Origin of the sequence: Dolosicoccus paucivorans, from assembly GCF_900100125.1 — a bacterium.
Lineage (GTDB): Bacteria > Bacillota > Bacilli > Lactobacillales > Aerococcaceae > Dolosicoccus > Dolosicoccus paucivorans.
Map to the genome: position 1 here is coordinate 1 of NZ_FNEL01000004.1, position 57,671 is coordinate 57,671.

Genomic DNA, 57,671 nt, shown 5'->3' on the forward strand with positions numbered 1-57,671 from the left:
TTAATGAAGTAGATGAAGACTTTCTTAAGGAAGTAACCTTCAAGCGAAATATCATTCCACGTAAATCTCTTAACTACTACACTCCCCTGGAGGTTTTCTTGGCCCATCTTTTGGATCAAACACCTGGATATTATGCCAACCACTTAAGAAATATGGTTTCATCAAGCACCTGACTCCTCAAGAGTCGCTAGCGCTTTTCCTCTTGACCAGCCAGGAGCTTGATGAAGGGAGTTGTTTAAGGTGGTTAGCACAAGTATGTCACCAAGTTCAATCACTCATAATATAGTGTAGAAATTTCTAACTTAAATTGACAATCGAGATAATAAAACAAATAAGCGACCCGGTGGCAATCCTAGATAGGTTTCGTTATAATAGTAAGGAATGAATACTTCTAAATTTAGTATAAAGAAAGGATTAAAGGGATGATTTATTTAGACTATGCCGCCACAACGCCAATGAATAAAAATGTCATTCATGCAATGATTCAAGCGATGGAAACATATTACGGAAATCCTTCAAGTGTCCACCAAGAAGGTAAAGTAGCCCGTCATGAACTATTAAAAGCCCGGCAAGCCATTGCGGCAGCTCTAAAGATCTCTCGTGACCATTTATACTTTACAAGTGGCGCAACAGAAGCGAATAATTGGGCATTGGTTTCTCAAGCTCACCAAGCTCGCTCCTTAAATAAAGGGAATCATATTATTTCTTCTAGTATCGAACATCCGTCGGTTATTGAAACGTTAGAAGCGCTAAAAGAAGAAGGATTTGAAATAACTTATATTGATCCTGATCCAAAGACATTACAAATTAACGTCGAAGATTATTTGAATAATACAATGGATCGAACCATTGGGTGGGTGGCGATGGCTGTTAATAGTGAAGTGGGAGCTATCTTACCCGTTCAAGAACTCGGTCAAAAAGCTCGCGAATTAAACCTTTGGTTTCATGTCGATTTTGTTCAAGCTTTAGGCAAAACCGCATTAACTGTAGATGAGATTGCTTGTACCTCTTTATCTTTATCAGCTCATAAAATCTTCGGACCAAAAGGCATGGGATTATTATATTATCATCCTTTTGATGAAAGAATGATTTTACAACCTTTCATTCATGGCGGAGGACAAGAGCGAGGCATGCGATCAGGAACAGAAAACACATCAGGCATCATTGGGTTTGCTAAAGCGATTGAAGAAGTAACCAATCACCCAATCGCACCAGCCTTAGAAAAAATTCATAATTATTTATTGGACCACTTAAAGCAAGCAAATCTTCGTTACGAAATGAATGGGCCAAGCACACCTAAAGCACCTCATATTGTCAGTATTTGGCTAAAGGGTATTAGTGCTGAGCGAGCACTCATTCAGTTAGATTTAAAAGGATTAGCGGTCTCTGCTGGGAGCGCTTGTTCAGCAGGAACAGTACAAGACTCTCCCATTTTAAAAGCTTATTACCCTAAAGAATCTGAGCGTTGGCATGAAAGTTTACGCTTATCTTTTGGTCCACAAACAACCACTCAAGAGATTGATGCTTTAATTGAAGCATTGGAACAATTAAAATAAAAGGAGATCATCACATGGCACGTAAAAAACAAGCAACTTTATTAGGATTTAACCGCACATTTGAAGTCAGTCCCGAATGTCGTCCGTATACTTTAAGAGATAACGGTTTTCAACCAACTCGTAACGGCAACTTTGCTTTTGAGCGCAAGCTTGATTCAACGAATAAAGCGGGACTTGTTTTAAAAGTAATGGTTTCAAAAGATTTAGAAAATTTAAGAATTTCAACAGTCAACAATAAAGGTTTCAATTCAGTGAATATTATGAATTTAGCTGATAATGATATGGTTGTTGAGAAAGTGAATTTCATCTTCGACGGTTTTGTCGAACGCAACGTACTTGTTGAAGTAGATAAATAAGTAAGATTTTTAAACGAACTCTGCACGATTAGAATAGAGTTCGTTTTGTCGTTAAAGGAAGGGGTTTATTATGACAACAAATGGAAAGCGCGTCGTTTTAGGAATGAGTGGCGGCGTCGATTCATCAGTAGCTGCTCATTTATTAAAAGAACAAGGGTATGACGTCGTCGGTTTATTTATGAAAAACTGGGATGATACGGATGAAACAGGTTTTTGTACAGCAACGCAAGACTATGAAGACGTTGCTTTAGTCGCTGAACAATTAGGCATTCCTTATTATTCCGTCAACTTTGAAAAAGAATATTGGGACCGCGTCTTTGAATACTTTTTAACTGAATACAAAAAAGGCCGTACCCCAAACCCGGACGTTATGTGTAATAAAGAAGTGAAATTTAAAGCCTTTTTAGATTACGCTATGCAACTGGGTGCGGATTATATTGCGATGGGGCATTATGCGCGGGTCAAACGAGATGAAGACGGAGTGGTTCATTTATTAAAAGGGGTGGATCATAGTAAAGATCAGTCATACTTTTTAAGCCAATTAAACCAACAACAACTTCAAAAGGCCCTCTTTCCTTTAGGAGATATGGAAAAGTCTGAAGTAAGAAAGATTGCTAAAGAACTTGATTTAGCAACGGCAGACAAAAAAGATTCAACCGGAATTTGTTTTATTGGTGAGCGTGATTTTGGTGAGTTTTTATCTAACTATTTACCCAATAAGCCCGGTAAAATGGTCACTTTAGATGGCGAAGTAAAAAATGATCATATGGGCTTAATGCACTATACGATCGGTCAACGCCAAGGATTAGGAATTGGTGGCGGTAAAGGGTCAAATGAACCATGGTTTGTTATTGGAAAAGACATTACCACTCAAACTCTTTATGTCGGTCAAGGGTTTCATCATCCTAACCTTTATGCCGATTCTCTTGAAGCATCTGAAATCCAATTTACAACAGATGAGAAAAAGCCACAAACGATGCGTGTTAATGCTAAATTTAGATACCGTCAACAAGACGTTCCAGTGACGGTCCATTTAGGAGACGATCAAACGACCGCAACGGTAGAGTTTGATGAGCCTGTGCGCGCTATTACGCCAGGTCAAGCTGTCGTCTTTTATGACGGAGAAGAAATGATTGGTGGCGGAATCATTGATGCAGCCTTTTTTGAAGGTGAGAAGCGCCAATACGTTTAATGGGGAGGAGTAGAAGATGCCACAAGAAGAATATATTGTTGGACAAGTCGAAGCGATTTATTTCGAAAATCCATCCAATCTTTATAAAGTCTTTCGTATTCAAGTGGATGCTTCTGAATCTTCCATTATTGTAGATGATACGATTGTTTGTACGGGATATTTTGCTGAATTGGATTACGACTTGCCTTACCAATTTTTTGGCTCTATTGTTAACCATCCTAAATTTGGTGAACAATTTAAAGTCGAACGTTATCAGCAAATGGAACCTACGTCTAAACAAGGGCTTATTGACTATTTATCCGGTCATAAATTTAAAGGAATTGGTCCTGTATTGGCGACACGTATTGTTGATGAATTAGGTCAAGATGCGATTAATAAAATTATTGAAGATAGTAATGCGTTAATCAACGTCCAAGGCTTATCGAAAACAAAACAAGAAGAGTTAAGAAATACCTTACTGCAAACTCAAGGAACGGAACGTATTTTCATTACGTTAGGTCAGTGGGGCTTTACCGCTAAAATGGCTGATAAAATTTATAAAGCCTTTCAAAGTAAGACGATTGATTTATTACAAGAAAATCCTTATCTATTAGTCGAAAAGGTTGAAGGAATTGGCTTTCAAAAAGCTGACCAATTAGCCCAAACCTTAGACATAAAAGCTGATAGTCCGGACCGCCTTAAAGCGGCATTACTTGTTGTCGTCCAACAATATTCATTAGCTGAAGGAGACACTTACGTCGAAAAAGAGACCCTTCTACAAGAAACGCAAAAGTTACTCGAAAAAAGTCGCCCTTTTATGGTGGAAGAATTTTTGATTGAAGAAAGTTTAGAAACGGCCATTGAAGAAGAGCTACTGATGACGTTAGATAACGGCGTGATGTTGCCTAGTTTATATTACGCTGAATTAGGCTGTGTACAACTATTAAGCGATTTAATGGAACATACGACCTTTACCCCTCCTTCAAAGAAAAAAATAGACGAAGGGATTAAAGCGGTCATCAATCAAGTAGGAATTCCTTACGACAAACAACAACAAGCAGCGATCAAAACGGCGATGCAGTCGCCGGTATCAATTATTACCGGAGGACCTGGTACAGGTAAGACAACCTTAGTCAATGGGATGATTCATTTACATGAATGGTTAAACCCTTCAAAAGGCGATGAACAAACCACTGTTTTACTGGCAGCTCCTACAGGACGAGCGGCTAAGCGTTTAAGCGAAATGACGGACCGACCGGCGACAACGATTCACCGCTTAGTCGGTTATACAAGAGAAAGTCGTCGCGATGAGTTTGTTCCTTTAGAACTTGAAGGGACTTTGTTAGTAGTGGATGAGATGTCGATGGTTGATACGTGGCTACTGTATTGGCTACTACAATCGATTCCTTTTGGATTACAAGTGATTTTTGTAGGGGATCGCCATCAATTACCATCCGTTGGTCCGGGGCAAGTATTTACCGATTTAATTTTATCTAAAACTTTACCAACCATTGAATTGACCCATATCTATCGACAAGAAGAAGGTAGTAGTATTGTAGAACTCGCCCACTCGATTCAAAAGGGCGAATTACCTAGCGACTTTTTAGATAAAAGAGACGATCGGTCGTTTATTCCATGTACAGCGGACCAAGTGCCTCAAGTAGTAGAACGAGTCGTCCAATTCGCTTTACAAAAAGGTTACGATGCTCAAACAATGCAAGTACTTGCTCCTATGTATAAAGGACCAGCAGGGATTAACCGCCTTAACGAGTTACTACAAGAAGAGATGAACCCATTAAAAGGACAAATGCGCGAAATCAAATCCTTTAACCACTCGTTTAGACATGCTGATAAAGTACTTCAATTGGAAAATGACGCTGAACTAGGCATTTACAACGGAGATATTGGGGTGATTGAAGGAGTGTATCGCGGAGAAGAAACAGAATCAAAAAGTGATGAGTTAGTGGTTGATTTTGATGGGCTAGAAATCACTTATACACGAAGTAACTTTGATCAACTCACTTTAGCTTATTGTACATCGATTCATAAATCCCAAGGAAGCGAATATCCTCTCGTTATTTTAGCTCTTGTTAACACGTATTCCAAAATGTTGCGCCGAGATTTGCTTTACACCGCGATTACACGCGCAAAAGGTAGTCTCGTTCTTCTAGGTAACCCACAAGATTTTGTTACAGCAGTAAATAATGGAGGTCAAGAACGCCGTACTTTATTAAAAGAGTTACTACAAGTTAAATTTGAAACGCAAGAAGAAGTATTCGAAGAAGAAGAAGAACAAGCAATCATTCAACAACAATTAGAAGAGCCGATCCGTTTGACAGAAGAAACTTGGGATCAAATCGATCCGATGATCGGGATGAATAACGTAACACCTTATACAATATAAAAAGAGAACGCCACCGAAAGAGCGTTCTCTTTTATTATTTATATATAAAATGGATATTGAGTGATGCGAATATGGAAAGTTGTTGGGGTAACAAAAAGATTCTCCCCATCCATTTCACATAACACATCTTGAGATATATTCACTTCTAAGTAAGGATCTTGAAGTTTCAATAAACTATCCCTATCAACGGCTTGTTTTTTACTAAATAATTTTTTCGTAAATCCAATTAATTGCAGCGGGCTTAGTTTCCTAACAAGGAGTAAAGAAAGTTGACGTTCATTAGATTGTAAATCAATATTTAAAGGAACGCCTCCGCCAAAGTAGGGAGTATTCATAATACTTGTCATTAACATATCGTTATAATATTTTTTTTGACCATCATAAACAAACTCTACTTCCATCGTTTCTAATTTAGATAAGGATAGACCTAAAGCGACTAAATAGCGCAAACGATTCATAACGGGGTAGTTCCAAATGGCGGACTTTTTAAGTTCATAGGCTTTAGCATTGACTTGAGCATTAAAACCAAAACCGATATTATTCATGGCCACATATAAATTACCTGTTTCTTGGTTATAACAGCGCATAACAGGTAATTGAGTAGGCTGATGAGTAAAAAGAAGGGTTTCAATAATTTCACGTGAAGTTTTATCTGGTTGAAAAGCTTCATGGAAATCATTGCCGTTTCCAGCTGGAAGTAAAGCCACAGGAATCAGCGCTTTTTCTTTATAAAAGGTCGTTACAATTTGATGTAACGTTCCATCACCACCGACAACTAAGACACGATCTTCTGGATGGAGGCGAGAAATTAGTTGTCGTGCAATGACGCCTGCATGATCAGGATATTCTGTGGAATAAGTAATAAAGCCGATTTGAAAACTTGTTAAAATTTGATGCGCTTCGCGCAGTACTTTTCTGCCTCGGCCACCTCCTGCGCGTTCATTGACAATAATATGTACTTTCATCACTCAACCTCCTAAAAAATCTTATAAAGCATCTTCATTATAAGGGATTTTAAGCGATGACTCAACTTCAAGGATATTTCAAGACATAAAAAGAGATAACCCCCTGATTAAGCTAGAAATTAAGAAAGAAAAAGAAAAAGAAAGGAAAGGGGTTATCTGAAAATATTATAACACAAATCTAATAAAATAATCAAAAATTAATAGTTAATTAATTCACATTAACAATTTTTGTTGATTTTGCCTCCCTAGCATCTGGAAATTAGGTCTGATAAAATAAAAAGATGAATGCCTAATTGAAAGGATTGAACAATGAAAGAGAATAAATCACAACTCACATTTAAGAAAAAAGCGTTAATTACGCTCACAATTTTAATTTTAACAACAGTTGGATTGACGATTGGTATTGGCAATTATTTTGTTAACTACGCTTTAGTGCCTCAATCAGGAGGGGATGACCGCCAAGTTGACCTTAGTTTACAAACAGGTGATGAATTAGAGACCATCCATGCCGCAAGACAAAAACACGTTATTAAACGCGATGAGTGGTTAGAATCCGTTAAAGCAGACCAAGAAGAAATCCAAATTGAATCTAACGACGGACTGACGTTAACAGGACATATTTTTACGCAACCTAAACCGACGAACGATTGGGTGATTATCGTCCATGGTTACCAATCGACAGAAGAAGAAGCATTACTTGTTGCACCTCATTTTTATAGTAAAGAATATAATATTTTAAGTATTCAACAACGAGCTCACGGAAAGAGTGAAGGAGAATACATTACCATGGGGGCTAAAGAAAGTGAAGATTTATTAAACTGGACTCAATGGCTCATTGAAAAGGAGCCAGAAAGCGATATTGTTTGGCATGGGACATCCATGGGAGCTGCTACGGTAATGATGGCCGCACCTCAAGCACCAGAACAAGTCTACGCGATTATTGAAGATTGTGGCTATACAACTGCTTGGGATATCTTTTCTTCTGAATTGAAGTTAAGATTTAATTTACCTTCTTTTCCAGTTTTAAATATGGCAAACATTGTTGCTAAAGCAAGGGCTGACGTAAACTTTAGACAAGCTAGTTCTATCGAAGCGGTAAGACAGAGCTCAGTGCCTATGTTATTCATTCATGGAACAGCCGATGACTTCGTGCCAGAGTGGATGGTTTATGACCTATATGACGCAAAAGAGGTCGGTCTAAAAGAACTTTATACTGTTCCTCAAGCGGGACATACAGAAGCAAAGTTTAAAGACGGTTCTAACTATTACGAAAAGATCGACCAATTCATCGAACAAGCCCGTCAAGAACGTTGACATATCAGGAGAAATACTGTAAAGTATGGGACTAGGAGGACATGTCTTTTATACTGTTAGAGACGCTTTCATCGGTGAAAGAAGCGACCATAAAAGATGCTCCCTCATGAATTCCTATTTGAAAAAATAGCGTACTTCGGCGTTAACGATGCATAAAGATATAATGATCAGTCGTTATAATCAAGGTGGTACCGCGTTAAAACGCCCTTGGCTATAACGGCTTTTTTTATTTAAATAATATAATGGAGGTTTAAATCAATGAAACAATTGACCAGTTCACAAACACGACAAATGTTTTTAGATTTCTTCAAACAAAAACAACACGAAATTATCCCTAGTGCTTCTTTAGTTCCTGTCAATGACCCGACCCTTTTATGGATCAACTCTGGAGTGGCCGCTCTTAAGAAGTACTTTGACGGCACCCAAACGCCAGACAACCCTCGTTTAGCCAACTCACAAAAAAGTATTCGTACAAATGATATCGAAAACGTAGGACATACGGCACGTCACCATACTTTATTTGAAATGTTAGGTAACTTTTCAATCGGCGAATACTTTAAAGAAGAAGCCATCGCTTGGGCGTGGGAGTTTTTAACCCATGAAGACTGGCTTGATTTTGAACCTGAGAAACTATGGGTGACTTATTATCCAGAGGATAAAGAAACGGTTGAAATTTGGAAAAAACAACCTCATTTTATTTCCGATCATTTAATTCCGATTGAAGATAACTTTTGGGATATTGGAGCAGGACCTTGTGGACCTAACTCAGAAATTTTCTATGACCGTGGGCCAGAATACAACGATCTGCCAGAAGACCATCCGGAAAGTTATGCTGGCGGAGAAAATGAAAGTTGGTTAGAAATGTGGAACTTAGTGTTTTCGCAATTTAACCATTTACCAGATGATACTTATGATCCATTACCTCATAAAAACATTGATACGGGGATGGGATTAGAACGTTTAATGTCTGTTATTCAAGATACACCGACGAACTTTGAAACGGATTTATTTTTACCGATTATTCGCCGCATCGAAGAGCTATCTCACAAAAAATACGGGGAAGACGCTCAATTAGATATTAGCTTTAAGGTCATTGCCGATCACGCTCGTGCGGTTACTTTTGCGATTAGTGACGGAGCATTGCCTTCTAACGAAGGACGAGGCTATATTATTCGTCGCTTGATTCGCCGTAGTGTAATGCATGCACGCCGTCTAGGTATTAACGGCACCTTCTTAAAAGAATTAGTGCCAGTCATCGTGAACATTATGGCTGATTTTTACCCAGAATTAGAAACCGAAGCTTCTTTTGTTCAAGATGTTTTAACCCATGAAGAGGAGCGTTTCCATGAAACGATTGAAGGAGGCGAACAACAACTTCAACGGGTTATGGACGAGTTAAAAGCTAACCAACAAACAATGATTAGTGGCTCTCAAGCATTCCAATTATATGACACCTTTGGTTTCCCAATGGAATTAACGATGGAGCTTGCTCAAGAAAGTGACTTTACGGTTGATGAAGAAGGTTTCCACAAGGCAATGGAAGAACAACGTCAACGTGCCAGAGCTGCTCGTAGTGACGAAAGCAGTATGGCGGTTCAAAGTGATCTATTAACTAGCATTGATGCTCCTTTTGAATTTGTTGGTTATGACCAAATGGAAGCTGAAGGAGTCGTTGAAGCCATTGTTTATGAAGATGAATCAGTTAAAGAATTACCAGTTCATCAACAAGGATGGCTCTTTTTTGACCAAAGTCCGTTCTATGCTGAAATGGGAGGCCAAGTGGCTGATAAAGGCTTTATTTACTCAAACAATGAAGTGATTGGGAAAGTAATCGATGTCCAAAAAGCACCTCGCGGTCAATATATGCATTTAGTCGAGTCCGCTGAACAACCGTTAAACGTTGGACAAACTTATACACTAGCGGTCAACTCATCAAAACGACGAGACATTAACAAAAACCATACGGCGACTCACTTACTTCACCGTGCTTTACAAAAAATACTAGGAGAACATACTCATCAAGCGGGGTCTTATGTCGGCCCGGACCGTTTACGATTTGACTTTTCTCATTTTGGAAAAGTAACTCCAGAACAGTTAGAAGAAATTGAAGACTATGTTAACGATTGGATTCGTCGCGGTGTAAACGTTCAAATTACTCAAATGCCATTAGAAGAAGCTAAAGCATTAGGTGCCACCGCACTCTTTGGTGAAAAGTATGGCGATGAAGTACGCGTTGTCGATATTGCGGGTGAATCCATTGAGTTATGTGGTGGAACCCACGTGGCGAATACAAGTGATATTGGAACGTTCAAATTAATGAGTGAAGCAGGTATTGGAGCGGGAATTCGCCGTATTGAAGCACTAACCGGACAAGGAGCCATTGAAGACTACCAGCAAAAAGAAGCTTTATTAAAAGACGTGCAACATCAACTAAAAGTGGCTGAGTTAGATCAAGTGGTGAACCGAATTCAACAATTACAAGAGGAATTAAAGGCAACTGAATCTCAATTAGAATCTTTAAATGCCCAATTAATGCAACAAGAATCTCAAGCGATCTTTAATCAAGTTGAAGAAATAGAAGGGGTTACTTATATCGCAGCCCATATTCCAAACCAATCAATGGACTCGCTCCGTCAATTAGGAGATATGTGGCGTCAAAAAGGTACATCGAACGTTTTAGTCGTGGCAACAGACAACGAAGATCGTGCGAACTTAATGGTCTTAGTAGATGATGAAACGATTAAAAAAGGTCTAAAAGCGGGTGACTTAATTAACCCCCTTGCTCAAATGATCGGCGGTGGCGGCGGAGGTCGTCCACAAATGGCTCAAGCCGGAGGAAAAGCTCCTGAAAAGATTGCGGAAATGTTACAGGCCGTTCCAAGTACTGTGGAAATGTTACTGAAACATTAAAAAGCGAGCTTTTCATATCTTTTTAAGGTAAACTTAGTTACAATAGTAAAAGTAGAAAGGAACGGTGCAACGATGAAATCTTTAGATGAAACAATTTTATTTAAGTTGGACGATTTAAATAAACTTTCTGTGCGTGATACGTTAGAAATTGTCTACAAAGCACTCGAAGAAAAAGACTATGATCCAGCTAATCAAATCGTTGGTTACTTGCTCTCAGGAGATCCTGCTTATATTCCGCGTCATAAAGATGCACGTAATTTAATTCGTCGTCATGAAAGAGACGAAATCATTGAAAAACTCGTTGAGTTTTATATTCACCAACAAGAAAAAGAATGAGAAACTATCAACGCATAATGGGACTCGACGTCGGTTCCCACACAGTGGGTATTGCGATTAGCGACTTAATGGGCTGGACCGCACAAGGGTTAATTACTTTGAAGATTAACGAAGAACAAGAAGAGTACGGCTTAGATGAACTACTTAAATTGATTAAAGAACATCAAGTCAAGAAAGTGGTTATTGGTCTTCCTAAAAATATGGATAACTCGATCGGTCCTAGAGCTCAAGCTTCTTTAGATTATGGTGAAAAGTTACAAGCACTCGATCCTACTTTAGAAGTCATTTATCAAGATGAACGTTTAACGACGTCTCAAGCTGAAAGAATGTTAGTTGAAGAAGGAAACGTCTCACGCAAAAAGCGTAAACATATCATTGATAAAGTCGCTGCAGTCCTTATTTTACAAAGTTATTTAGATACTCATGGGAATTAGGAGGTATATGATGAGCGAGAATTATGAACCGATTACATTAATCGATGAAGAAGGTAATGAAGCGCTATTTGAAGTTCTTTTTACTTTCGAATCCAAAGATTACAATAAGAATTATGTCGTTGTTTATCCAGCAGGAGCGTTAGACGAAGAAGATGTCGAGTTATTTGCTTATTCATACGTCGAACAACCAAACGGTGAATCAGGTGAGTTACAAGAAATTCAATCTGATGAAGAGTGGGACATGATCGAAGAAGTCCTTGCTACTTTCTTAAGTGATGAAAATATGCAATAATAATAATCGATTTATTCGATGAACAACTGAGATTAAACCCTCAGTTGTTCTTTTTAACTTTATTCACCCCAACGCGCTTACCAAGCATGATTGAATCTATCACAATCAACGAGGAGGTAACATGAGCAAATTAAATTGGAAACAACTCAAAGAAGAAGCTAAATATAACGAAGCTAGAGATTTAACAGAAGATTTATGGGCTAAGCGGATTGTAAAGTATATCTTACGCGGTTTACTCATCCTTTTTATCATTGGGTTTGTCTTTGCTAGCGGATATACTTACCAATCTCTTCAGCCCTTAGCCAAAAAGGACACACAAACCCAAGAAGTGATGATTCCGATTGGTAGTAGTAATAAAGCGATTGCTAAGCTGTTAGAAGATCACCATCTTATTCGTAATAGTCGTATTTTTCACACTTATTTAAAACTGAAAAATATAACCGATCTTCAAGCAGGTTACTTTGATTTATCTCCTTCGATGAACGCTGATGAAATTATTAATCAACTTCAAGAAGGAGGACGCCCGATTACGGCGGATACAGATGTTAAATTAACGGTCGTTGAAGGGATGATGCTAGAAGAAATTGCTGAAACAGTAGCAGAACATACTTCAATTACGAAAGAAGAATTTATTAAAACTGCAGATAATCCAGCTTTCATTAAAAAGCTCGCCCAACAATTTCCAAGTCTCATTCAGCCGCTCATGGATAAAGAAGACTTAAAGCATCCTTTAGAAGGTTATCTCTATCCGGCAACCTATGACTATTTTACTGATACGCCGGTTGAAGAGTTAATTTCTGACATGGTTGCGCAAACCAATTTAATTTATCAAAAATTAAAACCAGAATTAGAAAATACTTGGATGGATTTTCATCAAGTGTTAACATTAGCTTCTATTGTTGAAAAAGAGGGAATTACTCCCGAAGATCGTCGCCTAATTGCAGGAGTCTTTTTAAACCGTTTAGAAGCAGACATGCCACTGCAAAGTGATATTACCGTTCTTTACGTTTTAGGCGAGCATAAAGAGATCGTCACCTATAACGATTTAGAAAAAGACTCTCCCTATAACTTATATATGTATTCAGGGTTAGGTCCTGGACCTTTTAATAGTCCTAGTTTGGAAGCTATTGAGGCTGTTTTAGAGCCAGAATGGTCCAACTATTACTACTTCGTTGCCGATTTAGACACTCAAAAGGTCTATTATGCTGAAACCTTTGAAGAACATGAAGTATTAGTTGAAAAATATGTCAATAAATCCCGAGAATCCCAACAGGAAGGTTCATCCAATGATAAGGATTCCCAACAAGAATAACTGTTCATTGAATGATACAGATAAATAGGTAATATATTTTAAGGAGAATTAAGATGCAAGAAAAAGTATATCCAATGACCCAAGAAGGTCTTGAAAAATTAGAACAAGAATTAGAAGATTTAAAAGTCAATAAACGTAAAGAAATTGTCGAGCGTATTAAAATTGCTCGTAGTTTCGGAGACTTATCAGAAAACTCTGAATATGATGCGGCTAAAGACGAACAGGCTTTTGTGGAAGGACGTATTTCTACATTAGAAGATATGATTCGTTATGCGGAAATTATTGATGATAAAGATATCGATCAAGATGAAGTTACTTTAGGGCGTAAAGTAACATTTCAAGAATTGCCAGATGGTGAAGAAGAAACTTATACCATTGTTGGTAGCGCTGAAGCAGACCCATTAGAGTCTAAAATTTCAAACGATTCACCGATCGCTAAAGCTTTATTAGGTAAAAAAATCGGCGACGTTGTTGAAGTGGACACCCCGGGCGGAACGTTTGAGTGTAAAATTATTAACGTTGAAAAAGCGTAATTTAGTTAAGCAAGGAGAAATCCTTGCTTATTTTTTTCGTTCTTTTGGTACAATAGAAGTAATAAAGAGTTAATGAAGATATAGGAGTAATAAATGAACTTAAAATTTTGGTTTCAAATATTTATTCAGCACTGTGTGGTCTTATTTGGTTTAACCTTTAGTCTAATTTATTTTTTAGGAAAAGGGTTATCTTTATTCGATCCAACACAATTGTGGCAAATACGCTTTTTTCATTTACCTTTTAGTTTAATATTAACGCTATTAATCATCAGTATTGCGCTTGTTACAGCGACTTTTACGTTAAGTCAAGCGGTACATCCTTACGAGACCATTCGTGCTCAACTCAATTGGTTAATGTTAGGTCAATATGATCATCCAATCTTTACAAACCCTCCTACTAAAAGAGCATGGGATTTAAGTGAAGAAATGACTCATGATATTGGTTTGTTGAAAGATAAAATGCAACAGATGGCTTTTGATTTACAAGAGTTTTCCGCCGCACCGACGTTTGTTGGCGAAGATACAAGGGAAGAAATCATTGAACAGGAACGAACGCGCATTGCTAGAGAGTTACATGACTCTGTTAGTCAACAACTCTTTGCCGCAATGATGTTACTTGCAACCCTTAATGAACAAACCGATGAAGAAGAACAATATGATGCGATTAAACCAATGCTTGAAACGACTTCAACCATTGTCGATCAAGCCCAAGCCGAAATGAGAGCTTTACTGCTTCATTTGCGTCCTGTTGAATTACAAGGTAAGTCGCTAAAAGAAGGGATTACTCAATTACTTCAAGAATTAGACGGACGACTTCCTATTAAAATTCATTGGGATATCGTCGAAGTGCGTTTAGAAACCGGTGTGGAAGACCATTTATTTAGAATTGTTCAAGAAGCGATCTCTAATACGTTAAGACACGCTAAGGCGAGTGAGTTGGAAGTATTGATGCGTAAAGTAGGCAGTCAGTTGGAGTTAAGTATTCAAGATAATGGAGTAGGATTTGACACATCCAAAACCTTTATGGCTAGTCACGGCTTAAATAATATAAAAGAGCGTGTCGAGTCATTAGGTGGCGATTTTAAAGTCACCAGTCAAAAAGGAGAAGGAACCGTAATAAAATTATCCATTCCTTTTCAAGAAAGATAGTGAGGAAAAATATGATTAGTGTATTATTAGTCGATGACCATGAGATGGTCCGTTTAGGTGTATCCGCTTATTTATCGTCTCAAGCGGATATTGAAGTGATTGGTGAAGCTGAAAATGGCTTAAGAGGCTATCAAATGGCGCTTGATTTAAAGCCAGATGTTATTTTGATGGATTTAGTTATGGACGTGATGGATGGTATAGAAGCAACGGAGAAGATTATTGCCGAGTGGCCCGAAGCACAAATTATTATTGTGACGTCTTTTCTAGATGATGAAAAGGTCTTTCCTGCTATTAAAGCTGGCGCTAAAAGCTATTTACTAAAAACTTCTTCAGCCAGTGAAATTGCCCAAGCCATTCGTAAAACCTATCAAGGTGAACACGTGATGACAAGAGAAGTAAGTGATAAACTCATCCAAAGAGAAGATGAAAAAAGAAAAACCTATCCTCATGATGAGCTCACTGGAAGAGAATATGAAGTATTGCAGTTGATTGCTAAAGGAAAAAGTAACCAAGAAATTGCAGAAGAATTATTTATTTCTCTTAAGACGGTTAAAACTCATGTTTCAAATATTTTATCTAAATTAGAAGTAGCGGATCGTACCCAAGCAGCGATTTATGCTTACCAACATAGTATTGTAGAAGATTAGAGGTATTAGATGGTAACAGAATCATTTCGGTTTGAACGACCGCGCCAAAAGCATTTAAAAGCTCTTGAAGCTTTGAAACAAGAATTCATCCAAGACGGCAGTTCAATGGATGGAAGTATGAATTTAAAAGAAACAGAAGACATTCATCAGTGGCTAAAAGAAGTCAAAGCAATGGAGTCTAAAAAGACTTGTCCAAAAAACCTAGTGCCCCATACTTTATTGCTATGTATTGACAAGTCCACTAATGAGATTATCGGCTCGATTCAAGTGCGACATGAACTCAATGATTTTTTAAGTCGGTTTGGTGGACATATTGGCTATAGTGTCAGACCCACTCAGCGACAGAAGGGGTATGCAACTAAGATGTTAGAGGCGATTAAACCTTTATGTATTGATTTAGGGTTGGAGAAAGTTCTTATAACATGCCTTAAAAGTAATGAAGCAAGCCGACGAGTGATTTTAAATAATGGTGGCGTCTATGAATCAACGATTTACGATAACAATCGACAAGAAGACATCGAGCGTTATTGGATAAACTTAAAAGCACAAAGAGATCTTTAGAGGATTTCTTTGTGCTTTTACTTTGCAATCAGTCACGAAACTAGTCACGTGTTACATGAAAAGTCGTACGGAAACTCATACGAAAAAACAAAAAACGTTGATATTCATTCATGCCTATCTTTTAGAAAAACATGATAATATCAACGTTTATGACTAGTGTAGCGACTAGTTAAAATATGAAAATGGAGCTGACGGGAGTCGAACCCGCGTCCAGACATCCTACTACTACAGAATCTACGTCCATAGTTTAATTATTTAAGTTTTAGCGACGATTTAGCCATTAAACAAGCATCCATCGTTCGCGAGTCTGATCATCTCTTTCTTAGTTTACAGACGGAAAACTAAGACGTATCCCACTTAAATTGAGACCAGGATCTAGCACATGGGAGATGCTAGGCTGATCTTCGCTCGCTGGTTTTACGCAGCTAAAGCGAAAGAATTGTTTGTTTTGTTTGCAGTTATATTTAACTGTTTTGCGTTTTTAGAAAGACGCAACCCTTTCGGACGCATCCATAGCGCAGTGATGCCTGTCGAAACCTAAACAGCCCCGAGTCATCAACAGATCTATTATACATGAAATAACAAAAGAAAGCAAAATCTCCAGCAGTTAACTTTGCTGGAGACTAAACTTATTATTTAAATCGATATAATACCTTTAAAAGAAGGGGCGTTAAAATAACTGCCACAATCGTTTCAGGAATAGCATTGGTTACGACAATGCCCATCAGTAGTTGCATCAATAACTGACTGCTTGCGGTTTGTGGTGCGATGTTAATCATTGTTAAGTAAGCCTCTTGTTTAAATAAGAAAATCGCTCCTAATACAAGCAGGGTATTTAAGAAAGTTCCCAGTACGCCACCGATGACTCCTCTTTTTGTAAGAGTAATGTTTCTTCCTTTAAGAAAATCACCAACGGCTCCAACAACCCATCCCATCATTAAACGAGGCACAATACTTACTAAAGGAGAGCCGAAAATTAAATAGTACGTTGGAAGAGGAGGGGCAACGTAAGCTCGAATTAAGCTATTAATTCCCCAACATAACGCAACCCATATTCCTAAACGACGTCCTAAAAATAAACAAGCGACAATAACTGTTACATGAATGTATGTGACTGATAAAAGAGGGGGTAAATTAATATACCCTAAAAACGGAATCCATGTTTGCAAAATAATGATCGCAATAAACATGCTTAATTGCACTAATTGCTTTGTTTGATACTTTGAATAACTCATTGAATGGTGTCTCCAGTGATAAAGGACTAAGTGCGAGGCACGTAGTCATATTTAGGTTCTTTTAATTCTTCATCATAATCAATATGCAAATCATGGCCGTCAAAAAACCATAAATCATCTTGTTCTACAAAAATTAATAAACCGTTTTTAGTTTCATAAGAAGCGCCAGGGTTGTTAGGTTCTGTTGGCTGTAACATTAACCCGTAGTTATCCATTATTGGAGAGTTACCGTAGATTTTCATTGTTAAACGAATACCTGCTCCTGGAGCTAAACCAACTTCTTCTTCATACCATTGTTCGGCTTGAGGATGGACAGTAATGTTCATAATAAACAATCCTTTCTAACAAATATCTATTTGTTGTCTGTTTCTTCGTCTTTTAAGGTGTCTTCTTTAATTTCTACTGTAATACTTGTAATTTTACGCTTTTGAGCTGCTGAGACGGTTAATAGTAAATGATGGAACGTCAACTGATCGCCTACTTCAGGCACATGACCAAATTGCTCGATCACAAAGCCACCGACCGTTGAAGAAATCCACGCGTGCTCATCTTCAATAGAAAAGGCGTCGAAGAACTTAACTAATTCAGTGCTTCCTTCTACTTGGAAAACATTTGGATCATCTGTTGATCTAATTTTATTTTCTTCAACGTCTCGCTCATCAAAGATTTCACCGACTAATTCTTCTAACACGTCTTCCATTGTGACGATTCCCATCATTCCGCCGTGTTCATCGACAACAATTCCCATATGAATTTGTGCTTGTTGCATTAAACGTAGTAACTCAGACAAAATCATCACAGGAGGTACGAACAAGACATCCGTTAACAAACTAAACTTGGTTACTTTAGTTAAATTATTACGCTGTTTAGCACGGATATAACGGTGAAAATCGCGTTCATGCATGGCACCGATCACATTGTCAATCGTATCTTCATAGACAATTAAACGTGAGTAAGGGTAACGATGGAACAATTGTTCAATTTCTTCATCGGTACTATGAACATCAAAGGCTACGACATCTACACGAGGTGTGTAGATGGCTGAAATATTGATGTCATCAAACTGAATAGCCGCTCGAACCAATTGATGCTCGTCATCTTCTAAACTACCTTCGTCTTTGGCTTCATCAACTAAAAAGAGTAATTCTTCTTCACTAATTGAAGGTTCTTCTTCAACATTAATAAAACGACGGACCAATTTTTGCCACATGGATAAAATCCAGTTAATCGGGGTAAAAAGAAACATCATCATCCTTAAAAAAGGAGCCAAAATTTTAGCCAATCGTTCGGGCATTAATTTAGCAACTAACTTTGGCGTAATTTCACCAAATAAAAGTAAAATAAACGTAGTCACTCCCGTTGCGATGGCCGGTCCATAAATAGGGTTTAATTTAACAAAAAAAACAGTCGCAATGGCTGAACTGGCAATATTAGCGATATTGTTACCAATTAAAATACTAGATAATAACTGATCGAACTGAGATTCTAGTTCTAATACTTGCTTTGCTCTTTGATCACCTTCGTGGGCTTCATTAGTTAAACGAATGGTGTTAAGCGAAGAATAGGATGTTTCAGCTGATGAAAAGATCGCTGAAATAACGACAAAACCTAAAAAGATTAATATATTGGAAATAAGATCCGAATCCATAAAAAAGAGTACTCCTTTAAAATCTAATTATCTTGTCCTATTGTATCATAGATCGAAGAAACAAAGACAACTCAAGTACGAATAATGACAAAAATTTAAAAATAACCAATAAAAAACTTGCCTTCGAATGCGAAAGCAAGTGAAATTTAATTAATCAATTAATGTTTTTGGAATAACCATGCGCATACTTACTTGTGGGTTCACTGCCTGGCAGACTACTAAGTCGCCTAATAGTGAAAGGGCCATATGAGCATCTTCAATCGTAAAATCATGATGGTTAACTAAAAATTGAGCCATCTTATTCGTTGCTTCTTTAGAAGCGACCATCATGTCTTCGTGAACACCAATCGCAGCGAAGTGATCTGGTGTTTCGATAAATGGAGTAGGTAAGTTAGCGTCTTTTAATACTTCAACAGAAATTTCTGCTGTTCCGCCGACTTCTAGTCCTGATCCGCCGACTTCACCGTCTCCCATCGCAGCGTGCATATCACCCATTGCTAGTAGAGCTCCTGGGACGTTAACAGGTAAGTAAACGTGGTTACCTTCTCTAACTAAAGTACAGTCTAAGTTACCCCCGTGTTGGTCAGGTGTTCCTGTTTCTACTGGTTTTCCTGCTGGAGCCGTTCCGATAACGCCAATCATTTTTAAAAGAGGGAAGTGGCGTCCGCGATACTCAAAGGAATCATGATTCACTTTTAAAATAGCAGTCTTTTCTTTTGTAATTTGATCTCCCAATACGCCTAGATCAGGAACAGACATAACCGCTCCTTGCTCGTTGAGATCAATTTGGTGAATGGTTACTTTTAATACATCGCCTGGTTCAGCACCTTCAACATAAATCGGTCCAGTTGCTGGGTTGATTTTATTGAAGTCAATTGAACTAATGAGATCGTCTTCTGTATGAACTGTGTTTGAAAAACAGTCGAACATTTCAACAGTAAAGGGTTCATTTGGCTTTACAGTGTGGCTGGCTTTATTTTGGCCATCCAATGCAAATACGTGATGGTCTTTTGAAATATAGTGCATAAATTAATAACCTCCTATGATTCTAATTCATCGTCATTACTTACAGCGTCCGCTAAAGCTTTAAAATGGTCTGTTTGGTTATATCCTAATAGTTCAAATTGGCCGTTAATATATTTAACCATAGAAACAGATGCGTTTTTTAAAGGCTCTTCGTAGTCAAAATCCGCTACTAACCCATGAATTAAGTAACGAATCGTTAAGCCATGACACACCACTAAAATATTTTGATTGGTTCCAGCGTGCTTATGAAGAAGCTTTAGTAAGCCTTCTTCAACGCGTTGCCAAAATTCAAGGTAGTTCTCGGCATGATGATGAGGATCCAGTGCTTTCGTTTGATCCATAAAGGCTCTAATTTGATTGTTTTTTCCTTCAGGTAAATCATATTTACGTCCTACTTCATCATTAATTTGACTCCAGAAACGTTCTACTTCTAGCCCTTCAAAGGAGCCAAAGAAGACCTCGCGAAATTCATACATCGGAACGAGTTCAATCGAATCAGCATGATTATTTTCTTGTAAAATGAGATCAGCTGTTTCAATTGTGCGCATTAAATCACTTGTATAGACCGCATCAAAATGGACATCTTGCAAACCGCGACCACTCTCACGAACTTCTTCAATGCCTTCAGGTGTTAAAGGGGTATTTCCCCATCCTTGGAATCGATCATAACGGTTAAAATAAGTTTCACCGTGACGCATAAAATAAAAGGTCACTCCGTTTGACATGTATCGCACCTCCTAATAATATCTTATAATTAAGTATACAATGAATTAGATATTTATCCAATCTTCATCCCTTTGACGAGGTGCAAATAATCCGGTTTTATGGTACTCTAAAAAGAGTTAAAAATACAAAATAGGAGGTTTTAGCCATGTCGTCTGAAAAAGTATCAATGACGGATAAATTGATGGCTGTCTTTAACGCGAACAAAAGCCAACTAGCTTTTGGAAACTATGCCGCTCAGTTTTCCTTCTATGTCATTTGGGCAATTATCCCTTTATTATTAGCACTAGCAAACGTTATTGCGGTATTGCCTATTTCTCAATATGAAATTATTAACTCAATGCAAGAGGTTTTACCAGATCAAGTTCAATCTTTAGTATTACCCATTTTAGAAGGGTACTTACAAAACACGAGTACAAGTATCTTTTCTCTGGGATTAATTATTTCTTTATGGCCTGCGTCTAAAATATTTAACACTTTACAAAAAGTATTGAATGAAATTTATAACGTTAAAGGAAGAACCGGGGTTGTCGCTCGCGTTTTAGCTTATGTTTTCACATTAGCGGTGATGATCGTTTTAGCTTCACTAAGTGTCACGTTAGTGGTCGGGCGTTTTTTAGTTGAGCAACTTCAAGAAGTCATCCAAGCTTCAACGCGGATTGATTTATCCTTTATCCAAACTTTATTAAGTCAAGGATGGCTCTTAACGTTTGGGGTCGTATTTATTGTTTTATTGACCATTTATTATTTAGTGCCTAATGTGCGTTGGTCCGTTAAATACGCCATGCCCGGCGCTTTATTTAGTTCTATCGGATTAGCGTTAGTCTCTCAATTATTTGGTATTTACTTACAATATGCTGCTTCTGATTTATCAAGTAACAATACCATTGGGGTATTTATTATTTTTATGATTTGGTTGTACTTCAATAGTATGATTATTATGATCGGAGCTTATGTGAACGTGTTATATCATTCTTATCGTACACAAAATTATTGGGAGCTCATCTCTAACAAACGTTATCCAAAAGATCATTATACAATGACTAAAGAATTTAAAACCTACACGGATGTAATTCCCGTTCTTTCAGGAAAGGTTTATCATTTATTAGAATCCAAGCAAAATATTGAAAGTGAAGAAGGGATTGAGCAATGAACATTATCAAAAACTATCGAAACAACGCTCAAGATTCAGGATTAAATTATGGCATTATTTTAAGCGTGTTACTTCTAGCTATTATCGGTATTTTAAGTATGTACGCAACGACTGTGATGATTGAAGGTCAAAACTTAGTTCCTACACTGTTTCATGCTATATGGTACGGGGTAGGGGCCATTTTGATTATTATTTTAATTCAAATTGATTCCAATCAGTACTACAAAATGGCTTATATGTTTTATGGTGCTGGAATTATTCTTTTAATTTTAGTTCTCTTTTTCTATGATAGAGAATTGGCGACTTACGCCGGAGCTCACAGTTGGTTTAGAATTGGTTCTTTAACCTTCCAGCCTTCTGAAGTGTTTAAGCCAGCTTATATTATTTTAATGGCCCGGATTATTACAGAACATAATCATCAATATTTGCATCACCGTACGTTAAAGTCCGATTGGATTTTATTAGGTAAAATCGCTTTAGTCACTTTACCACCGGTTATTTTAATCCAACTTCAAAACGACTTAGGAACGAACTTAGTGGTGTTAATTATTACAGCGGCGATGATTTTTATGTCAGGTATTAGTTGGCGAATTATTTTACCTGTCGTTATCACAGCTGTGGTAGTAGGGGGAGGTATTTTATATTTAGCCGTTGATTACCCTGAAATATTAGGTCGCTTTGTTCATGACTATCAAATTGCTCGTATTCATACATGGCTAGATCCTTTTTCCGATACTCAAAACGATGCCTATCAATTAGTGCAAAGTATTAAAGCGATTGGTTCGGGAGAGATGTTTGGTAAAGGCTTTGGTGTCTCTGAAGTCGTCGTTCCAGTTCGTGAATCGGACTTTATTTTCACAACGATTGCGGAAAACTTTGGCTTTATTGGAGCGGGTATTTTACTGTTAATTTATTTTGTATTAATTTATCAAATGATTCAAACCTGTTTTGAAACACAAAATGAATTTTATACCTATATTACAACCGGTGTGGTGGCGATGATTTTATTCCATATCGTCGAAAACGTCGGAATGAATATTGGTTTACTTCCAATTACCGGAATTCCTCTACCATTTATCTCTCAAGGGGGGTCCGCCTTATTAGGTAATATGATTGGTGTCGGATTAGTTTTATCGATGAGTTACCATCACCGAGACTATCAATTTGGTCAACCTCAACACTTTTAAATTGAAAGCTTCTCGCTATTTCAGTGAGAGGCTTTTTTAATTTGAAAAAAGTTGTATAAGAATGAAAGAACCTTTAAGCTTATAAATAGAAAAAGAATTAAGGAGTGAATGTCATGTCTTATTTATATGACTGGCAATTAGGCAAGCAATTAGTTCGTCAAGTAGTAGATGAAGTATTCGATGAGCAATCACGAATAAAAGATCAACCTTTAATGACTTCGATGACTGAACAAACAGCTCAGTCCATTAAAGCCTTTAAGTTTCAAGATGAAGGAAGAGATCCAAAAGACGTATTGAACTTTATGACTCAATCGATCTAACCTTACCGAGCTTGTTTGAATCATCCGCGATTCTTTTCTTTTATTCCAGCCGCTCATTCACCATTATCGATTGTAGGTGAAATATTGAATGCTTCTTATAATCCTTATGGAGGAAGCCATACGTTAGCTGAAGGGCCAGCAATCGCTGAAAAGTGGCTTTTAAACTTTTGAGGGAAAAAAGCAGGCTATGGTGAAAAAGAGTTAGGCGGTATTTTTGTTTCAGGAGGCTCCATGGCTAACCTTACCGCTGCGGTTATTGCTCGAGATGATAAGTTAGCAGAGTCTGAATTTCATTTAGGAACCGTCTATGTCTCCGATCAGACCCATTCATCTGTTGCTAAAGGGTTGCAAATTATCGGTATTCAAACTAAAAACATTCGCAAAGTAGAGACAAACGATCAATTTGAAATGAAGGTGGATCATTTAAATCAATTAATTGAAGAAGATAAAAAAGAAGGTAAGATTCCTTTCTTAGTCGTCGCCACCGCAGGAACAACTAATACAGGTAGCGTGGATCCTTTAAAAGCAATTGCTCAAGTCGCAAAAGAAGCTAATTTGTGGATGCATGTGGATGGAGCTTTTGGAGCCAGTGCTTTATTATCTTCCTATGCTAAAGAGTTATCGGGCATTGAATTATCTGACTCTATCAGTTGGGACGGACATAAATGGTTGTTTCAAACTTACGGCTGTGCCGCTTTAATTGTTAAAGATCGTCAAAAAATGGCCCAAAGTTTTTCAGAAAACCCGGAATATTTATTGGATATTGCTACAGGAGATGAAGCAATTAACTTTTGGGATATTGGTGTTGAATTAACAAGGCCACTACGAGGAATGCGCTTATGGTACACCCTTCAAGTATTAGGGTTAGATAAGATAAAAGAAGCGATTGATACAGGATATGAAAATGCTTTGTATATTCAAGAAAAATTCGAACAAATGTCCAATTTTGAAATTATTTCTCCCGCCAAAATGAGTGTAGTCAATGTCAGATATAATGATGGCTCCGATGAAATTCGACTTAACCAAATCAATCATCAATTATCTCAAATGGCGACCGATCAAAATGAAGCCATTTACTATACAACCCAATTAAATGGACATATTGTCTTACGTTTTTGTGCAATGCATCCTGAGTTAACTAAAGAAGAGATTGATCATTTGTTATCGTCTTTAGAACAAAACGTAGAAACTATTAAATAATATTTAAACTAGCGAACAACTAAAGGAGGAGAAGGTTTGGAATTTCAAGCAGCTATGCGCGAATTAAAACGCCAAATATTTCACCCTGTTTATACATTAATCGGAACGGAAGAATATTTGAAACGTCAATTTTTAAGAGCTATTCGGTATCAAATGAATGAGCAAGAAGAAACAGATCTTGTACGGCTAGATTTAAACGAAGTGGCGCTAGACGCTGTCTTAGATGAAGCAGAGACCTTTTCTTTTTTTACTGATCGTAAATTATTGATTGTAGAAAACAGTTTGTTTGTGACTCCAAAAAATCCAAATCCGATAGAAGATCATGAACAAAAGCGATTATTGGATTATTTAAAAGCACCGAATCCATCGACAACGATTGTCTTTTGTGTGCCTTATGATCAATTGGATAAACGGAAAAAAATAGCCAAAGCTTTTTTAACGGAAACGGAATTAGTGGATATTTCACAATTAAAAGAACAAGAAGTGCGTCAATATGTTTTGAATTACTTACAAAATGCGCCCTTTAAAATAACTCGAGATGGGATTGAGGCATTACTTGTCAGGACAGATTTTCATTTAACCCATACGATGACTGAATTAGAAAAGATTGAAACCTTTGCGTCCAACCGACAAGAGCCCATATCAAAAGGCGAGATCCAGCGTCTCGTCCCGCGAAGTTTGGAAGGAGATATTTTTGAATTAACAAACGCCATGCTTAAACGACAAGTGAGCCAGGCAGTTCAAATTTACCGTGATCTATTATTACTAGGAAACGAACCCATTGCCTTACACGGATTAATTGTCAGCCAATTTAGAATTATTATTCAAGCGAAAATCTTGTCACGCCAAGGAGAACATGAAGCACAAATTTCTAAAAAGTTAAGTGCTCACCCGTACCGCGTTAAAATGGCTCTTCAAATTGGAGCAGGAATGCCTTTAGATCAATTGTTGAATTATTATAATCATTTAGCAGAAGTCGATTATCAAATGAAGACAGGTCATGGTTTACGAGATAATCATTTTTATATTTTACTAACCCAGTTGATGTATATTTAACCAAACAAAAAAACGACTCCATGAGGAAGTCGTTTTTTCTTATTTAACTAAACGTGCTAATTGTGACTTAGTACGTGCAGCTTTGTTTTTGTGGATTAAACCGCGTTGTGCTGTACGGTCAACTGCTTGAACTGCAGTTGTGTAAAGTTCTTCAACGTTGTCAGCACCGTTTGCTACAGCGTCTTCTAAATGTTTAATTGCAGTACGCATTGAAGCAACGTGTACACGGTTTGCTTCTGTTTGACGACGAGTTGTCGCAATACGTTTAATTGCTGATTTAGTGTTTGCCATATTCAGTCACCTCTTTCGATGTATAAGTTGTGTGAATTATAAAAATTCAATCAACACACAACATTATAACGTAAAATAAGTTGTATAACAATCATAAAATTGAATTGCTTTAAAGATCCCTCTTCCAATAAGTCACATCAGTAGCTTAGCGAACATCTATTTGGTATACTAAAAGAGCATGTTGAAAGTTTAATGTATATATTTTTAGAAAGGATGAGGAGATGGAATCCAAGACATTTAAAGTTCATTCTCCCTATAAGCCCAGTGGGGATCAGCCAGAAGCCATTGCTGAATTAGCCCAAGGAATTAAAGACGGCAAAAAAGAACAAGTGTTAATGGGTGCAACGGGAACAGGTAAGACATTTACAATGGCTAATGTCATTCAAGAAGTCAATCGACCGACGTTAGTTCTAGCTCATAATAAAACTCTCGCCGGGCAGTTATATAGTGAATTACTCGAATTTTTCCCTGAAAATGCGGTAGAGTATTTTGTATCTTATTATGACTATTATCAACCGGAAGCCTATGTTCCCGCATCTGATACTTATATAGAGAAGGAATCCAGTGTTAACGACGAAATTGACAAACTACGTCACTCAGCTTCATCTGCCTTACTAGAGCGTCGGGATGTGATTGTAGTCGCTTCAGTGTCATGTATTTACGGGTTAGTTAACCCAGAAAACTACCGCGAACACGTTCTATCATTACGTAAAGGACAAGAAATAAGTCGTAACGAAATGCTCGCGCGTTTAGTCAGTATGCAGTTTGTACGAAATGATATTGATTTCCAGCGGGGAACCTTTAGAGTGCGCGGTGACGTAGTGGAAATCTTTATGGCTTCGAGAGATAAAGAGATTTTACGTGTTGAATTTTTTGGTGATGAAATTGACCGTTTAAGACAAGTGGATGTGTTAACTGGAGAAGTTAAAAGTGACGTAGATCATTATCCAATTTACCCAGCAACACACTTTATCGCCAATGATGAACAAGTATTAACCGCTGTTAATTCCATAAAAGCAGAGCTAGAAGAACGTCTCAAAGAGCTTCACGCAGAAAATAAACTATTAGAAGCCCAACGCCTAGAGCAGCGCACGAATTATGACATCGAAATGCTTTTAGAAATGGGATATTGTAACGGGATCGAAAACTATTCAAGACATATGGACGGCCGTTTACCAGGCCAGCCGCCTTATACCATAATCGATTTCTTTCCTAAAGATTTTGTCATTGTCGTCGATGAATCCCACATTACTATGTCACAAATTCGAGGCATGTTTAACGGAGACCAAGCCCGTAAACAACAATTAATTGACCACGGCTTTCGCTTACCGAGTGCTTTAGATAACCGTCCGTTACGATTGGAAGAGTTTGAAGAGCGTGTTAACCAAATTGTTTACGTTTCAGCTACACCTGGTCCTTATGAATTAGAAAAGACAAATAATGAAGTCGTTGAGCAAATTATTCGTCCAACCGGATTATTGGACCCGATTATTGAAGTGCGTCCAATTGAAGGACAAATTGATGACTTAGTGTCTGAAATTAATAAGCGAGTGGAACGAGACGAACGCGTCTTTATTACGACACTTACTAAGAAAATGTCCGAAGACTTAACGGATTACTTACACGAATTAGACATTAAAGTGAAGTACTTACATAGCGACATTAAAACCCTTGAACGAACGGAAATTATTCGCGATTTACGCCTAGGGGTATTTGACGTATTAGTCGGAATTAACCTTTTACGAGAAGGATTAGACGTACCGGAAGTAACGTTAGTCGCGATTTTAGATGCGGATAAAGAAGGATTCTTACGAAGCGAACGCTCGCTCATTCAAACCATCGGACGAGCAGCTCGTAACGCTGATGGACGAGTCATTATGTATGCCGATAAAATAACCCGTTCAATGCAAGTGGCGATTGATGAAACTGAACGTCGTCGTGAAATTCAACAAGCTTATAACAAAAAACATGGTATTACGCCAACAACCATCAAAAAAGAAATTCGCGATCTTATCCGAATTACTCATGACGTGGAGCAAGAAGAACAAGCTGAAAATATTTACGTTCAGTTTAAGAAACTTTCTCGCTTACAACGTGAAGAAGAGATCGAACGTCTCACTTTAGAGATGAAACAAGCCGCTAAAGATATGAACTTTGAAGCAGCCGCTGATCTACGTGACGTCATTATGGAACTAAAAGCAAAATATATGTGATAAAGTACTAAAATTCATTGCAAATTGGATTTATTTACGTTATCATATGAAAAGTGGAAATCACACAACCAAAGCTCAGTTTATCGAATCACCAACGTAGACTTGGCTTTTGGATAAAATTTATGAAAGAGGTGTTTGATAATGGCATTATCAAAAGAACGTAAGAACGAAATTATTAAAGAGTTTGCAACACATGAAGGAGATACAGGTTCTCCAGAAGTACAAGTTGCTGTTTTAACACACGAAATTAACACATTAAACGATCACATTCATACACACAAAAAAGACTTCCATTCATACCGTGGTCTTATGAAAAAAGTTGGACGCCGTCGTAACTTATTATCTTATTTACGTAAGAAAGACATCCAACGTTACCGTGTATTAATCGAGCGTTTAGGTTTACGTCGTTAATCATGAATGAAAAGGGTGGCTTTTGGGCCATCCTTCTTTTTTTAAAATAGATAGATGGGGCGAGTTATTACTATACAAAGTTGAGAGAGGGTATGATTTTTGAACTTTGTTTAGTAACCTCCCCCATAGTGAAAGGAGAAAATTAATGTTTGACAAGAAAGTATATACGATTGATTGGGCAGGTCGCCCGTTAACTGTTGAAATTGGCGAAATGGCTCGTCAAGCAAATGGTGCCGTTTTAGTTCGTTATGGGGATACCGCTGTATTATCTACCGCTGTCGCGTCAAAACAAGCAAGTCCGTTACCGTTTTTCCCATTAACTGTTCACTACATTGAGAAAATGTATGCTGTCGGTAAAGTGCCAGGTGGATTTATTAAACGAGAAGGTCGTCCTTCTGAAAATGCGACTTTGACTAGTCGTTTGATTGACCGTCCGATTCGTCCAATGTTCCCAGAAGGGGTACGTAACGAAATTCAAATTACAAACACTGTGTTAGCAGTAGAACAAGACAACACACCAGAAATGGCAGCCATGTTAGGTTCATCCCTTGCCTTAGCGATTTCTGATATTCCTTTTGATGGCCCGATTGCCGGTGTTAACGTTGGTCGTATTGATGGTGAGTTAGTGATTAACCCAACTTGCGAGCAACGTGAAGCGTCTGATTTAGAGCTGTCTGTTGCAGGAACTAAAGAAGCCATTAACATGGTTGAAAGTAGTGCGGCTGAACTATCTGAAAAAGATATGTTAGAAGCTCTATTATTTGGTCACGAAGCGATTCAATCTTTAATTGATTTTCAAAATCAAATTGTTGCCGAAATCGGTAAAGAAAAGTTTGAATTTGAACTTCACGAAGTAGATCCAGCGATTACAGAATTAGTGGAAACGAACTATAAAGATGCTTTAACTAAAGCTATTCAAACTCCTGAAAAATTAGCTCGCGAAGAAGCGATCAGTGAGGTTATGAATGGTGCAGTTGAAGCTTATGAACAAGCACATCAAGACGATGAAGACTTAGAAGAAAAAGTCGCTGATTTACGTATTGCTTTAGATGATGTTGAAAAGCAAGAAGTCCGTCGCTTAATTACAAAAGAAAGCACCCGACCAGATGGACGCCGTCCGGAAGAAATTCGTCCGCTGGACTCACAAGTCGCTCTCTTTAACCGCGTGCACGGTTCAGGGCTATTCACTCGCGGTCAAACTCAAGCATTAACTGTCGCTACTTTAGCTCCTTTAGCTGAGCAACAAGTTATTGACGGTTTAGGGATTGAAGAAGAAAAACGCTTCATCCACCACTATAACTTCCCGAACTTCTCTGTAGGAGAAGCAGGACGTGTGGGCGCTCCAGGTCGCCGTGAAATTGGTCACGGAGCTTTAGGAGAACGCGCCTTAGAACGCGTCATTCCAAGCGAAGAAGACTTCCCGTACACCATCCGTTTAGTATCTGAAGTATTAGAGTCTAACGGATCAAGTTCTCAAGCAAGTATTTGTGCGGGAACCCTTGCTTTAATGGACGCTGGTGTGCCAATTAAAGCACCGGTAGCCGGTATTGCGATGGGACTTGTTATGGATGAAGATGAAGACTACACCATCTTAACAGATATCCAAGGGATGGAAGACGCTCTAGGAGACATGGACTTTAAAGTAGCAGGAACATCTAAAGGAATTACTGCACTACAAATGGACATTAAAATTCAAGGAATTACTCCTGAAATCTTAAGAGAGTCCTTGCAACAAGCCCAAGCAGCTCGCCTATTTATTTTAGATAACTTAACCGCAACTATTTCGCATCCAAGACCACAATTAAGCCCATATGCACCGAAAATTGATTTAATTACAATTGACCCTGAGAAAATTAAAGTTGTTATCGGTCGTGGCGGGGAAACAATTAATGGCATCATTGATGAAACAGGCGTTAAGATTGATATTACACAAGAAGGTTTAGTCAGCATCGCTTCATCAGATCAAGAAATGATCGATAAAGCCCGTGAAATGATCGAACTCCTTGTTAAAGAAGTCGAAGTAGGGGAAACTTACGAAGGAGAAGTTAAACGTGTAGAGCGTTTTGGAGCCTTTGTCGAAGTTTTACCAGGAAAAGACGGCTTATTACATATTTCTCAATTAGAACATCACCGCGTAGATAAAGTGGAAGATGTTGTTAATGTCGGCGATAAAGTATTAGTGAAAGTCACGGAAATTGATGATCGCGGTCGCATTAACTTATCAAGAAAAGCGCTTCTACCAAAAGAACCATCCGAAAACTAAAAGGTTTAACCCTGTTAGCTTAGCTAATGGGGTTATTTTTGTGGGCAAAAAAAGCGTTAAACTAAAACCTCATTGTATTTTAATGTTGCTTGTGATATTTTTAAGAAGGAGTTAAAAAAACTTAAAGGAGATTGCTATGAAAAAAGAACCACAACAACTCAGTTTAATGTCTCTTGTTGCGATTATGGTCAGTGCGGCGGTAGGATCGGGAGTTTTCAACTTAATGAAAGAGATGGCTTTGGAAACATCCGTCATCGTTGCCGGTCTTGCGTGGGTGATTGCCGGCCTTGGGATGGGCGCATTGGCGGTGACCTTTTCCAATTTAAACGAATCCTTTCCCAATGTTGAAGGAGGCGTCTTTGGCTACGCTGTATCCGGGTTAGGAGATTTAGGTGGCTTTATGTCGACGTGGATGTACTGGCTAGCTGTTTTATTTTCATCTATTGCACAAGTCAGTTTACTGTTTAACGCGCTAGCTTACTTTTTCCCTATTTTTGGGGATGGGCAAAATCTATATTCTGTTATCGGTGCTTCAATCTTTTTCTGGTCTCTTCACTTTTTAGTGAGCCGTGGGACGGAAAGTGCGGCCGTCTTTAATACGATTGTTCTGATTGCTAAATTTGTGCCTATTTTTGTCTTTATTATTATCGCAATTATCGCGTTTAATGGAGATATTTTTATTGAAAGTGTCGGGCGTCTGACGTCAAGTGGGCCGATCCATTGGGGCAATGTTTTCCATGAGTTAAAAGCATCTATGCTTGTCACCGTTTGGGCATTCGTCGGAATGGAAGGTGTGACGGTCTTTTCATCTCGAGCTAAACGAAGAAGCGATGTAGGTAAAGGAACGGTTTATGGCTTTGGAGCTGTGACGTTACTTTATTTAATCGTAACGCTTGTTTCTTATGGCGTGATGACTCAAGAGCAATTAGCAGCTTTACCAAACCCAGCGATGGGATATATTTTAGAAGCAGTCATTGGTCCATGGGGAGCTTGGATTATTAACTTAGGTGTGATTATATCTCTAGTCGGAAGTGGTATTTCTTGGGCAATGATTGGAGCAGAGACGGGCTTTCAAGCCAGTGAATTGGACATGTTCCCTAAATTATTTAGTCGCCTAAATGACAAAAAAGCTCCGGCTACAGCAAGTTTTATTCGTACGATGATTGCTCAAATCGTTGTTTTACTTCTTCTTGTAGCAACTCAAGCTTATTCATTAATTTCCCGCCTATCGGGGGCAACGGTTGTTGTTCCTTACTTTTTAGCAACGGTATTTTTACTGTTAAATAGTAGAAAAGCAGGATTATCCTTTAGTAAACAATTACCTGCGTGGATTGCGTTTATTTACTTAGGGTGGATTTTTTACGCTTCAGGGTATTTGTTCTATTTACTTTTAATGCTTTCACTAGGGTTAGGGGCTGTATGTTTTGTAGCGAGCCAACGTTACTACAATTGTAAGCTTAACAATCAAGTATTATGGATTGTTTGGTTTATGCTTATTATTGGATTTGTGTTTGCTTTATATCGTTTACCTGTCATTATGGAATTAATTTAACAAAGTTAAGGGGAGGCTGAGGCCTCCTTTTTTGTTCATTTTTTTCAAGTCAATGTCGGAGTGTGTTATAATAAAAGGAGTGCTAATCAGTTGAAATAAAATATATACATTAATTTTTTAGAGGTGAATTATGAGTAAAATAAAAATTATTCCACTTGGCGGCGTTCGCGAAGACGGTAAGAGTCTTTTTGTAGTGGAAGTAGAAGAATCAATTTTTGTCTTAGATTGTGGGTTGTTGTACCCTGAAGAAGGATTATTAGGAATTGATGCGGTGATTCCTGATTTTACTTATTTAAAGGAGAACGCACACCGAGTGGTCGGTATTTTTCTAACCCACGGTCACGATGATGCGATCGGGGCATTAGCTTATTTATTAGAAGAAGTGGATGCGCCTGTTTTTGGTACTAAGCTCACGTTAGAGTTTGCTAAATTAATCGCCAAAGAACAAGGAAAAACGGACGTTCATCCTGATTTTATTGAAGTGGATCATCAAACAGAGATTGAATTTGATGATGCAACCGTTTCATTTTTCAAAACAACGCATACAATTCCAGATTCAGTGGGAATTGCGATTCATACACCAGACGGGGCGATTGTTTATACCGGTGACTTTAAGTTTAGTCCAAGTGCTTCACCGCTTTATCAAACAGACTTTGATCGTTTAACCCAATTAGGCTCTCAAGGAGTACTGGCATTATTAAGTGACTCCGCTTCAGCAGAGAGTACCTCAGAAAACATTTCGGGTATGGAAGTATTTGAATCAATTACCGAGACGTTTATGAACGCTGAAGGACGAGTCATTGTCTCGAGTGTAGGAAGTAATATCGAACGAATTCAGCAAGTGTTAAATGCAGCAGATATTTCAAAGCGCAAAGTATTTTTTGCCAATGGTTATGTTTACGAAATGGTTGATATTGCGATTAAGCTGGGTAAAATAACACTGCCACGTAAAGATTTAATTGTTGATATCCAACATTTAGATAAAACGCCTTCTAACGAAGTAGTCATTATTCAAACGGGTAACGTCGGAGAACCATTAAGTCAATTGCAACGAATGGCTTTAAATCGTCACCGCCGTGTATCCATTAAAGAAGGCGATCTAGTTTATATTGTAACGACACCGACAACAGCGATGGAAACTGTTGTTGCTAAAACAAAAAACATGATTTACCGCGCAGGAGGGCTGGTTAAAGAATTAGCCAACGATTTAAAAACTTCTGGACACGGTACACCAAATCAACTGCAACTGATGTTAAACTTTATGCGTCCTAAATATTTTATTCCCGTCAACGGTGAATTTAGAGCCCAACGAGCTCATGGCGCTTTAGCTAAGCAGTTAGGTTATCAAGATAATGAAGTCTTTGTTTTAGATATTGGGGACATTGTCGAATTTAATAATGGTAAAGCAGCCCTTACTGGACAAGTCGAGGCAGGAAATGTCTTAGTAGACGGAAGTGGTGTAGGAGATATTGGAAATGTCGTCTTACGCGATCGTCGTATTTTAAGTGAAGACGGTATTTTTGTCGTTGTGGCGACCATCTCAAGACGTCTAGGTAAAGTATTGGTAGGACCACAAATTACTTCTCGCGGGTTTGTTTTCATGAAAGCAAGTACAGATTTAATTAAAGCTTGCTCTGACATGACGTTAGATATTTTAGAAGATCATTTAGATCGCAAAGATTTCGAATGGGGTCTATTAAAATCAGACTTAAGAGAACAAATCGGTAAGTATTTGTTTAAAGAAACGAAGCGTCGCCCAGTTGTTTTACCGATTATTATGGAAGCTTCAAACTATCAACCTTCTAAAAAAGAAGCGCCTAATCGACCAAACAAGTAATTAGAAGGGAGATTTTATGAATACAAGAACACGAAGAATGTTACAAGACGCATTAATAGCGGTGTTATTAAGCATTGCGTTGTCTTTTATCAATAGAGAAGTTACTCCTTTGCCGTTAGCCTTTAGTCCTTTACCTTTAATATGGTTAGGGCTACGTCACGGTGGGGCATTAAGTGTCTTAACCGCTGCACTAGCTGGAGTGGTTATTGGAGCTATTCAATGGAGAGGTTTTCCAATCGTCGATATTTTATTAGGTAATGTTTTGCCGCTACTAGGTGTGGGTGTTTGCGAATTCTTTGCTCGTAATACCCAACGAACGTTAAATAATTTACGCTATACCTCGACCTATTTGAATATCTTTACAGCTAGTTTATTGACTTTAATGATTTACTACGGTATTCAATGGGGACTTTTACCATCGATTGGCATTGGGACAACCTTGCCGATCAGTACTCTTTTATTAGGACTAGGTGTGACTTGGCTTATTTTAGCAGGAAGTTTATCTTTATTAGCAAAATCTGCTCCGCAACTAATCATTCCTAGAAGAAGTAAGTACTTACCAAGACGTGAGACCTCGTCGCTGTTAAACGATTAATACAAAAAGAAACTCCTTGTGATGCTCGAAAGCATGTAACAAGGAGTTTTTTTTATTCGGCGTTAACCTTTAAAATGGAATGTGCTGGCAACTGTACGGTTTGTTTCGATGTTAAGTCAAATAGTGTGACCCCATGGTCATAAGTAAAAGGACTGAGAACTTTTGCTGTCATTGATTGACAAGAAGTATCGTCTAGCGAATAAACAATTTCAATTGAATTTAAATTAACGTAGTGATCATTGAGTACTTCTTGAATTCTTTCGACGGGCATTGTAAAACGTTGGTTATCTAAATAGAAATAGTTGAATGCCTCTTCATCAAGAGGTGCAAAAAAGTCACTAATAATTGCTTTACATTGGTGCAAATAGCGTCCTACGGCTTGAGTAGATAAAGTAGGTAATTCCATAATATCAACCTTTCTAAATAATTATGGCAAATAAAACAAAGCGAACATTTGTTCTGTAATTACATTATACGAACAAATGTTCGATATGTCAATAATTTTAGGATGATAAAGTATTATTGTTTAAATCGCTTGCATTTTGCTATAATGGGTATAGTACTACTTACAGGAGGTGACTATATGAAGGAGTCTACTCTTCAATTGATGCAATCCATTGAACGTGAAGCGGAAGAAGAGTTAAAGCGTTTCGATTCGAAAATAGAATCTTATCGCCAAGAAGTAGAGCAACAGTTTGAACTTGAAGCAAACGAATATGATGCTCAAACAGAATTACTCGTCCAAGAACTAAGACAGAAGTTTGATGCGGAAATTAACGATGCCAAAACTCAGCGCGATGAAACGATTCGACGAAACGAAGAAACGATCAATGAAGCATTGAATCAACACAAACAACGACTCATCAAAAATATTGTAGAACAGGTGGTGGCAACTTATGGCAATTAGTCCAATGAAATATGTGACTATTATTGCAGCAAAACAATCTTTAGATTCTGTCCTTCAATCTGTTCAACATTTAAGACAAGTTCATGTTAAAGACTTATCGACCGAAGAAGAGTGGCACGATGTGTTCCATAATGAAGAAACATCTACTCCGTCTTTAATTCATCAATATGACGAAGTTGAAGATGTTCATTTGAGTGATGAGGAAGCCCTTCAATTTTTAAACCAACGGATTAAACGAATTGAAGACGCTATTCATCAATATGAGCACTATTTACCCGCTAAGAAGCTATGGGAGAAATTGCGTACACCTCTTCCATCATTAAGTTTTAAAGAAATTGAACAACAAGGACGCGCTTTTGACGAACATCAAGTCGTTGAATATGCTCGTCGTTCTGTTGAGCGCTTAAATGAAATTGATACGCAAGAAGAATTAGTTAGAGCACGACACGACAGCTTAAATAAATGGCGTAACTTAGAAGTAACTCCATTGCAACTGCAAGGATTCAAATACGTTAACGCACTGATCGGAACTGTTCCTAATACGGAAGACGATGAATACATTAACGAAATTAAACGTCATCCAGACTTTGTTTATGATGTAGTGTACTTAAATGATTACGAGTATGGACTTGTCGTCTTTAGTGCGTTACCAGTCGAAAAGATGCAACATATTCTTCAAGATTTCGGTTTCCAACCTTTTGAATACGAAGAAACAGTTTTACCTCAAGTTAAACTGACAGCTTACGAACAAGAGATGGACGACTTAAAACAAGAGCGTCAATCAATCATTCAAAGTATGCGTTCAAAACAAAATGAACTGGAAAACTTAAAAGTTCAATATGAATATGTCTCAAACTTAGCGTCTAGAGAACGAGTGAAACGTTATATTGGTGACACTCAAAACTTAGTCGCGATTGAAGGTTGGATTGAAGAAGAAAAAGCAGAAGCATTCCAACAAGAACTCACACAACAATTTGGTCATGAAATTGTCATTCGAATTGATCAAATTGAAGAGGAAGATTATGACGAAGTTCCTGTTAAACTAAAAAATAACCGTTTGTTCGAGCCTTTCGAGCAAATTACTTCAATGTTTGCTTTACCAAAGTATGGTCACTTTGACCCGACACCTTATATGATGCCGTTTTATGCGGTATTCTTCGGGATGATGGTAGCAGACGCAGGGTATGGTTTATTACTTATTTTAGGAACTTGGTTAGGTCTAAAGTTATTCCGATTAGCGCCATCTATGCGTTTAAACTTTAGATTATTCCACGCTTTTGGCTGGACAACTCTGTTGTGGGGGTTAATTTACGGATCATTCTTTGGCTTATCCTTACCGTTTAAACTTCTAGACGTTACTGAAGACGCCTTAGTTGTTATCGGAATCAGTATTGTTCTTGGAGCCATTCAAATGGTTTTAGGATTTATGTTAAATATTAAAGAACAAATAATCGAAAAAGATCCTTATACTGCTTACACCGACGGTTTAGCATGGATTTTAATTTTCGTCGGGTTAGTGTTCTTTATCGCAGGTAAATTTGTGCCAGGAATGGCTATGCTTATGACGATTGGTAAATGGCTTGCTTTAATTAACGTGATCGGTATTGTCATTGTATCGATTGCTAAAGCAAGAGGCGCAGTTGGACTTGCGACAGGATTGTATAACTTATTCGGCGCAAGTGGTTATATCGGGGATTTTGTTAGTTACACTCGTTTAATGGCACTTGGATTATCTGGTGCAAGTATCGGGTCAGCTTTCAACATGATTGTTGATATGTTCCCAACGCCACTTAAATTTACAATCGGGATTGTATTGTTTATATTTATTCATTTATTTAACTTGTTCCTATCCTCTCTATCGGGATACGTTCACGGGTTACGTTTAATTTTCGTTGAGTTCTTTGGTAAATTCTTCGAAGGTGGCGGACGTCCATTTGAACCACTAGGAGCAAAAGAAAAATATGTTGTTATTAAAGAAGAGAAAATGGGGGATTATTAATTATGGCAAACTTAGCAGAATTTTTAACAAATAACGGCGGACTATTTTGGGCTTGGTTAGGTATTTTCGTTGCAGTAGCCTTTTCAGGAATGGGTTCAGCCTTAGCAGTAGGTGGCGTAGGTCAAGCAGCGACAGCACTATTAAAAGAAGAGCCTGAAAAATTCGCTAACGCGTTAATCTTACAGTTATTACCAGCAACACAAGGTTTATACGGATTCGTTATTGGATTCTTAATTTGGACTTCATTAGGTGATGGTCTAACTACAGCACAAGGTATGGGCTACTTCCTAGCAGCATTACCAATTGGTTTAGTAGGTTACTTCTCAGCAAAACACCAAGGTAAAGTATCTGAAGCTGGTTTACAAATCTTAGCAAAACGTCCTGAAGAAACAATGAAAGGTGTTATTCTATCAGCGATGGTTGAGACGTATGCAATCTTAGCATTCGTTATTTCAATCATGATGTACTTCAACATTTAATTTGAGAAAGGATGATCCCATGAGCGATCTATCGCAATTAAAAGAAACGGTCATCGCTCAAGCACGTCAGGATGGTCAAGCGGCTTTTGAAGCTGCTAAGCGTGAAATTGATGAACGCTTAAAAGAACGTCGTTTACGTTTAGAAGATGAAAAACAATCATTGAGACAACAACGCATCAATGAAGAAACATCCAAACATCAACAGATGTTACAACAAATTCGTAATGAAGAGCGTCAATCATCATTACAAAGTAAACAAAATGTTCTTCATGAACTATTCCAAGGAGCTATCGAAACGATGGAACAAGCTTCTGAAGATGACCAACTTAAATTTTTCGACGCGGTGATAAAACGTTATGATTCGACACCTATTTCAGTACAATGGGGCGAAAAGACATTACAACAATTATCACCTCAAGCATTAGAATCCTTAAAAGAAAAATACCCGCACGTCACATTTGAAGAACAAACAGTGGCAAATGAAGGTGGATTCATTGTTAAACATAAAACAGTGGAATATAACTACTTATATGAAGAGTTAATTCGTCATTTCCAAGCAGAAGAAAGTCACAAAATTGCTGGCGAAGTCTTCAAATCATTATAGTAAGGAGGGGTTTGAATGGACGGTAAAAATTATTCACAAATAAATACGTCTATTAGCGTTAAAGAAAACTCATTCTTGACGCGCGAAACGTTTAATCAGCTCCTTCAAGCGCAATCACGTGATGTGATAGCAAACACTTTAAACAACACTGATTACGCAATGACGCCAGAAGAATTAAATGAAACGCGCTTAATTGAAAAGCGTCTCATGCGCGTCTTGCGTGATCAGTATGATTTTGCTTATCAAGAAGCACCTGATCCGCGAATTGTTGATATTTTTAATCTAGTGTATGTTTACCATAACTTAAAAGTATTGATGAAAATGAGAGCAACTGGTAAAGATCTTGAAGATTTATTAATTGATATCGGACGCTACTCGATTAATGATTTACGTTATGCAGTAACGACGCTTGAATCGACTGTACTGCCTGATTATATTGTTGATGAACTACGTCAAACATGGCGCAGTTTCGAAGACTATCAAAGTACAGAAGCCATTGATGTGGGAATTGACTTAGCGTACTTCCATCATTTAAGTGAATACCGTAAAGAAATTGATAATGAAACAGTCCGTCATATCATTCAAATGATGATCGACTTTTTCAATATTACAACGGCTAAGCGTGGGTTAGAACAAGATCGACCAAATGCGTTTATTTACGAGTTGATGTCGACGAAAGGTTCTCAATCCATGGAAGAAATGCTCGAACTGGTTCGCAATAACGAAATTGGGGCATGGTTTGACCGAGTCAACTTATTCCCATTTGGTAAACAATACGACCGTTATGTCACTAAAATGCATAATGGAACGATTACGGCGGGAGAACTGGAATACTTACGCGATGCCTATATCGCAACAGTGCTTGACGAAACGCGCTTAGAGCCGTTTAGTCCAACGCCCGTATTGCGCTACTTATTTGGTAAAGAAATGGAAGTTAAAAATTTACGTTTAGTGCTACTAGGCTATTTAATGGATTTAGATACTAAACGAGTGGAAGAAAGGATGCGACCTGTTTATGGCGAAACAATATAAAATTGGTATTGTCGGAAATAGAAACGCGATCATGCCTTTCCACCTCGTTGGTTTTGACATGTATCCAGTAACTTCCGGCCAAGAAGCAGTGAAAGTATTAAAGCAATTAGCTGAGGATGATTATGGCATTATCTACTTGACCGAGGAAATTGCCGCCCAAATCCCAGATACTATTCGCTACTATGACACTCAACTAACGCCAGCTGTTATTTTAATTCCAACTCATCGAGGAAGTTTGGGGATTGGTAAACAGCGCGTTCAAGAAAATGTGGAAAAAGCAGTCGGTCAAAATATTTTAGAATAATAAGGAGGAAATCGATTGAAACAAGGTCAAATTGTTAAAATTTCCGGACCATTAGTCGTTGCTTCCGGGATGGAAGAAGCGAACATTCAAGATATTTGTTATGTCGGAAATTTAGGACTGATTGGCGAAATTATCGAAATGCGCCAAGATGAAGCCTCCATTCAAGTATATGAGGAAACTTCAGGATTAAGACCCGGAGAGCCGGTCGTGACAACAGGAGCACCTCTTTCTGTTGAATTAGGACCTGGATTAATGTCACGTATGTTTGATGGAATTCAACGTCCATTAAAAGAGTTTATGGAAGCAACTGGAAGCGACTTTTTAGTTCGTGGAACGGAAGTAGATGTATTAGACGATGAGAAGGTATGGGAATTTAAAGCTACAAAACAAGTTGGCGACAAAGTTGTCCCAGGTGACATCGTCGGAGTGGTTCAAGAAACACCCGTTGTTGAACACCGCATCATGGTTCCAGTAGGCGTCGAAGGAACATTAACAAAAATTAGTGACGGTGACTACACCATTAAAGATATCGTCTACGTCGTTGAACAAGAAGGTAAAGAAGACTTTAACGGAACAATGGTTCAAAAATGGCCTGTTCGTAAAGGACGTCCTTACCAAAATAAAGTCGCACCAAAAGATCCACTTGTTACCGGACAACGTGTTATTGATACATTCTTCCCAGTCACTCAAGGAGGAGCAGCAGCTGTTCCTGGTCCATTCGGTGCGGGTAAGACCGTTGTACAACACCAAATCGCTAAATTTGCGAACGTAGACATTGTTGTTTATGTTGGTTGTGGTGAGCGCGGAAACGAAATGACGGACGTATTAAACGAATTCCCAGAATTGATTGACCCAAATACAGGTGAATCCATTATGGCGCGTACAATTTTAATCGCGAATACGTCAAATATGCCCGTAGCGGCTCGTGAAGCGTCAATTTATACGGGAATTACGATTGCTGAGTATTACCGCGATATGGGTTATACGGTGGCGATCATGGCGGATTCAACGTCTCGTTGGGCGGAAGCACTTCGTGAAATGTCTGGACGTCTAGAAGAAATGCCAGGTGACGAAGGGTACCCAGCTTACTTAGGTTCACGTATTGCTGAATATTATGAACGTGCTGGACGTGTTCAAACCCTTGGTCAAGAAGGCCGTGAAGGTGCGATTACTGCGATTGGAGCGGTATCACCTCCAGGTGGGGATACGTCTGAGCCGGTAACGCAAAACACACTACGTATTGTTAAAGTGTATTGGGGATTAGACGCAGATTTAGCTGCTCGAAGCCACTTCCCATCGATTAACTGGTTAAACTCTTACTCACTTTATTCCGATGATGTGACTCGCTTAATTAGTGAAGAAACTGGAACAAACTGGTCACAAATGGTTCGTCACTCCATGGGTGTTTTACAAAAAGAAAGTGAATTAGAAGAGATTGTACGTTTAGTAGGTATTGAATCTCTATCTCAACGTGACCGTATTACAATGAATACAGCGCGTATGTTACGTGAAGACTACTTACAACAAAACGCTTTTGACGATACAGATACGTACACTTCTTTTGATAAGCAAGTTGCGATGTTATCAAATATTCTTCACTTTGAAGAAAAGTCAATCGAGGCGTTACAATTAGGAGCAACCTTTGACGACATTATGAACGGTACTGGCGAATTACGTGACCGTATCGCTCGTAGTAAATACGTTAAAGAAGAAAATATTGAAGACATCAAAGCGCTACATCAAACCATTGATGAAGCAATGCGTGATGTATTACAAAAAGGAGGCGACTATTAATGGCAGAAATTAAAGAGTATCGGACGGTTTCTGAAGTCTATGGTCCTTTAATGATTGTCGATGGCGTATCAGGAGTTGCCTTTAATGAGCTTGTTCAAATTCAACTTCAAAACGGTGAAGAACGAACAGGACAAGTACTAGAAGTTGATGGAGATCGCGCGGTCGTTCAGTTATTCGAAGGATCAAGCAACATTAACTTACAAGAAACAAAAGTACGCTTTACTGGACGTCCATTACATATTTCTGTATCTGAAGACATGGTTGGTCGTGTCTTTAACGGAATGGGCGAAGTTATTGACGAAGGTCCAGAAATCATTGCAGATGAGTATTTAGATATCGATGGGCAAGCGATTAACCCGGTTGCTCGTGACTATCCAGATGAGTTTATTCAAACAGGGGTATCAACGATTGACCACTTAAACACATTAGTTCGTGGACAAAAGTTACCTGTATTCTCAAGCTCTGGTTTACCTCATAACGAATTAGCGATCCAAATTGCTCGTCAAGCGAACGTATTAGATTCAGACGAAAACTTTGCGGTTGTCTTTGCGGCTATGGGGATTACTTATGAAGAAGCTGACTTCTTTATGAATAGTTTACGTGAAACTGGTGCGATGGATCGTGCGGTATTATTCGTTAACTTAGCTGACGACCCAGCGATTGAACGTATCGCAACACCAAAAATTGCGCTAACCACCGCTGAATATTTAGCTTACGAAAAAGACATGCACGTGTTAGTTATTATGACGGACATGACAAACTACTGTGAGGCGCTACGTGAAGTATCCGCTGCTCGTCGTGAAGTTCCAGGACGTCGTGGTTACCCAGGTTACCTTTATACAAACTTAGCCACTCTATATGAACGTGCAGGACGTTTAGTTGGTAAGAAAGGGTCCGTAACCCAGCTTCCAATTTTAACTATGCCTGAAGGGGATATTACCCACCCAATTCCTGACTTAACAGGATACATTACGGAAGGGCAAATTATTCTTTCCCAAGAATTGTATAATAAAGGGTTACAACCACCAATCGACGTATTACCATCTCTATCTCGTTTGAAAAACAAAGGGACTGGACCTGGTAAAACAAGAGAAGATCACCAACCAACAATGAACCAAATCTTTGCTGCTTACGCTGAAGGTAAACAAGCACAAGAATTATCTGTTGTTTTAGGTGAATCAGCTCTATCTGAAACAGATAAAAAATATGTAGAGTTTACGGATGCCTTTGAAAGACAATATGTTGACCAAGGTTTTACAACCAACCGTACTATTTTTGAAACATTAGATTTAGCGTGGGATATTCTATCAATCTTACCGCGTACTGAATTGAAACATATTAAAGACGATCTGATTGATAAATACCTTCCACAAAAGGATTGATAGCTTATGGCACGATTAAACGTAAAACCAACTCGTATGGAGTTGGCCAAGCTAAAAGAGCGCTTAGAAACCGCCACACGGGGTCATAAACTATTAAAAGATAAACGCGATGAATTGATGCGTCAATTCATCGGGTTAATTAAAGAAAACAACGAATTGCGTCAAAAAGTTGAAGATCAATTAACGGAGTCGATGCAAGACTTTGTTTTAGCTAAATCTTTAGAAAGTGACCAAGTGGCTGAAGAGCTCTTTGCGGTCCCTTCTAAAGAAATTAAACTTCATATTCAATTAGATAACGTCATGAGTGTGCATGTTCCTAAAATGCATACGGATGTTCTTCAACATAATGAAATTAATGGGGTTCCTTATAGTTATGTTGGTTCAAACAGCGGTATGGATAACGCAGTAAGAGATGTGGAAAACTCTTTAAGTGACTTACTTCGTCTAGCTGAAATTGAAAAGACTTGTCAATTAATGGCGGATGAAATCGAAAAGACTCGTCGCCGTGTAAATGGATTGGAATATCGTATTATTCCAGAATTAAAAGAGACGATTTATTACATCGAAATGAAACTAGAAGAAGCAGAACGCGCATCCATTACCCGTATTATGAAGATTAAAGATTTAGAAGAAAAAGCGGACGCAAGAGACAAAGAAGAACACGTCGCTTACGACTTTTAATTTAAAATCATGTAGCTTAAATCGGCTACATGATTTTTCTTTTTAAACATCTTTAATAACTTCAAAGAATGTGATAAGATTAATGATACATATTAAATAGTTCAACAAGTGGGAGGTACACATGTCGGTAGTAAGAGGTTTATTAATTGTTCTATCAGGACCTTCTGGTGTGGGGAAAGGGACAGTGAGAGCTGCCGTATTTGACCGAGAAGATCACAATTACGTCTATTCTGTATCTGCCACAACCCGCCAAAGTCGTCCCGGAGAAGTGCACGGAGTGGATTATCATTTTGTCACCCATGATGAGTTTAAAGAGCTTATCGATCAGGATGCTTTATTAGAATATGCGGAATACGTTGGTAACTTTTATGGAACACCGATTGCTAAAATTGAAGAAGAATTGGCTAAAGGCCACGATGTCTTTTTAGAAATTGAAGTTCAAGGGGCAATGAAGGTGCGCGAACGAATGCCAGAAGGCGTCTTTATTTTCCTAGCACCGCCAAACTTAGGTGAATTAGAAAATCGCATTACAAACCGCGGAACAGACTCGCAAGAAGTTATCTACGAACGAATGCAAAAGGCACGAGAAGAAATCGAATTAATGAAGCATTATGACTATGTAGTTATTAATGACGAAGTAGAAAATGCCGTCGATCAGATTAACGCCATTATTTGTAGCGAACATTTAAAAGTTGAGCGGACGATTGAGAAAATTCAACGAGATATTCACGACTATTTTCAAAAAGGAGACTAGATAAAATTATGTTATACCCATCTATTGACCGTTTAATTGATGCGGTCCCATCTAAATATAGTATGATTATTTTAGCCAGTAAGCGTGCTCACCAATTGGATGAGTATGATAATGAATTATTAGAAAAGTATCAGTCAGTTTCCTCCGTTGGAAAAGCTCTAGAAGAAATTGCTGAAGGTGTTTTACAAATTAGTGAAGACGCAGAATAATGATTGAAAGGCCTTTGTTGACAAGTTCAACAAGGGTCTTTTTTTGTGCATTTTCATTCAAGTTAAATAATTGCGATGAATGAAAGCCTTTACTATACTAAAAACAAACGTAAAAGAAAAAGGAAGGTGAGGCGGTGTCTTACTTATTTGATGTATCCCTTGCGTGGAAAAGTTTACCCTTTGTACTGCAAGGGTTAGGGTATACTTTAGGAATTTCTTTGGCAAGCTTTTTAATAAGTCTTATGACAGGAACGATACTTGCTTTAATGCACAGTAGCTCGAATAAGCTGTTGCGTGGCTTAGCTAAATGCTATATTTCTTTTTTTAGAGGGGTGCCAATTTTAGTTGTTTTATTTGTTTTGTACTTTGGATTGCCTTTTATGAAAGTGACGCTAACGGCTCTTCAAGCTTCTATCATTGGTTTTTCACTGACATGTACTGCTTATTCCAGTGAAATTATCAGAGCTAGCCTTTTGGGGGTAGATAGAGGTCAGTGGCAAGCGGCACGTTCTTTAGGGTTATCCTACAAAAGCACGTTATTTAAAGTAATTTTTCCTCAATCGATCCGATTAGCCATACCGGCTTTAAGTAATGTGTTGCTTGATTTAGTAAAAGGTTCGTCACTCACAGCAATGATTACTGTGCCTGATATTTTTCAAAAGGCAAAGATTGTCGGCGGAGCTAATAATAACTATATGACCATGTATTTACTTTTAGCCATCATTTATTGGGTTATTTGTACTTCTTATGCTGCGCTGCAACATCAATTGGAAAAGAAATTTAATTGGTCGAATGACTTAGTCGTAGAATCGATGACCATGTAAAGGGAGGGAAAATCAATGAAAATTTTAAAAAGAATCTTAGTAGCACTGTTAGTTCTGATCGCGGCATTCAGTCATCTAGTAAAAACAAAGGCTAATGAAAGCTTTTTAGATGATGGAGTATTAGATGTAGCTATTTCTGGCACTTTATATCCAGCGAATTATTATGATGACGAGCAACAACTTAAAGGGTACAACGTTGAAATATTACAACAGATCGCCAAAGAATTAGGAGTCGAAATAAAGTTTCATGAAATGGGAGTCGACGGCATGTTTGCTTCCCTTACTTCAGGACAAGTTGATTTAGTAGGCGAAGGGTTAGAGCCGAATAAACAGCGAGAAGAAGACTTTTTAATTGGTGAGCCGATTAAATATAGCTTCACATCGATTATTATTCGTTCTGATGGTTCTTCTAATATTGACTCTTTAGAAGATTATCAAGGTAAAAAAGCTGCCGGAGCTGCTACGACCGATTATATGCAAATCGCCAACCAATTAGGAGCAGAAATGGTAGTGTACGATAATGCGACCAATGAACAATATTTACTCGATGTTGCTCACGGACGTACCGATTTTATTCCCAATGATTACTACTTGCAAAAAAGTGCCCTTGAGTACTTCAAGGATTTAGACATTAAAATGGGCGATTTATTTTATAACCCATCGACAGCTTCTTTCGTTTATAGAAAAGACGCTGAAGCATTAAAAGAAAAAGTAGATGAAATCATTCAAAAGATGAAAAAAGACGGTCAATTAGCCGGGCTATCGAAAAAATATTATAATGGGGAAGATGTGAGCGTTCAAAAAGAAGAAATTAACGGTGTTAAAATAAAGGACTTACCCGTCATTGAATTAGATCACTAGTCTGTTAAATTTAAAGGGATTCTATTTTTCCTTGGATGAAATTTCATCTCGAATAAGCTATAATAAGGAAAGAGCAAATGAAAAGTGTTGGATGAAACGATGTTCCTCCGACACTTTTACTTATTATATGGATTATTTAAGGAAAGGAGGAACGAACAATCTATGAACGTTAAAGTGATTGTCGACTTACCGAATGCCCAAGTGAATCGTCCTTTTGATTATCATGTTCCTAAAGAATGGGAGTCCCTGATTCAATTAGGAATGCGAGTCGAAGTCCCCTTTGGTAGACGACAATTATTAGGATTTATCGTCGAATTAAATTCACAAACCGATTACGACGGGAAATTGAAAGATATTACTGGACTCTTGGATTATGAATCTTTTTTAAATGAAGAGCTTATTGAGTTGAGTGAATATTTAACAAAACAACTTCAAGTGTTTCAAATTACTGTTCTACAAGCGATGTTACCTAGCGTTCTGCGAGTTAAATACGATGTTCGCTTTAATGTATTAGACCAAGAATCACTGGTCAACGAATATCCACAATTAAATGAAATGGATTCGCTTTCTAAAGAGGCCTTAGAGAGTCAATTAACCCATTCCCAAATTGCTCGCTTAATTAAAGATGGCACGATTCAAGCTGAATACTTAGTTAAAAACCAAGCCACGAATAAAAAAGTGACTTATTTACAACTCAACCAAACCGATGAAGGGCTTCAAAAAGAGTTAGAACAATTATCAAACCGTAGTTACCGACAAAAAGAACTTCTCCAGTTTTTACTCACGCAACCTCAAGAAATGTCCCTTACCACTAATGAATTGAGCCATCGATCAGGTGTAAGTCCTTCGATTATCCAAACAGCTATTCAAAAAGAATGGCTCAGACAAACAACGAAGACAGTTTACCGTGATCCATTGGCAGATCAAGAGATTAAAAACCTCCCTAAACAAACGTTGCTACCAGAACAACAAAGGGCCTATGAATCAGTCAAACATGCCATGGACCAGCATCAAGCCGAAACCTTTTTATTAGAAGGGGTCACAGGCAGTGGTAAAACAGAAGTGTACTTGCAGTTGATGGAAGAAGCATTAAATAAAGGGCAGTCATCTATTTTGCTTGTACCTGAAATTGCTTTAACACCTCAAATGGTTGAGCGTGTAGTAGGGCGATTTAAAGAAGGCGTGGCCATTTTACATTCGGGTCTTTCTAATAGCGAGCGCTATGACGAGTGGCGACGGATTATTCGTAAAGAAGCACAAATTGTTATTGGAGCTCGCTCGTCTATTTTTGCGCCTTTAGATAATTTAGGTTTGATTATTATTGATGAAGAGCACGAAACGGTTTATAAACAAGCGGATAATCCCCGTTACCATGCTCGAGACGTTGCGATTTGGCGCAGCAAATATCACCAATGCCCCGTTTTACTAGGAAGTGCAACCCCTTCTTTAGAAAGTCGCGCCAGAGCGCAAGTAGGAAATTATATATTATTGAAAATGACTCAGCGAGTGCATCAACGGCCATTGCCACCTATTGAATTGGTTGATTTAACAAAAGAACGAATTGATCGATTGCATCCTGAGTTTTCAGATCGACTAGTTGAAGCGATTAAGGAACGCTTAGACCGAAAAGAACAAATCGTTTTATTATTAAATCGCCGCGGCTATGCGACTTATATATTATGCCGTGAGTGCGGGGAAGTAGTCGGTTGTCCTCATTGTGACATTTCACTGACTTATCATAAAGTAGGCAACCAGCTTAAGTGTCACTACTGTGACTACACACAACCGGTTCCTAAAACTTGCCCTCATTGTCATTCACAACATATTTATCCGGTAGGATCAGGCATTCAAAAGGTAGCCGAAGCGCTACAGGAGCTGTTTCCTACCGCTCGAGTCATTCGCATGGACAATGACACGACCCGTCGTAAGGGGCAACACCATAAGTTATTACAACAGTTTAGAAATCACGAGGCAGATATTTTATTAGGAACACAAATGATCGCCAAAGGCTTAGACTTTCATAATGTAACGTTAGTCGGAGTGATTAATGCAGATACGGCATTAAATTTACCGGATTTTAGAGCTACCGAGCGTACCTTTCAACTTCTCACTCAAGTAGCTGGACGGGCCGGGCGGGGGGAATTAAGGGGTGAAGTGATTATTCAAACTTATAACCCTAATCATTACGTCATGCAGCTGGCTAAACGCCACGATTATGAACGGTTCTTTGCCTATGAAATGAAACGACGTCATCTAGCTCACTATCCGCCTTATTACTATACAACCCTCGTTACCATTACTAGTAAAAAGCGCGCTCTAGCTCAAAGAAAAGCATATGAAGTTAAAAACCATTTATTATGTAAACCGCTACCTAATCCACAATCGGTAATTATTTTAGGACCTAGTCAAGCACCGATTGCTCGGATTAACGATGTTTACTACTATCAACTGATATTGAAATATAAAGATGTTCGACTTATCCAAAAGCAATTAGAAGAAATTATTGACGATAATCAAAAAGAACATCGTCAAGGATTATACGTCAATATTGATCATAATCCATTATTTTTCATGTAAGAAAGGAAGAAGATCTATGCCACGCATTATTTTTATGGGAACTCCTCAATTTGCCCAAACGGTACTCCAAGGGCTAATAGATGAAAAGTATGATGTCATTGGAGTAGTGACTCAACCGGACCGTCCTGTTGGACGAAAGCGTGTACTAACGCCAAGTCCAGTTAAGGAACTTGCTTTAAAATATAATATTCCTGTCTATCAACCGGAACGTATTGGTCGATCTGAAGAATTACAAGAATTAATTGATCTAGAGGCAGATTTAATTATTACTGCAGCTTACGGTCAATTTGTTCCAACGAAATTACTAAATGCACCAAAATACAAATCGATCAACGTTCATGCTAGTTTACTGCCGAAATATCGTGGAGGAGCACCGATTCATTATGCGATTTGGAATGGGGACGATGAAACGGGAGTATCCATTATGTATATGATTAAAGAAATGGATGCTGGAGATATTATTAGTCAAAAGCGCATTAAAATCACTTCCCAAGATGATGTGGGAACAATGTTTGAAAAGCTCGCTCTATTAGGTCGGGATCTACTGTTAGAAACCTTACCGGCTATTTTTAATGAAACGATTGAACCCATTCCTCAAGACGAAGAGAAGGTCACTTTTTCACCCACTATTCCAAGGGAAAAAGAACAAATCAATTGGGAACAAACAGCACAAGAAGTGGATTACCACGTTCGTGCCTTTAGACCTTTTCCAAGTACTTATACATGGTTAAATGACCAGCGCGTTAAAATTTGGGCCGGTCATCCTGTGGAAGGCACCTTTGAAAAAGCACCCGTTGGAACCATTGTTTCAAATACAAAAGAAGCTTTAATTGTTCAGTGCGGTAAAGAAACTTATTACGCCGTGACCAGTTGGCAAGAAAGTGGACGTCAACGAGTAGATATTAAAGACTTTGTCAACGGTCAACGATTAGAAGAAGTACTCGGACAACAATTCGAATACAAAGCTTCTAAAAGTAAGTAGGCTTTATAATGAAGATTAAAAAAAGAGCTCAACAACAATTTGCCGGTAACCCGCGCTGGCAAGCTTTAACCATTTTATATCAAGTAGAGTATCAAAAAGAATATTCCAACGTATTAATTCAACGCATGTTACAAAACACGTCGTTAGAAGAACGAGACAGTCGCTTAGTCGTCGAACTCGTGTACGGCGTCATCCAACGACGCAAGACATTAGATTACTATTTATCTGCTTTTATAAAGGGAAAGAAAATTGATCCTTGGGTCCTAACTTTACTCCGATTGACGCTGTATCAAATGGAATATTTAGACCGAATTCCTAATAGAGCGGCCATTCATGAAGCAGTAGAAATTGCTAAAACAAATGGGCATCAAGGACTAGGCAAATTCGTGAACGCTATTTTACGCCGCATCCAGCGTGAAGGGGTGCCATCTTTTGAAGCGATTAAACCATTATCTAAACGATTAGCAATCCAATACAGTATAGATGAATGGATTGTTGAAGATTTGTTAGAAACTTTTGATGGCGAAAAGACGGCCCAATTATTAGCCAGTTTACTGGAGCGACCTTATGTTTCAGCGCGCATTAACGCCCCTTCAATGCAACGAAAACAACTCATTGACGCATTTCAAGCATTAGGCTATGACGTTCAAGAAAGTAAATTATCTCCTGTAGGTATACGTTTTATGACTGGGAATCCTGTGAACAGTCCTTTATTTGAAGAAGGAAAAATTACCATTCAAGACGAATCATCCATGTTAGTTGCTCCTTTAGGTGATATTAAAGGAGATGAAAGAGTATTAGATGCTTGCGCCGCTCCAGGAGGAAAAGCGACCCATATTGCTTCTTTATTAACAACGGGCCATTTAACAGCGTTAGATATTTCTAAAAGAAAATTAAATAAAGTGGATGAACACTTACAACGTATGCATTTAGATGAAAAAGTAACCACCCATGTAGCCGATGCATCAAAATTTGTTCCAAAAAATGATGAATTATATGATATTATATATCTTGATGCGCCGTGCTCAGGATTGGGTTTGATGCGTCGCAAACCGGAAATAAAATATGAAAAAACACGTCGAGACATTATTCAATTAAGTAAAATCCAAGAAAAGTTATTAGATCATATGGCCACTTTACTTAAGCCAGGAGGAACTTTGATTTACAGTACATGTACGCTAACACAGTTAGAAAATGAAACAGTACTGAAACGCTTTTTAGAAAAACACGAAGCGTTTTCCGTTGACCCCATTAAAGCGACGGAAGTACCTGAGGACATTTTAACCCCTCAAGGCTTCGTTCGCGTTTGGCCTCATCAATATCATACAGACGGATTTTTTATAGGACGATTAACTAAGTCTCGGTAAGAGGTGAAAATATGAAAGTTTCTTTACACTCTAATATCGGTAAAAGAAGAAGGTCAAACCAGGACTATGCTGATAGCTATCAATCCCTTAAAGGCCAATCGCTACTTATTTTGTGTGATGGTGTAGGTGGTCACCAAGGGGGCGATATCGCAAGCCAAATGACTACTGAGTTTATTGGTACACGTTTTGCAAATCTTGATAAAGTCCTCGAATTAGAGACAAGTAAGCAATGGATGGCAACGACCATTGCAGCCGCTAATGAACACGTTAATATGGCAGCTAAACAGGATGAATCTTTAGCTGGAATGGCTACGACACTCGTGTTAGCGCTTATTTTAGATAAAGATCAAGCTACCATTGCTCATTTAGGCGATAGCCGAGCTTATCAATATGCAAATAACCAACTCACACAATTGACTCAAGATCACTCATTGGTGAACGAGTTAATTAATTCTGGCGAATTAAGTCAAGATGAAGCCGAAAACCATCCTCAAAAGAATGTGGTGACGCGTTCTATCGGTGGAGGCGGGATGGTGGATGTGACGCCAGATTTTACTGAAATTAATTTAAATCATATCGACATGTTAATGTTATGTTCCGATGGATTAACAAATATGGTCGATGAAAAAACAATGAATCAATTATTTGATCAATATTGGCAAAGTAATGAACTGGGAGATCAGTTAATTGAAGCAGCCAATCAAGCAGGTGGCGACGACAATATTACGATTGCTTTAGCTTCGTGCTTTAATACAACATCTTATAGTAAGGAGGAGAATTGATGGATATTGGAGATAAACTATCTGACCGTTATGTTATAAAAGACGTCATCGGTCAAGGTGGTATGGCCAATGTATTTTTAGGCCATGATTTAATATTAAACCGGGATGTCGCCATTAAAGTGTTGCGCTTTGACTTCCAAGATAATAAAGATGCTATCCGTCGTTTTAGACGTGAAGCCATGTCCGCCAGTCAATTACTCCACCACAATATTGTTGAAGTCTATGATGTAGATGAAGAAGACGGAAAGCAATATATTGTTATGGAATATGTTAAAGGAGAAGATTTAAAAACATATATTAGAAAACATTCTCCTTTACCATTAGAGTCCGTTGTTTCGATTATGATGCAACTTCTATCAGCTATTGATTTAGCTCATAAACATCAAATTATTCACCGTGATATTAAACCACAAAACGTTTTAATTAAAGACGGTTCGGAAGTGAAGATTACTGACTTTGGGATTGCGATTGCTTTAACGGATACATCGATTACCCAAACCAATACGCTATTAGGTTCCGTCCATTACCTTTCTCCTGAACAAGCTAGAGGAGCCAATGCGACGGTTAAATCAGACATTTATGCTTTAGGAATTGTTTTGTATGAATTGATTACTGGCACGGTCCCCTTCGACGGAGAATCGCCAGTCTCGATTGCTTTAAAGCACTTCCAAGAAGACTTACCAAGTGTACGCGAGCAGTATGATTACATTCCTCAAAGTTTAGAAAATGTTATTTTAAAAGCGACGGCTAAAAACCCGGAAGATCGCTATGCTTCGGTTCAAGAAATGTTAGCTGACTTAAGTACAAGTCTTAATGAAAGTCGTTTTAATGAACCGATGTTTATTCCACCTTCAAAATTGGAAGAAACCATTGCGATTAAACCCATTAAGGCTCTTTCGGCTAGTTCATCTTCTTTAGATCAAGCAACCAGTAAAGGATCGGAACCTCTAGATGAAGAAGTGTTCCCGCGCTTTGATGAAGTAGCGCCGATTGAACCAGCTAAGCGAACCAATTGGTGGCTTAAATATCTTTTACCATTTATTTTAATGGTGGCTTTAATTGCAGGAGGATTTGGAGCATATAACTTCTTTTACTTAAATACGACGATGCCGGATATTGAAGGTTTAACTCAAGAAGAAGCTCAAGAAGCTTTATCTAGAGCTCACTTAACCTTAGGTGAAGTTCAAAAGGTATGGAACGAAACAGTAAAAGCAGGTGAAATAGTTGATACAAAACCTACTGCAGGAACTCGTTTAAAACGAAACAGTACAGTTGATATCATTATGAGTAATGGAAAAGAACAAGTACAAATTGGTGATTATATCGGCATGGAATATGAAGAAATTAGACGCCGTCTAACTGAAGCAAACTTCATTGTTCAGCGCCGTGATCTAGCGACTACTCCCGATCAAGCAGGCATTATCTTAGATCAAGATATCCAACCTGGAAGTCAAGTAATTCCAAGCGAGACACCCATTACATTAACAGTAGGGAATGCACCTGAGTCGGTGACGATGCAAGATTTCTATAACTTATCAGAAGAAGTCGTTCATAACTTTGAAGCCGGTTTTGGTATTAATGTTGAATATGAATATGATTATGATGAATTTATTCCAGTCGGCCAAGTGATTAGTCAAGAGCCAGAAAGCGGCACTCACTTAGAACCAGGAGATACCATTTCTGTTGTTATTTCTAAAGGCCCAAGGGAAGAACATATTGTCCCACAACAAGTCAATATCGATATCGAGTATTTATCTAAATACGATGACAAAGACGTAGATAAAGAAGATCCTTTACCAAACGTTATCCGCGTATATATTGGGGACGTCAATAATGACATCAATCAAATCGCAGAAGAATTTGAAATTAAAGAATCGAGAACGATTCAAATCTTTATGTATATTAAAGAACACGGTACGGGCCAATACCGTGTGACGCGAGATGATGAAGTCATCGCCGAAAACGGCCAAGTCTATCCACAATAATAAGAACAGTCCATGAACTAGCTCAACTTGCTTCATGGATTTTTTTTGTTAGCTACTTTAATCACTAGAAAGAAAGCTTATGTTATAATTGTGTCAGTGAAAAGTAAATAATTATAAGGAGGAACAGAATGACCGACCAAACGGTTCAATTAACGGGAACAATTTTTCAGTCAGTCGCAGGTTTTTATTATGTATGGGCGGACGGTACGTCTTATGCTACAAAGCCTCGAGGAAACTTCAGACATTTAAACATTAAGCCTCTTGTAGGCGACCGCGTCGTCTTTGAGTTAGATACTCTTGATGAGCAATCCGAAGGGCGTATTATTGAAGTATTAGATCGCACTAGTGAGCTCAAACGACCAGCTGTAGCGAATGTGGATTATGCCTTTGTTGTAATGGCGCTAACGCAGCCAGCTTTTTCTTATAATTTGTTAGATTATTTCCTCGTGTCAATGGAAGCTCAAGGCATTCAGCCGATGATTATTTTAACAAAGTACGATCTATTAATAGAAGAAAAAGGCGAAGAGAAAGCCAATGAATTGGTGGAAGAAATTAAACGGGTTTATCACCAAGCCAATTACACTGTCAAAGTATTTAACTATCAAAAAGAAAGTCATGACCAATTAGAAGCCCTCATTGAAAAGGAAGCAATTTATACCGTTGTGGGGCAAACAGGAGTGGGGAAATCGACTTTACTGAACGCTTTAATTCCGGATGTTAACATTCAAACAGCGGCGATTAGCGAGTCTCTTAACCGCGGACGTCATACAACGCGAGAAGTGACGCTATACCGCATTGGTCACGGATTTGTTGCTGATACGCCAGGATTTAGTTCCATGGATTTATCACGTATCGAAAAAGAACAACTCCAACAGTATTTCCCAGAAATATGGCAAGAGGGTGCTTATTGCCGCTTTAATTCATGCCAACATATTAATGAACCAGGCTGTCACGTTAAACAAGCGGTTGAAGAAGAAACGATTGCGACAAGTCGCTACAACAACTATTTAGATATGTATGAGAAAATTAGTCAAGCTAAGCCGGTTTACAACCGCAAGAAATAAAGGAGAGATTATATGAAAATCGCACCATCAATGCTAAGTGCAGACTTTGCTAACTTATTAGACGACATTAAAGAAATTGAAGCCTTAGGAGTAGAATATTTACATATTGATTTAATGGACGGAATGTTTGTTCCTAATATTTCTTTTGGTCCTATGGTTTTTGAAGCGTTACGTCCTCATACAGATTTAGTATTTGATTGTCATTTAATGATTCAAGAGCCTGAACGTTATGTTGAACAAGTCGCTGACGCTGGGGCAGATATTATTACTGTCCACGTTGAAGCAACGGACCATATTCACCGTGTGATGCAACAAATTAAAGACTTAGGCAAAAAAGCTGGAATTGTTTTAAACCCTGGGTCCCCTTTAAGTGCCATTGAGTCGGTTTTAAATTTAGCTGATTTAGTGTTAGTTATGTCGGTTAATCCGGGCTTTGGTGGCCAAACTTTCATTCCTGAATCACTTGATCGTATTAGACAACTGGATCAGTGGCGAAAAGAACGCGGGTACCATTATGAAATTGAAGTAGATGGTGGGGTTAATGCTGAGACTGGACCGCAATGTTTAGACGCCGGAGCGGATGTTTTAGTAGCAGGGTCATATATTTTTGGTCACAAAAACCGTAAAGAAGCCATTGAGTCTTTAAGAGGCGAGTAATGGAAAGAGATTGCGTCGTTGTGGTTGCTGGAGCACCCATTAAAGATACAAGATGGCTTAAACAAACCTTAGATAGTCATCCCAATGCCTATCGGATCGGAGTGGACCGGGGGGCATTAAAATTAAGTCGCTTAGGTTTTCGTCTCGATGAAGCCGTAGGAGACTTTGATTCGGTAAGCGAAGAAGAATTTTGTTTAATTAAACAATCCACTCATCAGTTGACTCAATTGCCCCGCGAAAAAGATTTAACAGATTTAGATGAAGCTTTATTACATATTACATCGAACCCATCTTTAAATAATAAGCCAGTTTATATTTATGGCGCTTTAGGAAGTGGGGGCGGGCGGTTAGATCACTTGCTTCATAATATTAGCCTTTTTTCCCGTGAATTGTTTAAACCTTTACTTTCTAGAGTTCACTTAATCGAAAAAGACCAAGAAGTATTAGTCTTTAAACCAGGATTTCATTTAATTAAAGAAGCACCTCGTTGGCAATATTTTGGGGTTTTCACGTTAAATAGTGTAAAACAATTGACCATTCAACAAGCAAAATATACACTAGAGCCAACGGATACAAAAGGATTTACAAGTTGGATTAGTAATGAGTTTATTCCTCATCAAGATGCACTGATTCAATTTGAAAGCGGCATTGTATTTGTTGTTTTAACCGCATTAACATAAAATTAGAAGAAAGTTAGGTGTCGACATGTCATTATGTCCCGTGTTAATTACACTCTTTGGTGCCACTGGAGATTTAGCTAAACGTAAGTTATATCGCTCTATTTTTTCTTTATACCAAAAAGAAAGCATTCCAGAGGAGAACTTTGCGGTCATTGGAACCGGACGTAGAAAATGGTCAGATAACTACTACCGCACAATCATTAGCGATAGTATTAAAGATTTAAGTGATGATTGGGAAGAAATTTCTGAATTTGTCAGCCATTTTTATTATTTATCCCATGATGTGACGGATGAAGATCATTACGCTGTTTTATACGATAAAGTTGAAGAGTTAGATAAAAAGTATCAAATAGAGGGAAATCGTCTCTTTTATTTATCTATGGCGCCACACTTTTTTGGCCTGATTGCCAATCATTTAAAGGACCACGGATTTATTAACCGTGACCGTGGCTTTAACCGTTTAGTGATCGAAAAGCCCTTTGGATCAGATTACGAGACCGCAAAACAATTAAATGATGAACTTACTCATAGCTTTTTAGAAGATGAAATATTTAGAGTAGACCATTATTTAGGTAAAGCCACCGTTAAAAATATTTTAACAGTTCGTCAGGCAAACGCCATGATTGAGTCTTTAATGAACCGCCAATTCGTTAAAGAAATTCAAGTGTCCTTATTAGAAGATATGGGCATTGGCACAAGAGGGAGCTACTATGACGTTACTGGCGCTTCAAGAGATATGTTACAAAACCATATTTTACAACTCATTTCATTAGTATTGATGGATTTGCCTGAAGAAGACACGCCGGAATGTATCCACCGAGCTAAAGAAAAAGTGCTACAAGAGATTGAATTGATGACTGAAGATAACGTCAACGAGCGGATCGTTAGAGGTCAATATGGGGCTGATGATCCGACGAATACAGCTTACCGTGATGAAACAGATGTCGATAGCGATTCGATTACCGAAACTTATATTTCTGGCTACTTTAGTGTTGATAATGATCGTTGGCGTGACGTACCAGTTTATTTTAGAACGGGCAAACAATTGGCCGAAAAGTTATCCGTGGTGCACGTCGTGTTTAAAAACCAATTTGCTT

Annotated in this window: 56 protein-coding genes and 1 other RNA gene (1 of these 57 running past the window's edge); 48 read left to right on the forward strand and 9 right to left on the reverse strand. The window is 38.2% G+C overall.

Annotation, left to right across the window (positions count from 1 at the left end):
- Positions 1-422 precede the first annotated feature (422 nt).
- From BLR79_RS01230 to recD2, 4 genes are all read left to right on the forward strand, one after another.
- Positions 423-1,556: a cysteine desulfurase family protein gene (locus BLR79_RS01230; protein WP_092084074.1), complete on the forward strand. Its 1,134-nt coding sequence runs from the start codon at positions 423-425 to the stop codon at positions 1,554-1,556.
- Positions 1,557-1,570: 14 nt separating this feature from the next.
- Positions 1,571-1,912 (forward strand): cysteine desulfurase, encoded by a 342-nt coding sequence (locus BLR79_RS01235; protein WP_092084076.1) that lies wholly within the window; start codon positions 1,571-1,573, stop codon positions 1,910-1,912.
- A gap of 70 nt (positions 1,913-1,982) precedes the next feature.
- The gene (gene mnmA / locus BLR79_RS01240; protein ID WP_092084078.1) at positions 1,983-3,104 is read left to right on the forward strand and encodes a tRNA 2-thiouridine(34) synthase MnmA; all 1,122 of its coding nucleotides are present in this window, start codon (positions 1,983-1,985) and stop codon (positions 3,102-3,104) included.
- Positions 3,105-3,120: 16 nt separating this feature from the next.
- A complete protein-coding gene (recD2, locus tag BLR79_RS01245; RefSeq protein WP_092084080.1) occupies positions 3,121-5,487 on the forward strand; it encodes an SF1B family DNA helicase RecD2 in 2,367 nt (788 codons plus the stop codon).
- A 38-nt stretch (positions 5,488-5,525) separates the two neighbouring features.
- On the opposite strand, the gene BLR79_RS01250 is transcribed toward recD2, so the two are convergent.
- Positions 5,526-6,452, reverse strand: a complete 927-nt coding sequence (locus tag BLR79_RS01250; protein ID WP_092084082.1) for a diacylglycerol/lipid kinase family protein — start codon at positions 6,450-6,452, stop codon at positions 5,526-5,528.
- A 309-nt stretch (positions 6,453-6,761) separates the two neighbouring features.
- Here BLR79_RS01250 and BLR79_RS01255 point away from each other — a divergent pair, with 309 nt between their 5' ends.
- The 10 genes from BLR79_RS01255 (at position 6,762) to BLR79_RS01300 (ending at position 15,940) form a co-directional block, all read left to right on the forward strand.
- Entirely contained in the window at positions 6,762-7,766 is a 1,005-nt protein-coding gene (locus tag BLR79_RS01255; protein WP_092084084.1) for an alpha/beta hydrolase, read from the forward strand.
- A 258-nt stretch (positions 7,767-8,024) separates the two neighbouring features.
- Positions 8,025-10,676 carry an alanine--tRNA ligase gene (alaS, locus tag BLR79_RS01260; protein WP_092084086.1) on the forward strand — a complete coding sequence of 884 codons (2,652 nt, stop codon included), beginning with the start codon at positions 8,025-8,027 and terminating at the stop codon, positions 10,674-10,676.
- A 72-nt stretch (positions 10,677-10,748) separates the two neighbouring features.
- Positions 10,749-11,012: an IreB family regulatory phosphoprotein gene (locus BLR79_RS01265; RefSeq protein ID WP_092084088.1), complete on the forward strand. Its 264-nt coding sequence runs from the start codon at positions 10,749-10,751 to the stop codon at positions 11,010-11,012.
- Positions 11,009-11,446 (forward strand): Holliday junction resolvase RuvX, encoded by a 438-nt coding sequence (ruvX, locus tag BLR79_RS01270; protein ID WP_234970757.1) that lies wholly within the window; start codon positions 11,009-11,011, stop codon positions 11,444-11,446. Before BLR79_RS01265 ends, ruvX begins: the two co-directional genes overlap by 4 nt.
- Positions 11,447-11,456: 10 nt before the next feature.
- The gene (locus tag BLR79_RS01275; RefSeq protein WP_092084090.1) at positions 11,457-11,738 is read left to right on the forward strand and encodes a DUF1292 domain-containing protein; all 282 of its coding nucleotides are present in this window, start codon (positions 11,457-11,459) and stop codon (positions 11,736-11,738) included.
- Positions 11,739-11,859: 121 nt separating this feature from the next.
- Complete coding sequence (gene mltG / locus BLR79_RS01280; RefSeq protein WP_092084092.1) at positions 11,860-13,050, forward strand: endolytic transglycosylase MltG; 1,191 nt, start codon at positions 11,860-11,862, stop codon at positions 13,048-13,050.
- A 53-nt stretch (positions 13,051-13,103) separates the two neighbouring features.
- Positions 13,104-13,583, forward strand: coding sequence for a transcription elongation factor GreA (gene greA, locus BLR79_RS01285; RefSeq protein WP_092084094.1), 480 nt, complete (start codon positions 13,104-13,106; stop codon positions 13,581-13,583).
- Between the two features lie 93 nt (positions 13,584-13,676).
- Positions 13,677-14,732, forward strand: coding sequence for a sensor histidine kinase (locus tag BLR79_RS01290; RefSeq protein WP_092084096.1), 1,056 nt, complete (start codon positions 13,677-13,679; stop codon positions 14,730-14,732).
- Positions 14,733-14,743: 11 nt separating this feature from the next.
- The gene (locus BLR79_RS01295; RefSeq protein WP_092084097.1) at positions 14,744-15,379 is read left to right on the forward strand and encodes a response regulator; all 636 of its coding nucleotides are present in this window, start codon (positions 14,744-14,746) and stop codon (positions 15,377-15,379) included.
- Between the two features lie 9 nt (positions 15,380-15,388).
- Entirely contained in the window at positions 15,389-15,940 is a 552-nt protein-coding gene (locus BLR79_RS01300) for a GNAT family N-acetyltransferase (RefSeq protein WP_092084099.1), read from the forward strand.
- Between the two features lie 180 nt (positions 15,941-16,120).
- Here the strand turns inward: BLR79_RS01300 and ssrA are convergent.
- The 6 genes from ssrA to BLR79_RS01330 form a co-directional block, all read right to left on the reverse strand.
- Positions 16,121-16,489, reverse strand: a transfer-messenger RNA (tmRNA) gene (gene ssrA, locus BLR79_RS01305).
- A gap of 83 nt (positions 16,490-16,572) precedes the next feature.
- The gene (locus BLR79_RS01310; protein WP_092084101.1) at positions 16,573-17,175 is read right to left on the reverse strand and encodes an ECF transporter S component; all 603 of its coding nucleotides are present in this window, start codon (positions 17,173-17,175) and stop codon (positions 16,573-16,575) included.
- Between the two features lie 26 nt (positions 17,176-17,201).
- Complete coding sequence (locus BLR79_RS01315; RefSeq protein ID WP_092084103.1) at positions 17,202-17,501, reverse strand: HesB/YadR/YfhF family protein; 300 nt, start codon at positions 17,499-17,501, stop codon at positions 17,202-17,204.
- 26 nt (positions 17,502-17,527) lie between these two features.
- Positions 17,528-18,823 carry a hemolysin family protein gene (locus BLR79_RS01320; RefSeq protein WP_092084105.1) on the reverse strand — a complete coding sequence of 432 codons (1,296 nt, stop codon included), beginning with the start codon at positions 18,821-18,823 and terminating at the stop codon, positions 17,528-17,530.
- Positions 18,824-18,973: 150 nt separating this feature from the next.
- The gene (locus BLR79_RS01325; RefSeq protein WP_092084107.1) at positions 18,974-19,849 is read right to left on the reverse strand and encodes an acetamidase/formamidase family protein; all 876 of its coding nucleotides are present in this window, start codon (positions 19,847-19,849) and stop codon (positions 18,974-18,976) included.
- Positions 19,850-19,863: 14 nt separating this feature from the next.
- Complete coding sequence (locus BLR79_RS01330) at positions 19,864-20,574, reverse strand: histidine phosphatase family protein (RefSeq protein ID WP_092084109.1); 711 nt, start codon at positions 20,572-20,574, stop codon at positions 19,864-19,866.
- A 146-nt stretch (positions 20,575-20,720) separates the two neighbouring features.
- Here BLR79_RS01330 and BLR79_RS01335 point away from each other — a divergent pair, with 146 nt between their 5' ends.
- From BLR79_RS01335 to holA, 6 genes are all read left to right on the forward strand, one after another.
- Positions 20,721-21,725, forward strand: coding sequence for a YihY/virulence factor BrkB family protein (locus BLR79_RS01335; RefSeq protein WP_092084110.1), 1,005 nt, complete (start codon positions 20,721-20,723; stop codon positions 21,723-21,725).
- A complete protein-coding gene (locus BLR79_RS01340) occupies positions 21,722-22,912 on the forward strand; it encodes an FtsW/RodA/SpoVE family cell cycle protein (protein WP_092084112.1) in 1,191 nt (396 codons plus the stop codon). The genes BLR79_RS01335 and BLR79_RS01340 overlap by 4 nt, the downstream gene beginning before the upstream one ends.
- A gap of 113 nt (positions 22,913-23,025) precedes the next feature.
- Entirely contained in the window at positions 23,026-23,232 is a 207-nt protein-coding gene (locus tag BLR79_RS01345) for a hypothetical protein (protein ID WP_092084114.1), read from the forward strand.
- A gap of 15 nt (positions 23,233-23,247) precedes the next feature.
- Complete coding sequence (locus tag BLR79_RS09000) at positions 23,248-23,403, forward strand: hypothetical protein (protein ID WP_159427557.1); 156 nt, start codon at positions 23,248-23,250, stop codon at positions 23,401-23,403.
- 39 nt (positions 23,404-23,442) lie between these two features.
- Entirely contained in the window at positions 23,443-24,432 is a 990-nt protein-coding gene (locus BLR79_RS01350) for a pyridoxal phosphate-dependent decarboxylase family protein (protein ID WP_268752893.1), read from the forward strand.
- Positions 24,433-24,468: 36 nt separating this feature from the next.
- Entirely contained in the window at positions 24,469-25,488 is a 1,020-nt protein-coding gene (gene holA / locus BLR79_RS01355) for a DNA polymerase III subunit delta (RefSeq protein WP_092084118.1), read from the forward strand.
- A gap of 39 nt (positions 25,489-25,527) precedes the next feature.
- Here the strand turns inward: holA and rpsT are convergent, their stop codons facing one another.
- Positions 25,528-25,779, reverse strand: a complete 252-nt coding sequence (gene rpsT, locus BLR79_RS01360) for a 30S ribosomal protein S20 (protein WP_092084120.1) — start codon at positions 25,777-25,779, stop codon at positions 25,528-25,530.
- A gap of 221 nt (positions 25,780-26,000) precedes the next feature.
- Here rpsT and uvrB point away from each other — a divergent pair, with 221 nt between their 5' ends.
- From uvrB to BLR79_RS01390, 6 genes are all read left to right on the forward strand, one after another.
- Positions 26,001-27,992 (forward strand): excinuclease ABC subunit UvrB, encoded by a 1,992-nt coding sequence (gene uvrB, locus BLR79_RS01365; protein WP_092084122.1) that lies wholly within the window; start codon positions 26,001-26,003, stop codon positions 27,990-27,992.
- A gap of 141 nt (positions 27,993-28,133) precedes the next feature.
- Positions 28,134-28,403: a 30S ribosomal protein S15 gene (gene rpsO / locus BLR79_RS01370; RefSeq protein ID WP_092084124.1), complete on the forward strand. Its 270-nt coding sequence runs from the start codon at positions 28,134-28,136 to the stop codon at positions 28,401-28,403.
- A gap of 145 nt (positions 28,404-28,548) precedes the next feature.
- Positions 28,549-30,666: a polyribonucleotide nucleotidyltransferase gene (pnp, locus tag BLR79_RS01375; RefSeq protein ID WP_092084126.1), complete on the forward strand. Its 2,118-nt coding sequence runs from the start codon at positions 28,549-28,551 to the stop codon at positions 30,664-30,666.
- Positions 30,667-30,802: 136 nt separating this feature from the next.
- Complete coding sequence (locus BLR79_RS01380; RefSeq protein WP_092084128.1) at positions 30,803-32,218, forward strand: amino acid permease; 1,416 nt, start codon at positions 30,803-30,805, stop codon at positions 32,216-32,218.
- Between the two features lie 130 nt (positions 32,219-32,348).
- Positions 32,349-34,055, forward strand: coding sequence for a ribonuclease J (locus tag BLR79_RS01385; protein ID WP_092084130.1), 1,707 nt, complete (start codon positions 32,349-32,351; stop codon positions 34,053-34,055).
- Positions 34,056-34,071: 16 nt separating this feature from the next.
- Entirely contained in the window at positions 34,072-34,650 is a 579-nt protein-coding gene (locus BLR79_RS01390) for an energy-coupled thiamine transporter ThiT (protein WP_092084132.1), read from the forward strand.
- A 52-nt stretch (positions 34,651-34,702) separates the two neighbouring features.
- Here the strand turns inward: BLR79_RS01390 and BLR79_RS01395 are convergent, their stop codons facing one another.
- Positions 34,703-35,056, reverse strand: coding sequence for a hypothetical protein (locus BLR79_RS01395; protein ID WP_092084134.1), 354 nt, complete (start codon positions 35,054-35,056; stop codon positions 34,703-34,705).
- A 177-nt stretch (positions 35,057-35,233) separates the two neighbouring features.
- Here BLR79_RS01395 and BLR79_RS01400 point away from each other — a divergent pair, with 177 nt between their 5' ends.
- From BLR79_RS01400 to zwf, 22 genes are all read left to right on the forward strand, one after another.
- Positions 35,234-35,557, forward strand: coding sequence for a hypothetical protein (locus BLR79_RS01400; RefSeq protein ID WP_092084136.1), 324 nt, complete (start codon positions 35,234-35,236; stop codon positions 35,555-35,557).
- Complete coding sequence (locus BLR79_RS01405; protein WP_092084138.1) at positions 35,547-37,556, forward strand: V-type ATP synthase subunit I; 2,010 nt, start codon at positions 35,547-35,549, stop codon at positions 37,554-37,556. The genes BLR79_RS01400 and BLR79_RS01405 overlap by 11 nt, the downstream gene beginning before the upstream one ends.
- 2 nt (positions 37,557-37,558) lie before the next feature.
- Positions 37,559-38,035 carry a V-type ATP synthase subunit K gene (locus BLR79_RS01410; RefSeq protein ID WP_092084140.1) on the forward strand — a complete coding sequence of 159 codons (477 nt, stop codon included), beginning with the start codon at positions 37,559-37,561 and terminating at the stop codon, positions 38,033-38,035.
- A gap of 19 nt (positions 38,036-38,054) precedes the next feature.
- Entirely contained in the window at positions 38,055-38,639 is a 585-nt protein-coding gene (locus tag BLR79_RS01415) for a hypothetical protein (RefSeq protein ID WP_092084142.1), read from the forward strand.
- A 15-nt stretch (positions 38,640-38,654) separates the two neighbouring features.
- Positions 38,655-39,671: a V-type ATPase subunit gene (locus BLR79_RS01420; RefSeq protein WP_092084144.1), complete on the forward strand. Its 1,017-nt coding sequence runs from the start codon at positions 38,655-38,657 to the stop codon at positions 39,669-39,671.
- Positions 39,655-39,975, forward strand: coding sequence for a V-type ATP synthase subunit F (locus BLR79_RS01425; RefSeq protein WP_092084146.1), 321 nt, complete (start codon positions 39,655-39,657; stop codon positions 39,973-39,975). Before BLR79_RS01420 ends, BLR79_RS01425 begins: the two co-directional genes overlap by 17 nt.
- Before the next feature lie 15 nt (positions 39,976-39,990).
- Positions 39,991-41,769, forward strand: a complete 1,779-nt coding sequence (locus BLR79_RS01430) for a V-type ATP synthase subunit A (RefSeq protein ID WP_092084148.1) — start codon at positions 39,991-39,993, stop codon at positions 41,767-41,769.
- Positions 41,769-43,151 (forward strand): V-type ATP synthase subunit B, encoded by a 1,383-nt coding sequence (locus BLR79_RS01435; protein ID WP_092084150.1) that lies wholly within the window; start codon positions 41,769-41,771, stop codon positions 43,149-43,151. Before BLR79_RS01430 ends, BLR79_RS01435 begins: the two co-directional genes overlap by 1 nt.
- A gap of 6 nt (positions 43,152-43,157) precedes the next feature.
- Positions 43,158-43,832, forward strand: a complete 675-nt coding sequence (locus BLR79_RS01440; protein WP_092084152.1) for a V-type ATP synthase subunit D — start codon at positions 43,158-43,160, stop codon at positions 43,830-43,832.
- A 121-nt stretch (positions 43,833-43,953) separates the two neighbouring features.
- On the forward strand, positions 43,954-44,586 hold the full coding sequence (gene gmk, locus BLR79_RS01445) for a guanylate kinase (protein ID WP_092084154.1): 633 nt from the start codon (positions 43,954-43,956) through the stop codon (positions 44,584-44,586).
- A gap of 5 nt (positions 44,587-44,591) precedes the next feature.
- On the forward strand, positions 44,592-44,795 hold the full coding sequence (gene rpoZ, locus BLR79_RS01450) for a DNA-directed RNA polymerase subunit omega (RefSeq protein WP_092084156.1): 204 nt from the start codon (positions 44,592-44,594) through the stop codon (positions 44,793-44,795).
- A 134-nt stretch (positions 44,796-44,929) separates the two neighbouring features.
- Complete coding sequence (locus tag BLR79_RS01455; RefSeq protein WP_092084158.1) at positions 44,930-45,619, forward strand: amino acid ABC transporter permease; 690 nt, start codon at positions 44,930-44,932, stop codon at positions 45,617-45,619.
- A 15-nt stretch (positions 45,620-45,634) separates the two neighbouring features.
- Complete coding sequence (locus BLR79_RS01460; protein WP_092084160.1) at positions 45,635-46,480, forward strand: transporter substrate-binding domain-containing protein; 846 nt, start codon at positions 45,635-45,637, stop codon at positions 46,478-46,480.
- A 162-nt stretch (positions 46,481-46,642) separates the two neighbouring features.
- The gene (priA, locus tag BLR79_RS01465) at positions 46,643-49,057 is read left to right on the forward strand and encodes a primosomal protein N' (protein WP_092084162.1); all 2,415 of its coding nucleotides are present in this window, start codon (positions 46,643-46,645) and stop codon (positions 49,055-49,057) included.
- 16 nt (positions 49,058-49,073) lie between these two features.
- Positions 49,074-50,039, forward strand: a complete 966-nt coding sequence (gene fmt / locus BLR79_RS01470) for a methionyl-tRNA formyltransferase (protein ID WP_092084164.1) — start codon at positions 49,074-49,076, stop codon at positions 50,037-50,039.
- Positions 50,040-50,047: 8 nt separating this feature from the next.
- Complete coding sequence (gene rsmB, locus BLR79_RS01475) at positions 50,048-51,406, forward strand: 16S rRNA (cytosine(967)-C(5))-methyltransferase RsmB (protein ID WP_092084166.1); 1,359 nt, start codon at positions 50,048-50,050, stop codon at positions 51,404-51,406.
- Positions 51,407-51,417: 11 nt separating this feature from the next.
- Positions 51,418-52,188, forward strand: coding sequence for a Stp1/IreP family PP2C-type Ser/Thr phosphatase (locus BLR79_RS01480; protein WP_092084168.1), 771 nt, complete (start codon positions 51,418-51,420; stop codon positions 52,186-52,188).
- On the forward strand, positions 52,188-54,173 hold the full coding sequence (pknB, locus tag BLR79_RS01485; protein ID WP_234970759.1) for a Stk1 family PASTA domain-containing Ser/Thr kinase: 1,986 nt from the start codon (positions 52,188-52,190) through the stop codon (positions 54,171-54,173). Before BLR79_RS01480 ends, pknB begins: the two co-directional genes overlap by 1 nt.
- Positions 54,174-54,301: 128 nt before the next feature.
- Positions 54,302-55,237: a ribosome small subunit-dependent GTPase A gene (gene rsgA, locus BLR79_RS01490; protein ID WP_092084171.1), complete on the forward strand. Its 936-nt coding sequence runs from the start codon at positions 54,302-54,304 to the stop codon at positions 55,235-55,237.
- A gap of 12 nt (positions 55,238-55,249) precedes the next feature.
- Positions 55,250-55,894, forward strand: coding sequence for a ribulose-phosphate 3-epimerase (gene rpe / locus BLR79_RS01495; protein ID WP_092084172.1), 645 nt, complete (start codon positions 55,250-55,252; stop codon positions 55,892-55,894).
- Positions 55,894-56,574, forward strand: coding sequence for a thiamine diphosphokinase (locus tag BLR79_RS01500; protein WP_092084174.1), 681 nt, complete (start codon positions 55,894-55,896; stop codon positions 56,572-56,574). Before rpe ends, BLR79_RS01500 begins: the two co-directional genes overlap by 1 nt.
- Before the next feature lie 25 nt (positions 56,575-56,599).
- Positions 56,600-57,671, forward strand: partial view of a glucose-6-phosphate dehydrogenase gene (zwf, locus tag BLR79_RS01505; RefSeq protein WP_092084176.1) — the 5' portion only. 380 nt of this gene lie beyond the right edge of the window; 1,072 of the gene's 1,452 nt are visible here — the first part of the coding sequence; the start codon lies at positions 56,600-56,602; its stop codon lies off the right edge, out of view.

Bases quoted from the DNA above. Each gene is read 5' to 3' on its own strand.
- rsmB (WP_092084166.1), top strand. From the start codon at position 50,048: ATGAAGATTAAAAAAAGAGCTCAACAACAATTTGCCGGTAACCCGCGC.
- BLR79_RS01325 (WP_092084107.1), bottom strand. From the start codon at position 19,849: ATGCACTATATTTCAAAAGACCATCACGTATTTGCATTGGATGGCCAA.
- BLR79_RS01500 (WP_092084174.1), top strand. From the start codon at position 55,894: ATGGAAAGAGATTGCGTCGTTGTGGTTGCTGGAGCACCCATTAAAGAT.
- BLR79_RS01440 (WP_092084152.1), top strand. From the start codon at position 43,158: ATGGCACGATTAAACGTAAAACCAACTCGTATGGAGTTGGCCAAGCTA.
- pknB (WP_234970759.1), top strand. From the start codon at position 52,188: ATGGATATTGGAGATAAACTATCTGACCGTTATGTTATAAAAGACGTC.
- BLR79_RS01390 (WP_092084132.1), top strand. From the start codon at position 34,072: ATGAATACAAGAACACGAAGAATGTTACAAGACGCATTAATAGCGGTG.
- BLR79_RS01290 (WP_092084096.1), top strand. From the start codon at position 13,677: ATGAACTTAAAATTTTGGTTTCAAATATTTATTCAGCACTGTGTGGTC.
- priA (WP_092084162.1), top strand. From the start codon at position 46,643: ATGAACGTTAAAGTGATTGTCGACTTACCGAATGCCCAAGTGAATCGT.
- recD2 (WP_092084080.1), top strand. From the start codon at position 3,121: ATGCCACAAGAAGAATATATTGTTGGACAAGTCGAAGCGATTTATTTC.
- BLR79_RS01255 (WP_092084084.1), top strand. From the start codon at position 6,762: ATGAAAGAGAATAAATCACAACTCACATTTAAGAAAAAAGCGTTAATT.
- BLR79_RS01425 (WP_092084146.1), top strand. From the start codon at position 39,655: ATGGCGAAACAATATAAAATTGGTATTGTCGGAAATAGAAACGCGATC.
- BLR79_RS01265 (WP_092084088.1), top strand. From the start codon at position 10,749: ATGAAATCTTTAGATGAAACAATTTTATTTAAGTTGGACGATTTAAAT.
- rpe (WP_092084172.1), top strand. From the start codon at position 55,250: ATGAAAATCGCACCATCAATGCTAAGTGCAGACTTTGCTAACTTATTA.
- mnmA (WP_092084078.1), top strand. From the start codon at position 1,983: ATGACAACAAATGGAAAGCGCGTCGTTTTAGGAATGAGTGGCGGCGTC.
- BLR79_RS01250 (WP_092084082.1), bottom strand. From the start codon at position 6,452: ATGAAAGTACATATTATTGTCAATGAACGCGCAGGAGGTGGCCGAGGC.
- BLR79_RS01310 (WP_092084101.1), bottom strand. From the start codon at position 17,175: ATGAGTTATTCAAAGTATCAAACAAAGCAATTAGTGCAATTAAGCATG.
- uvrB (WP_092084122.1), top strand. From the start codon at position 26,001: ATGGAATCCAAGACATTTAAAGTTCATTCTCCCTATAAGCCCAGTGGG.
- BLR79_RS01480 (WP_092084168.1), top strand. From the start codon at position 51,418: ATGAAAGTTTCTTTACACTCTAATATCGGTAAAAGAAGAAGGTCAAAC.
- rsgA (WP_092084171.1), top strand. From the start codon at position 54,302: ATGACCGACCAAACGGTTCAATTAACGGGAACAATTTTTCAGTCAGTC.
- BLR79_RS01435 (WP_092084150.1), top strand. From the start codon at position 41,769: ATGGCAGAAATTAAAGAGTATCGGACGGTTTCTGAAGTCTATGGTCCT.
- BLR79_RS01420 (WP_092084144.1), top strand. From the start codon at position 38,655: ATGGACGGTAAAAATTATTCACAAATAAATACGTCTATTAGCGTTAAA.
- BLR79_RS01410 (WP_092084140.1), top strand. From the start codon at position 37,559: ATGGCAAACTTAGCAGAATTTTTAACAAATAACGGCGGACTATTTTGG.
- fmt (WP_092084164.1), top strand. From the start codon at position 49,074: ATGCCACGCATTATTTTTATGGGAACTCCTCAATTTGCCCAAACGGTA.
- ruvX (WP_234970757.1), top strand. From the start codon at position 11,009: ATGAGAAACTATCAACGCATAATGGGACTCGACGTCGGTTCCCACACA.
- BLR79_RS01340 (WP_092084112.1), top strand. From the start codon at position 21,722: ATGAACATTATCAAAAACTATCGAAACAACGCTCAAGATTCAGGATTA.
- BLR79_RS01385 (WP_092084130.1), top strand. From the start codon at position 32,349: ATGAGTAAAATAAAAATTATTCCACTTGGCGGCGTTCGCGAAGACGGT.
- BLR79_RS01230 (WP_092084074.1), top strand. From the start codon at position 423: ATGATTTATTTAGACTATGCCGCCACAACGCCAATGAATAAAAATGTC.
- mltG (WP_092084092.1), top strand. From the start codon at position 11,860: ATGAGCAAATTAAATTGGAAACAACTCAAAGAAGAAGCTAAATATAAC.
- BLR79_RS01405 (WP_092084138.1), top strand. From the start codon at position 35,547: ATGGCAATTAGTCCAATGAAATATGTGACTATTATTGCAGCAAAACAA.
- BLR79_RS01300 (WP_092084099.1), top strand. From the start codon at position 15,389: ATGGTAACAGAATCATTTCGGTTTGAACGACCGCGCCAAAAGCATTTA.
- BLR79_RS01235 (WP_092084076.1), top strand. From the start codon at position 1,571: ATGGCACGTAAAAAACAAGCAACTTTATTAGGATTTAACCGCACATTT.
- BLR79_RS01415 (WP_092084142.1), top strand. From the start codon at position 38,055: ATGAGCGATCTATCGCAATTAAAAGAAACGGTCATCGCTCAAGCACGT.
- BLR79_RS01275 (WP_092084090.1), top strand. From the start codon at position 11,457: ATGAGCGAGAATTATGAACCGATTACATTAATCGATGAAGAAGGTAAT.
- BLR79_RS01315 (WP_092084103.1), bottom strand. From the start codon at position 17,501: ATGAACATTACTGTCCATCCTCAAGCCGAACAATGGTATGAAGAAGAA.
- BLR79_RS01400 (WP_092084136.1), top strand. From the start codon at position 35,234: ATGAAGGAGTCTACTCTTCAATTGATGCAATCCATTGAACGTGAAGCG.
- BLR79_RS01320 (WP_092084105.1), bottom strand. From the start codon at position 18,823: ATGGATTCGGATCTTATTTCCAATATATTAATCTTTTTAGGTTTTGTC.
- BLR79_RS01335 (WP_092084110.1), top strand. From the start codon at position 20,721: ATGTCGTCTGAAAAAGTATCAATGACGGATAAATTGATGGCTGTCTTT.
- BLR79_RS01395 (WP_092084134.1), bottom strand. From the start codon at position 35,056: ATGGAATTACCTACTTTATCTACTCAAGCCGTAGGACGCTATTTGCAC.
- greA (WP_092084094.1), top strand. From the start codon at position 13,104: ATGCAAGAAAAAGTATATCCAATGACCCAAGAAGGTCTTGAAAAATTA.
- BLR79_RS01345 (WP_092084114.1), top strand. From the start codon at position 23,026: ATGTCTTATTTATATGACTGGCAATTAGGCAAGCAATTAGTTCGTCAA.
- pnp (WP_092084126.1), top strand. From the start codon at position 28,549: ATGTTTGACAAGAAAGTATATACGATTGATTGGGCAGGTCGCCCGTTA.
- rpsT (WP_092084120.1), bottom strand. From the start codon at position 25,779: ATGGCAAACACTAAATCAGCAATTAAACGTATTGCGACAACTCGTCGT.
- BLR79_RS01460 (WP_092084160.1), top strand. From the start codon at position 45,635: ATGAAAATTTTAAAAAGAATCTTAGTAGCACTGTTAGTTCTGATCGCG.
- gmk (WP_092084154.1), top strand. From the start codon at position 43,954: ATGTCGGTAGTAAGAGGTTTATTAATTGTTCTATCAGGACCTTCTGGT.
- alaS (WP_092084086.1), top strand. From the start codon at position 8,025: ATGAAACAATTGACCAGTTCACAAACACGACAAATGTTTTTAGATTTC.
- rpsO (WP_092084124.1), top strand. From the start codon at position 28,134: ATGGCATTATCAAAAGAACGTAAGAACGAAATTATTAAAGAGTTTGCA.
- BLR79_RS01295 (WP_092084097.1), top strand. From the start codon at position 14,744: ATGATTAGTGTATTATTAGTCGATGACCATGAGATGGTCCGTTTAGGT.
- BLR79_RS01330 (WP_092084109.1), bottom strand. From the start codon at position 20,574: ATGTCAAACGGAGTGACCTTTTATTTTATGCGTCACGGTGAAACTTAT.
- BLR79_RS01380 (WP_092084128.1), top strand. From the start codon at position 30,803: ATGAAAAAAGAACCACAACAACTCAGTTTAATGTCTCTTGTTGCGATT.